Consider the following 56,206-nt stretch of genomic DNA (forward strand, 5'->3'; position numbering starts at 1 on the left):
GCCAGGTGCCGGGGTACCGAGGATTTCCATCGCCGCTACACCGTTATAGCGCGAGAGTTTCGGCGAACCGAAGATCCACTTGCCCGAAGAGATGGCCGACAGCGGCACCATCTTCCCGGACGTGCTGCGTACGTACCATTTGCTCAGGTCTTCCGGAGACATCCGGCTGGCGGCGTCACCCTGTACATACACCTTCTTCACACGACCACGGTCGATGAAGTCGTTGATGTAGCTGCCACCCAAGGCGATTGCCAGGGTCTGCTGGATGTCTGCCAGGCTGATGCCCTGGGCGCTGGCCTTCTCGTCGTCAACGGTCAGCTCGTACTGCGGCTCATCGTTCACGCCGTTGGGGCGCACGCCCGCCAGGATCTTGCTTTGTGCCGCGGCACCCAGGAACTGGTTACGCGCATCCATCAGCTTCTGGTGGCCGACGCCGCCCTGGTCTTGCAGGAACACGTCGAAACCGGTGGCGTTACCCAGTTCAAGTACCGACGGTGGCACCACGGCAAATACCATGGCGTCCTTGAAGGCCCCGAAGAAGTAACCCTGGGCACGCTTGGCAACCTCAAATACCGACTGGGTCGAGTCACGCTCGTCCCACGGCTTGAGCATCACGAACGCGAGGCCCGAGCTCTGGCCACGACCGGCGAAGTTGAAGCCGTTCACGGTAAACACCGATTTGACAGCCTTGCCTTCGCCTGGCTCGCCTTCCTTGTCGTTCAACAGGTAGGCGCGCATATCGTCGATGACTTTCTGCGTACGTTCAGCCGAAGAACCCACCGGCGTTTGTACCTGGGCAAAGATCACGCCCTGGTCTTCCTCCGGGAGGAACGCGCTTGGAATGCGGGTGAACATCCAGATCATGCCGGCAAGGATCAGGGCATAGACCACGAACGCCGGGAACTTGTGCTTGATCATGTTACCGACGCCGCGCTCGTAGCTCAGTACGCCACGGTCGAAGGTACGGTTGAACCAGCCGAAGAAGCCGCGCTTGGGTTGGCCGTGTTTTTCCGGGTCAATCGGCTTGAGCATGGTGGCGCACAAGGCCGGGGTGAAGATCAGGGCAACCAGTACCGACAGCGCCATCGCCGAAACGATAGTGATGGAGAACTGGCGGTAGATCACACCGGTGGAACCACCGAAGAACGCCATTGGCAGCAATACCGCCGACAACACCAGGGCGATACCCACCAGGGCCCCCTGGATCTGGCCCATGGACTTGACCGTCGCCTCCTTGGGCGACAAGTGCTCCTCGGCCATTACCCGCTCGACGTTCTCCACCACAACGATGGCATCGTCCACCAGCAAGCCGATAGCCAGGATCATGCCGAACATGGTCAGGGTGTTGATGGTGAAGCCGAACGCAGCGAGGATCCCGAAGGTACCCAGCAATACCACCGGTACGGTCATGGTGGTGATGATGGTGGCGCGGAAGTTCTGCAGGAACAGGAACATCACCAGGAACACCAGCACGATCGCTTCGACCAGGGTGTGAACCACACCGGAGATCGATTCGGTCACAACCGGCGTGGTGTCATACGGCACCACAGCCTTCATGCCAGGCGGGAAGAACGGTTCGAGGGAAGCAACCGTTTCGCGAATCGCCTTGGCGGTGTCCAGTGCGTTGGCACCGGCTGCCAGCTTGATCGCCATACCGGAAGCCGGCTTGCCGTTGAACTGTGCGCTGATGCTGTAGTTCTGGCCGCCCAGTTCGATACGCGCAACGTCACCCAGGCGAACCTGGGAGCCGTCGGTATTGACCTTCATCAGGATATTGCCGAACGCTTCAGTGGTTTGCAGACGCGTCTTGCCGATGATGGTGGCGTTCAACTGAGTGCCGGGCAGGGCAGGCAGGCCGCCGAGTTGGCCGGTGGCCACCTGGACGTTCTGCGCCTGGATGGCGTTGCTGACATCCACTGGCGTCAGCTGGTAGTTGTTCAGCTTGGCCGGGTCGAGCCAGATACGCATGGCGTACTGGGAACCGAACACCTGGAAGTCGCCCACACCGGCGGTCCGGGAAATCGGGTCCTGGATGTTGGAAACGATGTAGTTGGAGAGGTCATCCTTGGTCATGCTGCCGTCTTCCGACACCAGACCGATCACCATCAGGAAGTTCTTCACCGACTTGGTAACGCGGATACCTTGCTGCTGTACTTCTTGTGGCAGCAGCGGGGTTGCCAGGTTGAGCTTGTTCTGTACCTGAACCTGGGCGATGTCCGGGTTGGTACCCTGGTTGAACGTCGCGGTGATGGTCATGCTGCCGTCGGAGTTACTGTCCGAGGCGACATAACGCAGGTTGTCGATACCGTTGAGCTGTTGTTCGATCACCTGAACCACGGTGTCCTGCACGGTTTGTGCAGACGCGCCCGGGTAGGTCACCTGGATATCAATGGCGGTTGGCGCAATGGCCGGGTACTGGTTGATGGGCAACTTCAGGATCGACAGTGCCCCGACCAGCATGATCACCAGGGCAATTACCCAGGCGAAAATGGGACGGTCGATAAAAAATTTCGACATGAATTACTCCCCTTGACCAGCAGCGGCAGCAGGAGCAGCAGCGGAACCGGCGGGTTTGGCGTTATCAGCGTCCTTGACCTTGACTTCGATGCCCGGCTTGATGAATTGCAGGCCTTCGGTGATCACACGGTCACCGGCGTCCAGGCCTTTTTCCACCAGCCAGTAGGCGCCGGTAGTGCGGTTGGCCACCAGTACACGTTGCTCGACCTTGTTGTCCTTGTTCACCACCAGCGCGGTCGGGATGCCCTTCAGGTCGCGGGTCACGCCTTGCTGTGGTGCCAGGATGGCCTTGCTGTTCACACCGGCTTGCAGCTGCGCGTGGACAAACATGCCCGGCAGCAGGGTGTGGTCAGGGTTCGGGAACACGGCACGCAGGGTCACGGAACCGGTGGTTTCGTCGACCGAGACTTCGGAGAATTCCAGCTTGCCTTCCACGCCGTAGGCGGTGCCGTCTTCCAGGGTCAGCTTGACCTTGGCCGCGTTTTCGCCGGCTTTTTCCAACTGGCCGCTTTCCAAGTCACGACGCAGTTTCAGCATCTCGGCAGAGGACTGCGTGACGTCGACGTAGATCGGGTCCAGTTGCTGGATCACTGCCATGGCGTCGGTCTGGCCGTTGCTGACCAGCGCGCCTTCGGTGACCGAAGAGCGACCGATACGCCCGGAGATCGGGGCAAACACCTTGGTGTAGCGCACGTTGATCTGGGCCGTTTGCACATTGGCTTCAGAGGTCATGCGGTTGGACACGGCGGTGTCGTATTCCTGGCGGCTGACGGCTTGCTCATCGACCAATTGCTTGTAGCGATCGGCAATCGACTTGGTCTGGGCGAGGTTGGCCTGGGCGCTTTTCAGGGAGGCGTCATACACCGACGGATCGATCTGATAGAGCTGCTGGCCTTCCTTGACGTCGCCCCCTTCCTTGAACAGACGCTTGAGAATGATGCCGTTGACCTGAGGGCGAACCTCGGCAATGCGATAGGCCGTGGTGCGGCCTGGCAGCTCGGATGTCAGGGTAAAGGCTTGAGGTTGAATAGTGACCACGCCGACCTGAGGGGTTTGAGCGGGCGGAGCCGCTTCTTCCTTTTTACATCCGCTGAGCAGCGATGCCAGGGCGACGGCAGTAACCAGGGCGGTAACAGCTGGCTTAAGTTGCATGAAGATCCTCGGGTCAGGCGCGCAGGGTGCGCACAAGAAGTGTGGAAGGGTAAAAAACAGGCACTGAGTAGATAAGTAGCTTGCTACGCAATATACTTACGTTCATGGTTGTTTGTAAACTCTTGACAGGCTTCGCGGAATGTTGACAAAGCAGCGTCCAAAGCCTCGATTCTAGTACGTTCGGCGCCCATGAAGGCGTCGTCCCACAATTATTCAGATGATGGTTACCGGCTCCAGAATTGCCGTTACCTATCACCCCAGGATTTCTGATTGAGGTTTTACTGCCATGGTTCGTCGTACCAAAGAGGAAGCTCAGGAAACGCGTAGCCAGATTCTTGAAGCGGCTGAGCAGGCCTTCTACGAGCGCGGGGTTGCGCGTACCACACTGGCGGATATAGCCACTCTGGCAGGCGTGACGCGCGGTGCCATCTACTGGCATTTCAGCAACAAGGCCGATCTGGTGCAGGCGATGCTCGATACGCTGCACGAGCCGCTGGATGAATTGGCCAGGGCCAGTGAGAGCGAGGACGAGGTCGATCCGCTGGGTTGCATGCGCAAGCTGCTGATTCATCTGTTCCATCAAGTGGCCCTGGACCCGAAGACCCGGCGCATCAATGAGATTTTGTTTCATAAGTGCGAATTCACCGATGAAATGTGTGATCTGCGCCGTCAGCGCCAGACCGCCAGCCTTGAATGCAACCTGCGCATCGGGCTGACCCTGCGTAACGCGGTCCATCGCGGGCAGCTTCCGGAGAATCTCGACACCGTACGTGCGGCGGTGTGCATGCACGCCTATATCGACGGAATTCTCGGCCAATGGCTGCTGGTACCCGACAGTTTTCAGTTGGCCCAGGACGCAGAGCGGTGGGTTGATATCGCGTTGGACATGCTGCGCTTGAGCCCTGGCCTGCGCAATTAAGACAAAATGCGTAATTGCGACCAGTTGTGTCAACAATAAAGACTAAGGGTAGGTCAACCGGACTTTTCCCTGATTTTGTGGGGTGACTTTATATACGGGCTGGCGGGTGGTTGATAGGTAGTTGGCTAAGTATTTTGTAGCAATATTGTTGCAAGGCTGTGAAGGAATGTTTCCCGCCGCCCATAAAAAAGCCCCGGTTCTCGCAAGCCGGGGCTTTTTCGTTTCAGCAGATCAGAGTGCCAGGGTTGGATAGTCGATGTAGCCGACCGGGCCTTTGGCGTAGAACGTCTCTGGGTGTGCTTCGTTCAGCGGCGCATCGGCCTTCAGGCGAGCGGGCAGGTCCGGGTTGGCGATGAACGGCACGCCAAACGCTACGGCGTCGGCTTTGCCGGAGGCCAGCCAGGCGTTGGCGCTGTCCTTGGTGAAGCGTTCGTTGGCGATGTACGGGCCGCCAAAGGCCGCTTTCAGTTGTGGGCCGAGGCTGTCGCCTGCTTCCTTTTCACGGGAACAGATGAACGCGATGCCGCGTTTGCCCAGCTCTTTGGCGACGTAGGTGAAGGTTTCCGACAGGTTGGCGTCGCCCATGTCGTGTGCGTCGGCGCGTGGTGCCAGGTGCACACCGACACGACCGGCGCCCCAGACTTCAATCACGGCGTCAGTGACTTCGAGCAGCAAGCGTGCACGGTTTTCCAGGGAGCCACCGTAGTTGTCGGTGCGCTGGTTGGTGCTGCTTTGCAGGAACTGGTCGAGCAGGTAGCCGTTCGCACCGTGGACTTCGACGCCGTCAAAGCCGGCGGCCTTGGCGTTCTCGGCACCTACGCGGTAGGCATCGACGATGTCGGCGATTTCAGCGATTTCCAGGGCGCGCGGGGTAGGGTAGTCGGCCAGCGGGCGCACCAGGCTGACGTGGCCCTTGGCCGCAATGGCGCTTGGGGCAACCGGTGCTTCGCCGTCCAGGTACGACTCGTGGGAGATCCGGCCTACGTGCCACAGTTGCAGGAAGATCTTGCCGCCCGCACCGTGCACGGCTTTGGTCACATTGGCCCAGCCGCGAACCTGGTCGTTGGACCAGATGCCCGGGGTGTCCGGGTAACCCACGCCCATTGGCGTGACGGAAGTGGCTTCGCTGAGGATCAGACCGGCGGAAGCGCGTTGTACGTAGTACTCAGCCATCAGCGCATTGGGCACGCGACCGGCATCGGCACGGCAGCGGGTCAGCGGCGCCATGATGATACGGTTCGACAGTTCCAGGTCGCCCAGCTTGATTGGATCGAAAATAGTCGTCATGGGATAACACCCTTCTCTTTAGTTGATCAGTTAGTCGCGGGGGCCAGGTCGGCATCGCCGGTCTGACGGAAAGTAATCAGGGTCACCAGCAGTGCGAGCACCGCCAGTGCTGCAGCGGCCAGGGGCACGCTGGTCAGGCCGAAGCCATGGGCAATCACACTGCCGCCTACCCAGGCGCCGAGGGCGTTGCCGATGTTGAAGGCGCCGATGTTCAAGGTGGACACCAGGTTCGGTGCCGCCTTGCCGAAGGTCACCACGTTGATTTGCAGCGCCGGTACGGCGGCAAACGAGGCGGTGGCCCAGAGGAACAGGGTGATTTCAGTCGGGATCACGGCGACGCTGGTCCAGGTCAGTACCGTGGAGACCACCGCCATGCTGATGAACACGCCGATCAGGGTGGCAGCCAGGCGCTTGTCGGCCAGCTTGCCGCCGATGATGTTGCCGACGGTCAGGCCCAGGCCGATCAGCAGCAGGGTCCAGGTCACGCCTTTGGGCGAGACGCCAGTGACATCCCCCAGCAGCGGCGCGACGTAGGTGAAGAGGGTGAACATCGAGGCAGCGAACAGCGCGGTCATGCTCAGTGACAGCCAGATGCCGGCACCTTTGAGCGCTCTCAGTTCGGCGCGCATGTCGAGTTTTTCCTCGTCACGCTTGGCTGGCAGGAAGCGGATCAGGCCGATCAGGGCGATTACCCCAATCACCGTCACTGCCCAGAAGGTCGAGCGCCAGCCGGCTTCCTGACCCAGCGCGGTGCCCAGCGGTACGCCGAGCACGTTGGCCAGGGTCAAGCCGGTGAACATCAGTGCCACGGCCGATGCACGCTTGTTGGCCGGCACCAGGTTGGCAGCGACCACCGAACCGATGCCAAAGAAGGCACCGTGGCACAGCGCGGTGACCACACGGGCAAACATCAGCACGTTGTAGTCGCTGGCCAGGGCGCAGAGCAGGTTGCCGATGATGAAGATGCCCATCAACGCTACCAGGGCGGCCTTGCGGGGCAGCTTGGCGGTGGCCAGTGCCATGAACGGCGCACCGATGGCCACGCCCAGGGCGTAACCGGTCACCAGCCAGCCGGCGCCGGGAATCGATACACCAAGGTCGGCCGCCACATCGGGCAACAGGCCCATGATGACGAACTCGGTGGTACCGATGGCGAAGGCGCTTAAGGCCAGGATGAGTAGCGAGAGAGGCATGGGTGAGTCCTTGTTACAGCGGTGCGCTGAGTTCTTCGGTGAGCGCTTTGAGGAAGGCTTGGATCACGTCCTCATTGCGTTTGAAAAAGTGCCATTGGCCGGCCTTCTGGCTGCTGATCAGCCCCGCCCGTTGCAGGTTCGCCAGGTGCGCCGAGACGGTGGACTGGGACAGCCCGCAGCGCTGGTCGATCTGCCCGGCGCAAATGCCATGCTCGTGGTGGTGGATCTGATCGGGGAATTGCGTCTTAGGGTCTTTCAGCCAGTTGAGGATGTCTCGCCGTACTGGGTGCGCCAGGGCTTTTATTATTTCGTCGAGGTCGATGGACATGGCAGTGATGCTCGGGTTTGTAAAACGTTATATCGCGATGAGGCGAACTTTAAATCGTTATATCTCGATACACCAATATGATTTTGGTCTTAAGCCAGACTGAATCGGTATATCGGGTTATAACGATACGTTGACGGCAGTGCTAAACTGCGCGCCATGAATTATCTCGCACATCTGCACCTCGGCGGCCAACTTCCTGCTCAATTGCTCGGCAGCCTGTATGGCGACTTTGTTAAAGGTCGCCTGCAAGGCCAGTTCAGTCCGCAAATCGAGTCGGCGATTCAGTTGCATCGCTCAATTGATCGCTACACCGACAGTCATCCGCTGATCGGGGAGGCGCTGTCGCGCTTCACCCTCACCCGGCGCCGCTATGCCGGGATTGTCCTCGATGTGTTTTTCGACCACTGCCTGGCGCGGGATTGGGCGTTATATGCCGATCAGCCACTGGAGCGTTTTACCTCCCGGGTTTACCGGGTGCTCGCCGAAGAGCCGGCGCTGCCGGGGCGGCTGGCGCAGATTGCGCCGTACATGGCGGCGGATGACTGGCTGGGTTCGTACCGGGAATTTGCGGTGATGGAACAGGTACTGCGGGGAATTGGCCGGCGCCTGACACGGCCCGAAGAACTGGGCCATGCCATGCAGGAATTGCGAGCGCTATATGAGCCGTTGAGCGAGGACTTCCGGATGTTTTACCCAGAATTGCAGCGGTTCTCAAATAGCCAGTTGGCAATACAACTATAAATGTGGGAGCGGGCTTGCTCGCGAAAGCGGTGGGTCAGCTAATGAATCTGCTGACTGATACACCGCCTTCGCGAGCAAGCCCGCTCCCACATTTTTCACCGTGCTCGCCTTAGGCCGCGAATGCTGGCCGCGCTGGCATTTGCTCAGCTTCTGGAAGGGGGCCAAACAACGCCTTCTGCACCGCCTGCTGCGCCTGGAACGCCAGCGCCGCACGTTCCTGCCCGGCGCAGGCAATCGGCTTGAGCAGATGAATTTCCACATCGCCCTGATCATTGCCAAACAACCGCATCAGGTGCGAGAGCAAATCATCATCGCCAATGAACGGTGCCAGCGGGTCGATTTTGCCGTCGCGCAGATAACGAATCGCCACCGGTTGCAACGACACGTCGGCATCAATCGCACTGGCCAATAACCGCCCGTGGAACGTACGCAGTGTGCGGCCGTCGGTGGTGGTGCCTTCCGGGAACATCAACAGCGGGTGTTTTTGTTCCAGGTGACGCGTCATCTGTTTGCGGATCAACTGGCTGTCACCTGAACCACGACGGATAAACAGGCTGCCGGCCTTGGCTGCCAACCAGCCCGCCACCGGCCAGGTGCGTACCTCGGCCTTGGACAGGAACGACATCGGCGCCACCATCCCCAGCAGCGGAATGTCGGTCCACGACACATGGTTGCTGACCCACAACATGGACTGCTGCGGCAACTCACCGTGAACGGTTACGCGAAAGGGCAGGGCGTTGGTCAACCGCGCCATGAAAAAACGCGACCAGCGCTGACGCCGCACCATCGAGTTGGCCACCCCCAAACGTTCAAATACGCCAAACACACTGGCCATGGTCAAACCCAGGGCCACCACTACCAGCACGCGGGCAATTCGCCCGTACACCCGAAGGCGGCTCATCACATGGCTGCCTTGAAGTGGCGGGCATAACGCGGGCACAGCTCGTCGCGCTTGAGCAGGATGAACACGTCGGCCACCTGGAAGTCTTCGTCCCAGCAGGGTTCGCCGCAAATCTTCGCGCCCAGGCGCATGTAGGCCTTGAGCAGGGGCGGCATTTCAGCGATGACGTTGGACGGCAGGTCCAGCGCCGGCAGAGGTTTTTTCGGCTCGGCCCGCAGGTGTTCGTTGCACAGGTAGCGTTCGCGCAGGCGCTGCATGATCGCGTGGGCCTGGATGCCGCCGTCGTGCATCGGGATGCTCGCGCAGCCCATCAGGTAGCTGTAGCCGCCCTGGTTGAGCACCTCGGCCAACTCGCCCCACAACACCGCGATGGTGCCGCCGTTGCGGTAGGCGGGGTCGACGCAGGTGCGGCCGATTTCCAGGATCGGGCCTTTGAGGTGCAGCAGGCCGTGGAGGCTGAATTCTTCTTCACTGTAGAAGCGGCCCAGGGTGCTGGCGGCCTGGTGGTCGAGCAAACGGGTGGTGGCGACGAGTCGACCGCTGTTCAAATCCCGCACGCCGATGTGGCTGCAGTGAACATCATAGTCATCCATGTCCAGGCCCAGTTCAGCGCCTTTCAGCTTGGCGTGGAATTCGCCGCTGAACACGTTGAAGCGCAGGGCCTGGGCTTCCTGCAAAGCCTGGGCGCCGATCAGGCGTTCGGCTTGCAGACGGCGTTCATTGCCGGTGTCGCTGATGCGGGCGATCTGAGTCATGGCGAGTCTCCGAGTGCCGGCCAGGGTTGCGGCCGGTCGACTTGTTTGTGCCATGTCAGGCTATGTAGGGCCGGTGTCATCTCCATGAAGTTACGGTGACGCTTAGATGACAGGCGTTTCGCCGGTGGGTGCTGTGTTTTTTGTGTACATATCCGTTGCTGCGGTAACGGCGGCTTAGGGTTCCGCTCTTACAGCGGGTCACTTTTGGCAAACGCCCCAAAAGTAACCAAAAGGTCTTTGCCCCACCACTCGGTGCCTCGCCTAGGCTCGGCATGCCCGCACTCCGGCCCGGCTCCGCGGGCCGCTCCACCGTGCCTACTTGCGGCCATCGTGGTTAACGGGGCCCGCAGATCAAAATCAAAAGCAGATCAAAAGCAGAGCACAGCGGCCTACCGGCCGGTTTGAGTGTTTAAAAGCCAGATCAAAAGCCAGAGCGAAAGCCAAATCTGAAGCTGATGCAGCTCTGCTTTTCTGTGGGAGCTGGCTTGCCTGCGATGCAGACACCTCGGTGCATCAGGTACACCCAGTTGATGCTATCGCAGGCAAGCCAGCTCCCACATTTGACCGTGCCGGCTTTGGCTTTTGATTTTGCTCTTCAACACTCAAGCCGGCCGGTAGGCCGCTGTGCTCTTGATCTGCTTTTGATCTTGATCTTAGGCGCCCCGTTAAACCACGCTGGCCGAACGCAGGCTTTGGAGCGTGGGTAACCCGGCAGGACGCCGGGTTAGCCGCGCTGGGCCAAGGATGGCCCATCGCGGCGGCCCACGGTCCAAAGCCGGAGTGAGGGCACACCGAGCCTAAGCGAGGTGCCGAGTGGTGGGGCAAGAGCGTTTTGCTTACTTTTGCGCTGTTCAAAAGTGAGCCGCTGTAAGAGCGGAACCATAAGCCGCCGTTACCCAAATAACGGATATGTACTCCCCCCAGGGCCCCGTAACAAAACCGTCATCCCCCTGGGCTAGCCTCGCGGGCTCGAATGCCCTGAGACTCAAAGTCCATGTTCAAAGGCCTGCTCTACGCCGCGCTGCTGTTCACCCTGACAGCCCAAGCCGAAACCTGGCCGGAGAAGGATTGGTCTCAAGGCCTGACCCTAAACGGCCCAGCTGCCAAGGCCCTGGATGACTACGCCTTCCCACCCCGCGACGACACCACCCGCAAAGGCATCCGCACCGACGCCTTGCTGATCATCCGCGACGGCCAGATCATCTACGAACGCTACGCCGCTTCCACCACCGCCAGCACCCCGCACCTCACCTGGTCCATCAGCAAAAGCCTGATGGCCACCGTACTCGGCGTGGCATTCGGCGAAAACCGCTTCAAACTCAGCGACCCCGCCGCTCGCTTTTACCCACCCATGAAACAACACCCGAGCGTGACCATGGCCGACCTCCTGCACTGGGCCTCGGGCCTCGACTGGCAGGAAGACTACGAATTCGCCCCACTGAAATCCTCGGTGGTGGCAATGCTCTACACCCGCGGTCGCCACGACATGGCTGAATTCAGCGCCGACACCACCACCTTCAGCCCCCCCGGCCAGGCATTCCGCTACTCCAGCGGCGACAGCAATATCCTGTCCGCCACCCTCAAAGGCATGCTCGGCCACAAGGCCTACGTCGACTACCCATGGACCGCCCTGTTCCAGCCACTGGGCATCCGCAACGCCACCTGGGAAAGCGACGCCGACGAAACCTTCGTCGCCTCTTCATACGCCTACCTCACCGCCCGCGACCTGGCGCGCGTCGGCCTGCTGATGCAGCGCGACGGTCGCTGGGGCGAACGCCAGTTACTGCCCATGGAGTGGATCGCGTTCAATCGCCAACCCTTCGACCACTACAAGCCCGGCCAGGACGAAGCCGTCCCCGGCGGCCAATGGTGGCTCAACCGCGAAGTGCAAGGCGCCGCCAAACCCTGGCCAGACGTGCCCGCCGACACCTTCGCCGCCCTTGGCCACTGGGGCCAGGCGCTCTACGTGATGCCCGATGAGCACCTGGTGATCGTGCGCTACGGCGACGACCGCGACGGTAGCTATCGCCATAACGAACTCCTCAAGCGCGTCCTCGCGGCGGTGCAACCATGATCCGCCGTCATCCCTTCATCAGCCTGTTGATCCTGCTGCTACTCATGTTGTTCGGCTGGGTCTGGCACGAGCGGGTCAACCTGCAAGCCTTCCCCGACATCATCGCCGCCTACACCGCCAAGGAGTACTGCTCCTGCCGGTACGTGGAAGGCAATCCCGCTGATTATTGCCTGGGTTATGTGAAGCAATACGTGCCCACCAGCGCTTTCGCCGACAACCCGGAAAAACACCGGGTGACCGCCAGCGGCCTGGGCCGCACCCACAGTGCCCAATGGCTGGGCCAACGCGAGGGCTGCCGACTCTTGCCATGAGGTTCCACAGGGTGGAACCACCTTTGATTGTCCTCCTGCGCACATCGCGGTTATCTGGCGGTGTGCAACGAACAAGAACGGGAACACCCGCCTGCGAGGAGAATCACCATGAGCCCACACCAGCACATCCTGGATTGGCTGAGCGATGTCGCCAGCGACCTGCACGCCGTGCGTCAGGACATTCACGCCCACCCCGAACTGGGCTTTGAAGAAAACCGCACCTCCGCCCTCGTGGCGCAATCCCTGCGAAGCTGGGGCTATGAAGTCCACACCGGTATCGGCCAGACCGGCGTGGTCGGTGTGCTGCGCAATGGCAGCAGCGCGCGCAAGCTGGGGATTCGTGCCGACATGGATGCCTTGCCGATCATCGAAAACACCGGCGCCAGCTACAGCAGCCAACACGCCGGCTGCATGCACGCCTGCGGCCATGACGGCCACACCACCATGCTGCTGGGCGCCGCCCGTTACCTGGCCGCGACCCGGCAGTTCGACGGCACCCTGAACCTGATTTTCCAGCCTGCCGAAGAAGGCCAGGGCGGCGCCGAAGCCATGCTCGCCGACGGCTTGCTGGAGCGTTTTCCCTGCGACGCACTCTTCGGCATGCACAACATGCCGGGCTTGCCCGCCGGCCATCTGGGTCTGCGGGTCGGGCCGATGATGGCCTCCCAGGACCTGCTCACCGTGACCCTCGAAGGCGTCGGCGGCCATGGCTCCATGCCGCACCTGACGGTCGACCCGCTGGTGGCCGCCGCCAGTATGGTCATGGCGTTGCAGACCGTGGTGGCGCGCAATATCAATGCCCAGGAAGCCGCAGTAGTGACCGTCGGTGCCCTGCAAGCGGGCCAGGCTGCCAACGTGATTCCCCAGCAAGCACTATTGCGTTTGAGCCTGCGTGCCCTGGATGCGAACGTGCGTGAGCTGATGCTGGAGCGGGTCAAGGCGATCATCCTGACCCAGGCCGCGAGCTTCGGCTGCACCGCGCAGATCGAACATCGGCCGGCCTATCCGGTGCTGGTCAACCACCCCGAAGAAACCGAATTCGCCCGCCAGGTCGGCGTCGCCCTGCTGGGTGAAGATGCCGTCGACGGCAACACCACCAAGCTGATGGGCAGCGAAGACTTCGCCTGGATGCTGCAGCGCTGCCCCGGCAGCTACCTGTTTATCGGCAACGGCGTCTCGCGGCCGATGGTCCACAACCCCGCCTATGACTTCAACGACGACATCCTGTTGACCGGCGCCGCCTACTGGGGCGCGCTGGCCGAGAGCTGGCTCAAGCCCGCCTGACGACCTCTTTTTTCTGCCGCTGGACCCTTTCCCAACAGGTTGAATGGAGTGTTCCTCATGCAGACTGCAAAACAGGGCGTATCCCGCACCCGCCAGGTCGTGGCGGCGGTGATCGGCAATGCGCTGGAATGGTATGACTTCATCGTTTACGGCTTTCTCGCCAGCATCATCGCCCGGCAATTTTTCCCGTCGGAGGATGAATACGCCTCGCTGCTGATGGCCCTGGCCACCTTTGGCGTCGGCTTCTTCATGCGCCCGGTGGGCGGGATTCTGCTGGGCATGTATTCGGACCGTAAAGGCCGCAAGGCCGCGATGCAGTTGATCATCCGGCTGATGACCGTCTCCATCGCCTTGATCGCTTTCGCTCCCAGCTACGCCGCGATCGGCATGGGCGCGCCGATGCTGATCGTGGTTGCACGCATGCTCCAGGGCTTTGCCACCGGCGGCGAATACGCCAGTGCCACGGCGTTCCTGGTGGAAAGCGCGCCGGCCCATCGCAAGGGGTTGTACGGTTCGTGGCAGTTGGTGGGGCAGTGCCTGGCGGTGTTCGGCGGCGCGGCGATGGTGGCGTTGGTGACGCACTTTTTCGAGCCGCAAACCCTTGAAGTCTGGGGTTGGCGCCTGCCGTTCATCTTTGGCTTGCTGATCGGCCCGGTGGGCTTGTGGATCCGTCGGCACATGGAAGATCCCGAGGAGTTTATCGAGGCGCGCAAACAGGCCAAGGGTGCGGCACCGAGCTTGATGGACGTCATTCGCGATCACCGCCGCAGCATCCTCGTGTCGATGGGCCTGGCCTGTGGGGCAACGGTGTCGTTCTACGTGGTGCTGGTGAATATGCCGACCTTCGCCCACAAGAACCTCGGCCTGCCGCTGGACCAGGTGCTGATGGTGCAGATGTTCGCGGTGGCGCTGATGACCGTGGTGATTCCGCTGTCCGGTCTGTTGTCGGATCGGCTGGGTCGGCGTCCGGTATTGATGGCGTTCACCCTGGCGTTTTTCGTGATGGTGTACCCGCTCTATGTGTGGGTCGCGGCCGCGCCGTCCATCGAGCGCTTGCTGGTGATGCAGGTGATGTTGTGCACCGCCATCGGCGGTTTTTTCGGCCCGGCGCCGACGGCCCTGGCCGAGCAGTTTCCCATCGAAGTACGCTCTACCGGGGTGTCGGTGGCTTACAACGTGGCGGTGATGGTGTTCGGGGGCTTTGCGCCGTTGATCGTCACCTGGCTCAGCAAGGTGCTGGGCACGCCGGTAGCCCCGGCATTTTATGTGCTGTTTGCTTGCGTCCTGACGCTGCTGGGCACTTACTGCATGCATGAGGCGCCACGGGCGAAACGACCGGCGCCGTTTTCCAGCGAGGTGAAACCTTGAGTATTGTTGAACTGGATGCCATCGAACTGTCACAGGCGATCCATGCGCGGCAGGTGTCTTGCCATGAGGTGATGCAGGCGTATCTGGCCCAGGTCGAGCGCTTCAATCCGACGGTGAATGCGCTGGTCTCGCTGCGCTCCCATGAGGAGGTGCTGGCCGAAGCGTCGCAGCGGGACCGGGAGCTGGACCAGGGCCAATCCCGTGGCTGGATGCACGGCATGCCCCAGGCGATCAAGGACCTGGCGGCCACCCAGGGCCTGCGTACTACTCTCGGCTCGCGGCTGTTCGCCGAGCACATTCCTCAAGAAGATGCGATCAGCGTGGCGCGGGTGCGGGCCAGTGGCGCGGTCATCATCGGCAAGACCAACGTACCGGAATTCGGCCTGGGCTCGCAGACCTACAACAGCGTGTTCGGCACCACCGGCAATGCCTATGACCCGCGCCTCGTGGCCGGTGGCAGCAGCGGCGGCGCGGCAGTGGCGCTGGCGTTGCGCATGCTGCCGGTGGCCGATGGCAGCGACATGATGGGCTCGCTGCGAAACCCGGCAGCGTTCAATAACGTGTTTGGCCTGCGCCCGTCCCAGGGCAGGGTGCCTCACGGGCCGGCGCCGGAGCTGTTCGTCCAGCAACTGGCCACGGAAGGCCCTATGGGCCGCAGCGTGGCCGATGTGGCGCGGCTGCTGAGTGTGCAGGCCGGCTACGACCCTCGGGTGCCGCTGTCGCTCAAGGAGGATCCGGCGGTGTTGGGTGAGCCGTTGCAGCGCGACTTCAAGGGTGCACGCCTGGGCTGGCTCGGGGATTACAACGGTTATCTGCCGATGGAAGACGGCGTGATGAGCCTGTGCGAAACGGCCCTCAAGGACTTCGCCGCGCTGGGTTGCGAGGTCGAGCACTGCCAACCGGATTTCTCCATGGAGCGCCTGTGGCAGACCTGGCTGGTACACCGCCATTGGCTGATCCAGGGCTCCCTCGGCGCGGCCTACGCTGACCCGCAAAAACGCGCACTGCTCAAACCCGAGGCGCAATGGGAAGTGCAGGGCGGATTGCAACTGAGTGCGGCAGATGTCTACCAGGCTTCGGCCAACCGCAGCGACTGGTACCGCGCCCTCGGCAAGCTGTTCGAACGTTACGATTTCCTGTTGCTGCCCACCGCCCAAGTGTTCCCTTTCGATGCACAACAAGCCTGGCCGCGCCTCGTCGCAGGGCGTGAGATGGACACCTACCACCGCTGGATGGAAGTGGTGATCGGCCCCACGCTGGCCGGTTTGCCGAGCATGAACGTGCCGGTGGGTTTCAACCCCCAGGGCTTGCCCATGGGCCTGCAAATCATCGGCCCGGCCCAGGCGGACAGGGCAGTATTGCAACTGGCATACGCCCACGAACAACTGACCCAGTGGGTGCAGCGGCGGCCGCCTGCTTGCCTCTCGCCGACCGGCTGAGTCGCGACGGGCCTGTATCTTGCTGTGAAATCAGATCATCCATCGGCATCAAGGAGATCGACACATGGGCAGCGACGCCGAGACGGGAACCGTACGCTCAGTGGGGCGGGCACTGGCAATCATCGAATTGCTCGGCGAGCATCAGGCGCTGGGGCTGGAAGAGTTGCACTACCTGACTCACCTGCCAAAGGCCACCGTCTCGCGGATGCTGCTGACCTTGCAGGAACAGGGCTGGATCTATCGTGGCCTCAGCGACCGCCGTTACCGCCTGCGGGCCCGGCGCCTGTTCGGTGATACCCAGCAACGTTTCAAACGCCAGTTGGTAGAAAGCGCCGCACCGTGGCTGCTGGACCTCAGCGAGCGCACCGGCCTGGTGGTGGATTTGTCGAGCTTTGACGGCGAACGCCTGGAAGTGATGGAAAGCGCGATCCCCACGGTGCTGCGCAAGCTCTACCCGAACAACTGCCAGATCGTCGGCCAGCACGCCAGCCTGTTTCATTCGGCCATGGGCAAGGCGTGCCTGTCGCAATTGTCGGCGGATGAAGTGCAGCGCCTGGCCGGTCGTGAGCGGGTGGCGGAAGACGATCAATACCGGGCGTGTGAACAATCCCAGCACCAGGGGTTTGGCCAGCGCACCGAAGGCTACTGGGAATACCCGGTGCGCCTGCCGTTCCTGATTCGCGCGGTAGCCTTGCCGGTGCGGGCCAATGGGCGGTTGGTGGGCAGCATGGCGCTGCATTGGCCGATGGATCAGGCACCGGTGGAACGGGTGCTGAGCCTGCACCTGGCCAGCCTGGAATCGACCATTCGCGATGTGCAGCAGGCGTTGGCCTGAAATACAGCTCATGTGGGAGCGGGCTTGCTCGCGAAAGCGGTGGGTCAGTTAATACATCAAGTGACTGACACACCGCGTTCGCGAGCAAGCCCGCTCCCACACAAGCCTGCTCCCACATTGGATTTGCGCCGCTCGTTACATTGCGCTTAAGGTTCGTCCAGGTTTTTTGCCCCAAGAGTCTTTATGTCCCTGTTCAAACCCATGGCCGTCCTGCTGCTGGCCGCTGCCGCCGTGCCTGCCCACGCCGACTGGTACCTGGACAACGAGTCCTCGCGCCTGTCGTTCGTCACCACCAAAAACACCGACATCGCCGAAGTGCAGCGCTTTCTGGTGCTGCATGGCAAGGTCGACAGCAAGGGCGCGGCGCAGCTGGAAGTTGAACTGGAGTCGATCAACAGCGGCATTCCGCTGCGCGACGAGCGCATGCGCAATGAGCTGTTCGAGATCAAGACCTTCCCGGACGCGGTGATCAACGCGCAGATCAACCTGCAACCGATCAACGACCTGGCCCCCGGTGCGCAATACGAGTTGCGCCTGCCGCTGTCGGTGACGCTGCACGGCAAGACCCAGACCTACAGCGCCGAGCTGCTGGCGACCCGCCTGGATGATCGACGCTTCCAGGTGGTCACCCTGGAACCGTTGGTGGTGCACGCCGAGGATTTCGATTTGCTGCCGGGTGTGGCCGCGTTGCGCAAGGCCGCCGGGCTGTCGCAAATCAGCCTGTCGGTGCCGGTGGGTGCGGTACTGATTTTCACGGCGCGCTGACATGAGCGGCGCAGTGTTCCCGTGGCGCAGCGCCAACCGTTTCGAGTTGATGATCGACGGCCCGAGTTTCTTTCCGCGCATGTTGGAGGCTATCGCCCAGGCCGAGCAGCAAGTCGCGCTGGAGTTGTATCTGGTGGAGGCGGGGGCGTGTGCCGAGGCGATGGTTCAGGCCTTGGTCGGGGCGGCCGAGCGTGGCGTGAGGGTGCGTTGCCTGTTCGATGACTATGGCAGCCTGGCGTTTACCCTGGGCCTGCGTCGACGGTTGATCGACGCCGGGGTGGACCTGCGTTTCTACAACCGCTTGAGCTGGCGCCGCTGGATGCGCAACCTCTACCGCGACCACCGCAAGCTGTTGCTGATCGACCAGACCCTCGCCGTGGTCGGCGGCACCGGTGTGACGGATGAATTCTGGACGCCCGGGGAAGACACCGCCGACTGGCACGAAGTGATGGTGCAGATTCGTGGCCCGCTGGTGCTGGATTGGCAGGAGTTGTTTGATCGTCAATGGCTGGCCAACGACGATCGTAGGGCCTGGAAGCCCGCCACGCATTTTGGCTTGCCACGCTTGCCCAAGGTGCCGGCGACAGGGCCGGGGCTGGGGCGGGTGGCCTATGCGGATGCTCGTCAGCATCGGGATATTTTGCAGTCACTGATCCGCGCGCTGAACAGCGGCCACCAGCGTATCTGGCTGGCCACCCCGTATTTTCTGCCGACCTGGAGTGTACGGCGTGCCCTGCGCCGGGCGGCGGGGCGCGGGGTGGATGTGCGCTTGCTGTTGACCGGGCCGCGTACCGATCACCCGTCGGTGCGGTATGCCGGGCACCGTTACTACCCGCGTTTGCTCAAGTCCGGGGTGCAGATTTTTGAGTATCAGCCGTGCTTCCTGCACCTGAAAATGGTGCTGGTGGACGATTGGGTGAGCATTGGCTCGTGCAACTTCGACCACTGGAATCTGCGCTTCAACCTGGAGGCGAATCTGGAGGCGCTGGACCCGGAACTGACGTTGGCGGTGGCGGGGAGTTTCGAGAGGGATTTTGCCCAGAGCCAGGCGGTGAGCCTTGAGGCGTGGCGGTCGCGGCCATTGTGGCGGCGGGTGAAGCAGCGGGTGTGGGGGTGGATTGATCGGTTGGTGGTTAACCTGCTGGACCGCCGCGGATAAGCCAGAACACCCCAATCAAATGTGGGAGCGGGCTTGCTCGCGAAAGCGGTGGATCAGCCAAACTTCCATTGACTGACACACCGCATTCGCGAGCAAGCCCGCTCCCACATGTTGACCGAGCAAGACGTTAGAGCAGTTCGAAGCTCTGCTGCTTCACATCCTGGGAATCCAACCCGATCTGCACATTGAACTCGCCCGGCTCAGCCGCGAACTTCAACTGGGTGTTGTAGAACTTCAAGTCTTCCTCGGTGATGGTGAAGTGCACCGCACGCTCTTCGCCAGCCTTGAGCATGATCTTCTGGAAGTTCTTCAACTCCTTGACTGGGCGGATCATCGAGCCGGCCACGTCCTGGATGTACAGCTGCACCACGGTTTCGCCATCGACCTTGCCGGTGTTTTTCACCACCACGGTGGCGTCGAGCTTGCCGGACTTGTTCAGGGTGGTGGACGACAGTGCCATGTCCGACAGGCTGAAGCTGGTGTAGCTCAAGCCATAACCAAACGGAAACAGCGGCCCGGTGGTGTCATCGAAGTACTGCGAGGTGTAGTTGCCCGGCTTGCCCGGGGTGAACGGCCGGCCAATGCTCAGGTGGTTGTAGTAGGTCGGAATCTGCCCCACCGAACGTGGGAAGGTGATTGGCAGCTTGCCCGACGGGTTGTAGTCACCGAACAGCACGTCAGCGATGGCGTTGCCGCCTTCAGTACCGGCGAACCAGGTTTCGAGGATTGCGTCAGCCTGTTCGTTCTCCTCGACAATCGACAGCGGACGGCCATTCATCAGCACCAACACCAGCGGTTTGCCGGTAGCTTTCAAGGCCTTGATCAGGTCGCGCTGGCTCTGCGGGATGTTCAGGTCGGTGCGGCTCGACGACTCGTGGGACATGCCCCGGGACTCGCCCACCGCTGCCACGACCACGTCGGCGCCTTTGGCGGCCTTGACGGCTTCGTCGATCATGTCCTGGGACGAGCGCGGGTCATCCACCACTTCCGGCGCATCGAAGTTCAGGAAGTTGAGGTAGTCGACGACTTTCTTGTCGTTGGTGATGTTGGCGCCACGGGCATAGATCACTTTGCCCTTTTCGCCGATCACGGCATTCATGCCGTCCAGCAGGGTCACCGATTGCGCGGGTTTACCGGCAGCGGCCCAACTGCCCATCATGTCGATCGGCGCCTTGGCCAGCGGGCCGACCAGGGCGATGGTCGCGTCCTTTTTCAGCGGCAGGGTGTTGTTCTGGTTTTTCAACAGCACCTGGCTGCGGCGTGCCACGTCACGTGCGTCGGCGCGGTGCAGGCGACTTTCTGCGTAGGTGTCGGCCGGGTCATCCTCGGCCTTGCCGATGCGCAGGTACGGGTCGGCGAACAGGCCCATGTCGTACTTGGCGCCAAGCACTTCGCGCACGGCGTTGTCGATATCGCGCTGTTCGATCTCGCCGGATTTCAGCAGGCCGGGCAATTCCTTGCCGTAGAGCGAGTCGTTCATGCTCATGTCGATGCCGGCTTTGATCGCCAGCTTGGCGGCTTCACGCCCGTCCTTGGCCACGCCGTGCTTGATCAATTCGAAGATCGCGCCATGGTCGCTCACGGCCAGGCCCTTGAAGCCCCAGTCCTTGCGCAACAGGTCGTTCATCAGCCAGGTGTTGGCGGTGGCTGGCACGCCGTTGATCGAGTTCAGCGCAACCATCACGCCGCCGGCACCGGCCTTGATGGCGGCGTGGTAGGGCGGCAGGTAGTCCTGGTACATCTTGACCGGGCTCATGTCGACCACGTTGTAGTCGCGACCGCCTTCCACCGCGCCATACAGGGCGAAGTGCTTGACGCTGGCCATGATGCTGTCGGCCTTGGCGGGGCTGGTGCCCTGGAAGGCCTTGACCATCACTTCGGCAATGCGCGAGGTGAGGTAGGTGTCTTCGCCAAAACCTTCGGAGGTGCGGCCCCAGCGCGGGTCGCGGGAGATGTCGACCATCGGTGCAAAGGTGATGTCGAGGCTGTCGGCGGCGGCTTCCTGGGCGGCGATGCGCCCGGAATGGCCGATGGCGTCCATGTCCCAGCTGGAGGCCAGGGCGAGGCTGATGGGGAAAATCGTGCGGTGGCCGTGGATCACGTCATAGGCGAAGAACATCGGGATCTTCAGTCGGCTGCGCATGGCCGCGTCCTGCATCGGACGGTTTTCCGGGCGGGTGATCGAGTTGAAGGTGCCGCCGATACGGCCTGCGGCGATTTCCTTACGGATCAGCTCGCGGGGCATTTCCGGCCCGATGCTGATCAGGCGCAACTGGCCGATCTTTTCATCGAGGGTCATTTGTTTCAGCAGATCACTGACGAAGGCGTCTTTGTCCTTGAGTACTGCGGGCTTTGTTTCGGCAAATACGGAATGAGTGGCCAAACTGACAACAAGGCCCAGCAAACACAGCTTCTTCATGAAAATCCTTTCTCGCAGCCTTGGGACCGGAGAGCGTCTATTGTTGTTCGGGTGTTGTTCAGATAAATACCGCACACTTCTGAACTCTTATTGGCGCTGGGCATCTTTTAGCTGATTGGCACGATGCAATCCAGTGGGTGGTGGCGGATTATGCCCTAAGCCCGTGGCTAACGCGTCAGTCGGTAAATTTCATAGGTTTGGCAGGAGAAACACCATGCAAGCAGCACAAGGTTACCGCTGGGGCTGGAAGGCCGTGGCATTGATACTGGTGAGCACCGTGCTGAGCGGTTGCGGCATCAACAAGATCCCGACCCTGGACGAACAGGCCAAGGCGGCCTGGGCCCAGGTGCAGAACCAGTACCAGCGGCGCGCCGACCTGATCCCCAACCTGGTGGAAGTGGTCAAGGGCTATGCGGCCCATGAACAGGACACCCTGACTGCCGTGATCGAAGCGCGAGCCAAGGCCACCTCGATCCAGGTGGATGCCAGCACCCTCGACAACCCGGAAAAACTCAAGCAGTTCCAGCAAGCCCAAGACGGCTTGAGCGGTGCACTCAGCCGCTTGATGGTGGTGTCCGAGCGCTACCCGGACCTGAAGGCCAACCAGAACTTCCTGGCCCTGCAATCGCAACTTGAAGGCACTGAAAACCGCATCGCCGTGGCCCGTCGCGACTTTATCCAGGCGGTACAGGCCTACAACACCGAGATCCGCACCTTTCCGGGTCGCCTGTGGCACAGCGTGATGTACAGCGACTTGCCGGTCCGCGCCAACTTCGAGGCCACCAGTGCCGATGCTGATAAAGCGCCGCAAGTGAAATTCTGATGGGCAAGCGCGCTTGGCTACTGGCGGCGGTGCTGCTGGCCTTTAGCCTGACCGTCCAGGCCGCCTTGAACTTCCCGGCCCTGACCGGACGGGTGGTCGACAACGCCCAGATGATCGACCCGGCCGTGCGTGCGCAACTGACCCAGCAATTGCAGGCGCTGGAGCAAACCAGCGGTGACCAGATCGTGGTGGTCACCGTGCCGGACCTGCAAGGCGTGCCCATTGAAGACTTCGGTTATCAACTGGGCCGCGCGTGGGGCATCGGCCAGAAGGGCAAGGACAACGGCGCACTGCTGATCGTCGCCCGGGATGAGCACAAGATCCGCATCGAAGTGGGTTACGGCCTGGAAGGCGTACTCACTGACGCGCAGTCCTGGGTGATCATCAACCAGGTGATCGCCCCGGCGTTCAAGACGGGCAACTACAGCAAGGGCATCAGCGATGGCGTGGCGGCGATGCTGCAGGTGGTGGGCGGCGATCCGCTGGCCGTGCCTGCGCATGTGTCTGAAGCCAACTTCGCCAAGCAAAACCCGGGCATTTCCATTGGCCTGTTTATCCTGTTGCTGGCGGTGCTGTGGCTGTGCAATCGCATGGGCCTGCCCGTTGGCGCTATTCTGCTGGCGATTCTCAGCAGCAGCGGTCGCGGCGGCGGAGGAGGCGGCGGTGGCGGTGGCTTCAGGGGCGGCGGCGGTGGTTTCGGTGGCGGTGGCGCCTCGGGCGGCTGGTAATGACAATAACGAGAGAGCATCAACAACCATGGCATTACTGAGTCAACACGAGCAACGCCAGGTCGCCGAGGCGATCGCCAGGGTCGAGCAACAGACCGACGCCGAACTGGTGACCGTGCTCGCGGCCCGTGCCGACGACTACGCCTACATCCCGCTGTTGTGGGCCAGCCTGTTGGCGCTGGTGGTACCGGGGATCATTCACTATCTGTCGGGCTGGTTGACCATGTACACCTTGCTGCTGGCGCAGTGGGGCACGTTCGTCGTGTTGTGCCTGGTGTTCCGGTTGCCCAAGGTGACTACGCGGCTGATCCCGCGCTCGGTGCGTCACTGGCGTGCGTCCAACCTGGCACGGCGGCAGTTTCTGGAGCAACACCTGCACCACACACTGGGCAGTACCGGGGTGCTGATTTTTGTCAGTGAGGCCGAGCGGTATGTAGAAATCCTGGTGGACAAGGGGATTTCCAGTCGCCTGGATGACAGCAGTTGGGATGCGATCGTCAAGGACTTCACCCGCCAGGTGAAGCAAGGCCAGACGTTGGCCGGGTTTGTGGCGTGTATTGAGGCTTGCGGAGAATTGCTCAAGGAGCACGTACCGGTGACCCACGCGCGCAATGAGCTACCGAATCGGTTGGTGGTGTTGGAGTAGTGTAAAATTCCCGGCATTCCCTGCCCGAGGCGTTTTTGTTCATGTCTGCCACCGCTAAACCTGCCAGCCCCGCGCCGGATCATCACGCGCAGTTCCTCGAACTGCTGAGCGCGAGCCTTGAGCAAAACGCCTTTATCAAGCTGGTGCTGGCCAAGTACGTCGGCACCGAGCCTGATCTTCAGAAGCTGATCATCAAGCAGCTGACGGTCAAGGATCAGCCTTGCCTGTCCTTCGTCTACCGCTACAAGACCCGCGACATCACCAAGAACTTCTCCCTGCCTGACGGTGTGGCTGCGATTGCCGAGCTGTTGCCGGCCTCGTTCAAGAACGCGCACCTGCTGTCGGTGACGGACGAAGCCCAGCTGGAATACAGCAAGAAGAACAAAAGCTCGCTGTTCAAAAGCAAGCCGCAACAACTGCGGGAGGCGCCGTCTGCCGAGCACAACCGCGAGAAGAATCGCTTCCTGGACCTGACCCGGCCCTTTCTCGCTGACCTTGGCGTGACCAACGCCAAGCACGAGCTGATCCCGGCGATGTCGCGCAAGTGGAAGCAGATCAACAAGTTCATCGAAGTGTTCAGCCATGCCCTGACCACCTCACCGCTGAAGCTGGACCGGCCGGTGCGGGTCGCGGACTTTGGTTCGGGCAAGGGCTACCTGACGTTTGCGATCCACGATTACCTGCGCAACACCCTCAACGCTGAGGGCGAAGTCACCGGTGTGGAACTGCGCGAAGACATGGTGACCCTGTGCAACAACGCCGCCGCCCGCCTGGACCACCCGGGGCTGGTGTTCAAGTGTGGTGATGTGCGCAGCGTCGCGCCCAGCGAACTGGACGTGATGATCGCCCTGCATGCCTGCGACATCGCCACCGACTACGCGATTCACACCGGCATCCGCTCCGGGGCGTCGATCATCATGTGCTCGCCGTGCTGCCATAAGCAGATACGCTTGCAAATCCAGAGCCCGGTGCTGCTCAAGCCGATGCTGCAATACGGCCTGCACCTGGGCCAACAGGCGGAAATGGTCACCGACAGCCTGCGTGCGTTGTTCCTTGAAGCCTGCGGTTATGAGACCAAGGTGTTTGAGTTCATCTCGTTGGAACACACCAACAAGAACAAAATGATCCTTGCCGTGAAGCGTGCGGAGCCGGTGGATAACGCTCAGCTCCTGGGGAAAGTCCAGGAGCTCAAGGCGTTCTACAACATCACCGAACATTGCCTCGAAACCCTGCTGCGGGCGGATGGTTACCTGACCTGAGAGCGACGCTAACCAATGTGGGAGCTGGCTTGCCTGCGATGCAAGCACCTCGGTGTAACAGGTAAAGCGAGGTGATTCTATCGCAGGCAAGCCAGCTCCCACATTAGATCGTGCTCGCCTTGGAGGCCGGTGCAGGCTGCACCGCTGTCTTGCGCCCCAACATCACCGTCACAATCACCCCGCAGGCAAACAGCCAGGTGATCGGTTCGATGTGCTCACCAAAAAACAGCGCGGAAAACGCAATGGTGAAAAAGATCTGCAACAGCTGAATCTGGCTGACCCGCGCGATGCCGCCCATGGCCAGCCCGGCGTACCACGCAAAGAACCCCAGGAACTGCGAAAACAGTGACACATAACCAAACGCCCACCAGGTGCGCATGGAAATCGGCCCTTCGTGTTGCAGCGCCAGGTAGGCCACCGGCCCGATCAATACCGGCGTCGACAGCACCAGCGCCCAGCAGATCACCTGCCAGCCGCCCATCTCCTTGGCCAAACGGCCACCTTCTGCGTAACCCAGGCCACCCACGGCAATCGCCCCGAGCATCAACAGGTCGCCCGCCTGGATACTGCCGGCCCCGGTGATCAACGCATAACTCAGCACCAGCGCACTGCCCAGCGCCGCGCAGGCCCAGAAGGCTTTCGATGGGCGTTCATGGGACAGCCACGCCGCATACAGCGCCACGCACAGCGGTTGCAAGCCGTTGACCAACGCACCATGGGACGCGGGCAAGGTTTGCATGGCCCAAGCCGACAGCACCGGGAAGCCCAGGATCACCCCGGCAATCACCAGCGTCAGCCCGCGCACCTGGCGCCAGGTGGGCCAGCGCTCACGTCGCCACAGCAACAGTGCCGCCGCCGGCACCGCCGCAAACAACGCCCGGCCCAGGCCATTGAGCAGCGGGTGGATTTCCTGCACCACGATACGGGTGAAGGGCAGGGTAAGGCTAAAGATGACGACGCCCAGCAGGCCGAGGGCCATGCCGGTATTTTCGCGGGAGCTCATGGAAGGAACCAGAATCGAATGGGCCGGAAGTGGACGTTCATCTAGCCACAAAGCCCGGAGAACGCGGGCCTACAGCTGGGTGCAGATTGATCCGTACAGTTTTGAATGGGCGACTCGGTTCATGTGGGAGCTGTCGAGCCTTGGCGAGGCTGCGATGGGATCAACGCAGTTTACCTGTCAGGCCGAGGTGTCTGCATCGCGGGCAAGCCCGGCTCCCACACAAGCCAGAGTGCTGATGTAGTAGCGGGCCATTACCCGGCTCATCGGCACAGGTCTATCTTGGCTACTCCTGTCTGCCCAACCGTTCAACCGGAGGAATGTCCCATGGCCGCGAAGAAAATCCTGATGCTGGTCGGCGATTACGTCGAAGACTATGAAGTGATGGTGCCGTTCCAGGCGCTGCTGATGGTGGGGCATGCCGTGCACGCCGTGTGCCCGGACAAGACCGCCGGCCAGACCGTGCGCACGGCGATCCACGACTTCGAAGGCGACCAGACCTACAGCGAAAAACCCGGGCACCTGTTTGCCCTGAATGCGGATTTTGCCAAGGTGAACGCCGCCGACTACGACGCGCTGCTGGTTCCGGGTGGCCGCGCGCCTGAGTACCTGCGGCTGAACGAAAAAGTCCTGCAACTGGTCAAGGATTTCGATAAGGCTGGCAAGCCCATCGCTGCGGTATGCCACGGCGCACAATTGCTGGCCGCTGCCGGCATTCTGGAAGGCCGTGAGTGCAGCGCTTACCCGGCGTGCGGGCCGGAAGTGCGATTGGCGGGCGGTACGTTCATCGATATCCCGGTGACCGACAGCCATGTTCAAGGCAATCTGGTGACGGCACCGGCGTGGCCGGCGCACCCCAGCTGGCTGGCGGGTTTCCTTGGCCTGCTGGGCACCCGAATCATCCTGTAAAGCGGAGGTCATCGCCATGTGCGAGCTGTACGTCAAGGCCGACCCGATTCTCTACGAGTCCCGCTCGCGCTCCCTGCGCATCTGCGGCGTGGTGACCACCGTGCGCCTGGAAAACCAGTTCTGGGACATCCTCAGCGAGATCGCCGAGGTGGATGGCATGACCACCAATCAACTGATCGCCAAGCTGTATGAAGAAGTGATGGATTACCGTGGCGAAGTGGTGAATTTTGCTTCGTTCTTGCGGGTGAGTTGCACGCGGTATTTGAGCAAGCAGCGGGTTCACGCCCCAGAGCTCAGCCTTGTGAATACAAGAAATGGCGCGCAGAAGATCTGAATGTGGCCACTCGTTCAATGTGGGAGCCGGGCTTGCCCGCGATGACATCGCCTCGGTTTAACTGGCTGACCGAGTCGCCCGCATCGCAGGCAAGCCAGCTCCCACACTGATCGGGTTTCCAAGCTGAATGCGGGTGAAGGGTCAGAAGAACCGCGTCACGCTGATCTTGGCATCCCGGCCCTTGGTGTAGGCGCGGTCGCCGCTCAACGCCGGGCGGAAGTTGTTGTTGAACAGGTTATCCACGGTGAAGTTGACTTCGGTGCCCTTGAGGTAAGCCTGCTGCGGCTTCCAGCTGGCGAACAGGCCCTGGGTGTTGTAGCGCTTGTTACCGTACTGATCGTAGAACAGGTCACCGATACTGGTGCCCGGGCCGCCGGCATACTTGTCGCTTGGCAAACGGCTGGTGGCGCCGATGAACTGTCCCTGCCAGCCCACCTGCGCATCCAGGCTCGGGATCTTGGTGCCGAGCACGATCACCCATTTGGTCGGCGGAATATCCCGTGCCCAGACGTCCGGGCCCCACGGGTTGGTGTAGGCGCCTTCGTGTTTGCCGGTGGTGTAGGCGAAGGACACCGAGCCGAACACGTAGGTGGAGTCGTAGAAACTCTCTGCCTCAAAGCCCTTGATCGTCATGCCGCCGATGTTGCGGTAGTTGGACATCGCCCCCGGCGGGCAAGCGCTGGAAATCGTCCCGCCATTGACCGCCTGGTTCTGGCAGCCCACACCCGTGGCCTTGAAGATTTCGTCCTCGACCTTGTTGTGGAACAGTGTGGTACGCAGTTGCAGGTTGTCGCCGTGGGTGAACACGTCGCCGAAGCGGGTGACGTTGCCCAGGGTGATCGAGGTGATGCGCTCGGGGTCCAGGTCCAGGCTGGTGGCGGTGCGGCTGCCCAGGCCCTGGACTTCATACTGCTCGTCGATCACCGGGGCGCGCCAGGTGCGGCTCCAGTTGGCAAACAGCGCCACGTTCGGGGTGATGGTCCAGTACGCCGCGAGGCGTGGCGACCAGCCGGTGTAGGTGCGGTCGCTGTAGTCGTGGCCGATGGCCGGGTCCGGGTTGCTGTAGTACGGCGCGTCGTTGGCTTCGCCGCGGTTGCGCACATGGTCATAGCGCATCGACGGGGTAATGGTCACATCGCCCAGCGTCACCGCGTCCTGGATAAAGAAGCTGTTGGTGTCGACCTTGCCGTGGGGCATGAAGCCCGGCTGGAAGTGCCCGTAGTTGTATTTCGGGGTGTTGTAGGTGGTGCCGGGCATCCACATTTCGGTTTCCCGGGTGTGCTTGCGGATCTGTACGCCGGTGGTCACCGCGTGTTGCAACGCACCGGTGGAAAACAGGCTGACGTTGCGTACGTCGAGGTTCTTGTCGTTGTAGGAGGTGTCCATCTTGCGCCCGCCAGTGGCCAACTGGAAAAACGCCGTAGCGTCTCGCTCGTCGGTCTGATCGGTATTGGATTCGGAATACTTGATGGTCAAGTCCACCAGCGGGTTATTCATCGGCTGGTATTCGTACTTGCCGGACCAGGTGGTGTCGACGGTATTGCGGTTGGCCAGGAAGCGTTTCAGCGCGGCTTCGTAGCCATAGCGGTCGATGTTGGCCTGGGTCGGCGGCGTCGGGTAGCTGGCGGCAGAGAAGGGCGTCCAGCGCTGGCTGTTGGAGCGCGAATACGACAGGCCAAGGCTTTGCTCATCGGTGAAGTGAGCATTGAACTTGAACAGTTTGCCGTCCACATTCTGGGCGCTGTTGGGCAGGCGCTTGGGGTTGATCGGGTACTGGTTGTTGTCGTTGGGCAGGGTGGCGGCCAGCTTCATGTCGCCGCCGTCGCGCTGGGTCAGGTAGGCCAGGGCGTCGAAGCGGCCGTCATCGGTGCGCCCGTAGACCGCGCTGCTGTAGACCTGCTCATGGTCGTTGCTGGAGTAGCCGTATTTGAGCATGGCGCCGCTGTTGCGGCCGTCCTTGAGCAGGTCCGGGGCATCCTTGGTGGTCATGTTGACGGTACCGCCAAAGCCGCCGTTGCCGCTGAAGGGCGAGTTGGGGCCTTTCTCCACTTCGATGCTTTTGATCAGCTCGGGCTCGATAAATACGGTGCCCTGCTGATAGCGCTCAAAGCCGCTTTTGGTGGCGCCATCGACGGTCAGCGGTACGTCTTCGGCGTCGCCGAAACCCCGGATGTTGATGGTCTGGCCGCCGGGCTTCAGCGAGCCGCCCTGGCTGATGCCGGGCAAGGTTTGCAGCAGGCTGGGGATGTTGTTGGACTGGTAGCGGTCGATGTCGGCCTGGGTCAGGGTGGAACGGCCGACGGTGGTGGAGTCGACCTCGTTGCCGGTGCCGATCACGCTCAGGGCGTCGAGCTGAATCGCGCTGCTGTTGGTGGTCTTGCCCTCTTCGGGGCGTACCACGTAGGTGCTGCCGACCTTGAGCAACACGAACTCGCCGTTGTTGAGCAGGGTACGAATCGCCACTTCCGGTGTGAAGTCGCCATTGAGGGCCGGCGCCTGGACGTTTTTCAGCAGCGCTTCATCGAACAGCAGCTGGATTTTCGCCTGCTGCGCCACCTGGCTCAGGGACGTGGCCAGGGACTGGGCCGGCAGTTGCAGCTTGAACGACTCGGCCTGGGCACTCAGGCTGAAGGCCAGGCAGGCGGCAATGGCGGTGGGTCGAAGAAACAGGTGCTGAACGTGGCAAGGCGCGCGAAACATGAAATCCCCCGGAGTAGCCAAATGGCCAGAAAGGTGTGCGTATCAAACGCAGACCCGAGGAAGACGCGGCAGGAAAAATAATCCTCACATGCGAATGCAAAATATTCTCAAGTGAGTGTGTCGAGGGATTATTTTCGAGGCTCAATCCTGATATTGCCGTCGGCCAGGGCCACGGTTTTTACCGGCAGCAGGGCCGGTAGGGCGTTGAGCAGGGCGTCCGGATCATTCACGTCCAGATTGCCCGAGACCTTCAACTGCGCCACCGCGCTGTCCACCAGCAAGGGCGCCTGTGGCCGGTACAGGCTCAACTCGTCCATCAGGCTGGCCAGCTCGCGATTACGAAACGATACGTGCCCGCCGCGCCAATCGGCGACCTCGCCGGCAGTGAGGGTTTGCTGTTGCAGGGTACCCTTGGCATAACTGAACGTAGCGCGCTGATCGGCGCCGAGCAGGGTGGCCGGCAGCTTGGAGTCCGGATCGAACGCCACTTGCCCGTGGGCCACGCTGACCACCAGTTGCTGCTTGCTGCGCCGCACATCAAAGCCGGTGCCGACCACTCGCACATTGGCTTCGCCGGCCTGCACGTACAGTGGCCGTTCCTTATCGGGTGCCACCTCGATATACAGCTGGCCCTGATCCAGATGCACGATGCGCTGATGACCGTTGAAGTCCACCCGCAGGCGCGTGTTGGCGTTGACGTACAAGGTGCTGCCGTCGGGCAGATGCAAGGTGCGCATCCCTTTGGCATGGGCCGCGACCTGGGCGTGGAACAGCTCGCGCGGGGCGCCGATGTTGCTCGCCAGCAGGGCACATACCAGGGCGGCAGCTACCGCCAGGGCCGGGCGCCAGGCGGGTGTCTTGCGTACGGGCAGCGGTGTGGGTTTGTTCAGTTGCTGCAACTGGGCCAGGTCGGCCCACAGCTGTTCGAATTCAGCATAGGCACGGGCATGGGCCGGCTCGGATTGCCAGGCGGCAAACGCCTTGCGGTCGGCGCGGCCCGTATCATTGCGGTTGCGCGCAAACCAGCTGGCGGCCTGGGCATCGATGGAGTCGCTGGCCTCGATGTCACAGGTGTCGATATCGCTCAGGCGGGTCATTCTGGCTGCTCCTTGCCCTGGTCTTGTTGAAGTCGCTGCTTGCAATACAGCAGGGCAAAAGCGATGTGCTTTTCCACCATGCTGACCGAGACGCCCATGCGCTCGGCGATCTGCGCCTGGCTCAGGCCTTCGAAGCGGTGCAGCATAAGGGCTTCTCGTCTTCTGGGCGAGAGTTCAGAGAGGACTTCTTTCAACTGTTCCAGGCGTTGCAGGCGTTGCGCGGCGGCCATGGGATCGTCTCGCGAGTCGCTGACAGGCTCGGCATCCAGTTCGGCCTGTTGCTGGTGGACGGTGTGCCGCACCTTTTGTTTGCGCCAGTGATCGCGCAGCAGATTGCGCGCCATCTGGAACAGAAATGCCCGTGGCTGCTCGACCTGAGCCCGGTCGCGATAGTCCAGCCATTGGGTGAAGACATCCTGGGTCATGTCTGCCGCGTCGCTGGCGTTATCCGTGCGTTTGCGCAGGAAATGCAGGATATCTGCATAAAACCTGCGAAAGGCATCGGCCGACAGCGGGTCGGGCTTGGGACGAGACATGGATATCCTTCTTGACGAAGCACGACGTGGAAAAGCCGTGAATGATATCGAGAATTATTGTCATTTGTCTCTATTGAAGTGCTAGAGGTGAATGCCGGACAGATGTGGGAGCGAGCAAGCCCGCTCCCACCTTTGGATGGCGTTTCAGCGCAACAGGGTCAGCAGCTCTTGCAACTGAACACGGCCAGGCTCACCCAGCGGGAACACCGGCAACCGTGGATCCCCCGACTCCAGCCCCGTCAGCCGTAAACCGGCCTTGATCGTCGCCGGCAAGCCGCCTTTGAGGATGAAGTCCAGCAACGGCAACTGGCGATAAAACAGTTCCCGCGCTTTCTCCAAGTCATTGGCCAACACGGCTTCATACAAATCCAGGTTGAGCTGCGCAATCAGGTTCGGCGCCGCCGTGCACCAACCCTTCGCCCCTGCGGCAAACGCCTCCAGTGCCAACGGATTGCAGCCGTTGTAGAACGGCACCTGGCCCTCGCTGCGACGATGCAGTTGGTGCATGCGCTGAATATCGCCGGTGCTTTCCTTGACCATGGTCACGTTGTCGACGCTGTCGACGATGCGCAGGATCAAGTCCACCGACATGTCGGTGCCGCTGGTGGCCGGGTTGTTGTAGAGCATGATCGGCACACCGATGCTGTCGCCAATGGCCGCATAGTGAGCGAGGATTTCTGCTTCGCTGAGTTTCCAATACGAGGCTGGCAAGACCATCACCACGTCTGCGCCGTGAGCTTCGGCAAACTGCGCGCGACGCACGGCCTTGGCGGTGGTCAAGTCGGAGACGCTGACGATGGTCGGCACGCGTTTGCCCACTTTCTGGAGGCTGTAGGCGGCGACTTCATCCCACTCGGCATCGCTGAGGTAGGCGCCTTCGCCGGTGCTGCCCAGCGGAGCGATAGCGTGCACGCCGCTGTCGATCAGACGGTCGATCGAAAGCCCCAAGGCGTCCAGGTCAATGCGCTGGCCGTCGGTGCTGAACGGGGTGATGGTGTAGCCGATAATGCCGTGAATAGAAGGGCTGGACATGAAAAAGTCTCCGGTCGAAAAAGGGGTTTCAGTTCAGGCAATCGGCGTGTTGACGCAGGTTCTGCCGAGCGTAGTAGTTGAACGCAGCGCCGTGGCGCTTGGGCTTGGAAATCCAGTCATGGGCTTCGCGGCCCAGCTCCGGCAGGATCGGTTTGATCGTGCCAGCGGCCATCGCCAGCAGCTGCAACTTGGCGGCACGTTCGATCAACTGTGCGATCACACAGGCTTCCTCGATGCTCGCCCCGGTGGACAATTGGCCGTGGTGAGAAAGCAGAATCGCGCGTTTATCCCCCAGGGCGGCGGTGATGATTTCGCCTTCTTCGTTGCCCACCGGCACGCCGGGCCAGGCTTCTAGGAACGCGCAGTCTTCGTACAAAGGGCAGAGGTCCATGTGCGATACCTGCAGCGGCACTTCCAGCATCGACAACGCAGCGATATGAGTCGGATGAGTGTGGATGATGCAGTTCACATCAGGGCGACCGCGGTACACCCAGCTGTGAAAACGGTTGGCCGGGTTGGGCATGCCGTGGCCTTCCAACACTTCCAGGTCTTCGTTGACCAACAGCAGGTTGCTGGCGGTGATTTCATCGAAACCCAGGCCGAGTTGTTGGGTGTAATAAGTGCCCGGAGTGGGGCCGCGTGCGGTGATCTGCCCGGCCAGGCCGGAGTCGTGGCCGTTTTCGAACAGGATCCGGCAGGTGAGTGCCAGCTTTTGCCGGTCGGTCCACGTATTATCCGCCAGGGTGTTTTGCATCTGGCTCAGCGCTTGCTTGACCAGTTGGTCTTTCGGGAGTGCTAATGTCTTGGCCATATCAGTGTCCTTGTTCGTCGCAAATGACACGAAAGAGACTATATGACACAAAGTGTCATTGGCAAGCATTCATCATCGCCTCTTTAATGGATTAACCGCTGCACATGTCTATCCGTTTGAAAATACTGAGAAAAAAACTTGGCGTGACCTTGGAGTTGCTCGCGGAAAAATCCGGGATGACCAAGAGTTACCTGTCGAAGGTTGAGCGCGGGCTGAATACGCCTTCGATTGCTGCGGCGCTGAAGTTGGCCAAGGCGTTGAATGTGAAGGTTGAAGAGCTGTTCAGTGAAGACAACGTCAGTCTCGACAGTTACAGCCTGGTGCGCAGCCATGAACGGCAGGCGTTGTCGGGCACCGATGCGTCACCAGGGTATGCGGTGCTGGCGCATCAGGTCAGTGAGCGCAGTTTGTTGCCGTTTATCATTTACCCGCCGGCGGAGTTCACCGACAAGACCTTCAAGGAGCATTTGGGGGAGGAGTTTTTGTTTGTGCATGAAGGCCAGGTTGAGGTGGATTTCATGAGTGAGCGGGTGGTGTTGAATCGTGGGGATGCATTGCATTTCAATGCGCAGAAGCCCCATCGGATTCGGTCGGTGGGGGAGGTTCAGGCGCAGCTTTTGGTGGTGGTGCATAGCGCTGAGGAGTGATGGTGGGGTGGGGGGCATATCCGTTATTTAGGTAACGGCCGCCTATGGTTCCGCTCTTACAGCGGCTCACTTTTGAAGAGCGCAAAAGTAAGCAAAACGCTCTTGCCCCACCACTCGGCACCTCGCCCAGGCTCGGTGTGCCCTCACTCCGACTTTGGAGCGTGGGCCGCCGCGATGGGCCATCCTTGGCCCAGCGCGGCTAACCCGGCGTCCTGCCGGGTTACCCACGCTCCAAAGCCTGCGTTCGGCCAGCGTGGTTTAACGGGGCGCCTAAGATCAAGATCAAAAGCAAGAGCGCAGCGGCCTACCGGCCGGCTTGAGTGTTGAAGAGCAAAATCAAAATCTAAAGCGGGCACGATCCAAATGTGGGAGCTGGCTTGCCTGCGATGGCATCACCTCGGTGTGCCTGAAAGACCGAGTTGTCTGCATCGCAGGCAAGCCAGCTCCCACAGAAAAGCAGAGCCACCCCGCCCGTAGCAGCTGTCGAGCTCCAGCGAGGCTGCGTGCTTTTGATCTTGATCTTGATCTGTTTTTGATCTTGATCTGCAGGCCCCGTTAACCACGATGGCCGCAAGTAGGCACGGTGGAGCGGGTAAACCGGCAGGACGCCGGTTTAGCCGCGCCGGGCCATGGATGGCCCGTCGCGGCGGCCCGCGGAATCGGGCCGGAGTGCGGGCATGCCGAGCCTAGGCGAGGCACCGAGTGGTGGGGCAAAGACCTTTTGGTTACTTTTGGGGCGTTTGCCAAAAGTGACCCGCTGTAAGAGCGGAACCCTAAGCCGCCGTTACCGCAGCAACGGATATGTACACCCCACCCCACCCCACCCCACCCCCATCACCGCTCCACGGGCACCGAAAGCCCCGAATTCCCAAGCGCATGACTACGCGCATCAAAAAACCGCAACTCCACATCCACCCCCTCAAACAACTCCGCAAAACGCCGCTTCTGCTGCTGAATAAACCCCGCACTGCGCCCAAACACCGAAATCGCCAACATCGTGACCTTCGCCTGTCGAATCGCCTGCACCAGATGCACATCCTGCGCGCCGAGGTGATGCCCGAAAATGCAAAGCGCGCCCTCATGACTCAACAACTGCTCATAACAGAACGACAAATAGTCAGAACTGCGAATGGTCTTCAGCTTCTCCTCAACCTTCCCCTCGCTGACAAACAACGGCACATCATCCAACGTCTTGATCGTGTTGTTGATCGCAAAACTGCTAAGCAACGTGCTGTCAGTGGTCGGCAATTTACGCGCCGTACCGTCAAGGTTACGCACCAGGTGCAAACCACCATGCAGATACAAAATGCGCGTGGTGTCGCAGCCAGTATTGCGCAGGTCAAAGCTCGCATCGGCGCTGCGAAACAGATCATCGATGCCCGGTGCCTGCAGGATCGCCCAGTAGTTGAGCAAGTCGTAATTGCTGGTGAATACAGTCGGATAACTCGCCAACTCCTGATGAATCGTCGCCAGCGTCGAAGGCTTCACCAGGCGCCACGGAATGTGCACGCTGTGGATCGTGTTGATCAGCGCTTCCTTGATCGCGTAGTAGCGATTACGCGGCGCCGCCGAGCTGACCGCCAAGGCCTTGTTGACCCGGCTGGTGGTTTTCAACGCGCCCAGCACCTGTTCGAAACTGCGGGTCTGCATCGCGTCAAACACGCTGAGCTCGGACTGGCTCAGGGGTTTTTCTTCCACGGTGCGGGCGTTTTCGAACAGTGAGTCGTAGGCAAAGTCTTCCCACACTGCGCGGCTGGCGCCGTTGCCGATCAGGATCCCGCTGAAGGCGGTACTGCTGCGCAAGGCGTTCCAGTCTTCAAGGTGGGCGTCAAAATCCTGGGAATCCTTCATTGCGGCGGGTCTACTCAAAATCGGCTGGGCGGTGACTTTATCACGAGCGGGCGTTGATCCTGGTCAAGATGCCGCAGGCAATCGAGGTCGATGCTGTAGGCATAACGACTTTCGAGGATTTGCCACCATGAGCAGCACCTTCTTCATTCCATCCGTCAACATCATGGGCATCGACTGCCTCGACGAAGCCATGACTGCGATTCGCAACTACGGTTTTCGCAAGGCGCTGATTGTCACTGACGCCGGGATGGCCAAGGCAGGTGTCGCCAGCATGATCGCCGAGAAACTCGCGATGCAGGACATCGACTCGGTGATCTACGACGGCGCCAAGCCCAACCCGAACGTCGAGAACGTCGAAAAAGGCCTGGCGTTGTTGAAACAGAGCGCCTGCGATTTCGTGGTGTCCCTGGGCGGTGGCTCACCCCATGACTGCGCCAAGGGCATTGCCCTGTGTGCGACCAACGGCGGGCACATCGGCGACTACGAAGGCGTCGACCAGTCGGCCAAACCGCAACTGCCGCTGGTGGCCATCAACACCACCGCCGGCACTGCCAGCGAAATGACCCGCTTCTGCATCATCACCGACGAAACCCGTCACGTGAAAATGGCCATCGTCGACCGCAACGTCACGCCGCTGCTGTCGGTCAACGACCCGGCGCTGATGGTCGGCATGCCCAAGGGCCTGACCGCCGCCACCGGCATGGACGCGCTAACCCACGCGATCGAAGCCTACGTGTCCACCGCCGCCAACCCGATCACCGATGCCTGTGCGATCAAGGCCATCGAACTGATCAGCGCCAACCTGCGGATTGCGGTGCGCGACGGCCAAGACATGGCCGCCCGGGAGAACATGGCGTATGCGCAGTTCCTTGCCGGCATGGCCTTCAACAATGCGTCCCTGGGGTTCGTACACGCCATGGCGCACCAGTTGGGCGGGCTCTATGACCTGCCCCACGGCGTGTGCAATGCGGTGCTGTTGCCCCATGTGCAAAGTTTCAACGCCAGCGTCAGCGCCGAACGCCTGAGCCATGTGGCACGGGCCCTTGGCGCAGACATCAAAGGGACGTCGGTGGAAGAGGGCGCTCAGGCGGCCATCGCGGCGATTCGCAGCCTGTCCCAGGATGTGGAAATTCCTGCCGGGCTGCGGGAGCTGGGCGCCAAGTTGCAGGACATCCCGCTGCTGGCGTCCAACGCCCTGAAGGACGCCTGCGGCCTGACCAACCCACGGCGAGCGGATCAGCGTCAGATTGAAGAGATCTTTCGCAGCGCGTTCTGATCAGCCCTGGCCATGGCGACGCACAGCAGTGCGCCGCCCGCCAGCGCCACGCACAACACCGCCAACGGCCAGGCCTGCTGACTCGCCAACAGGCTGGCCACGCCGCCGATCGCCGCCGCCATCAACTGATGCATGAAACCGCTCAAGGCCATGGCGTAGGAGCCGCTCACCGGTGATTCATCATTGGCCAGCGACAGGCTGATGGGATAACTCATCGACTGCCCGAACACCGCCAGGCAATACGGCAGCCACAGCAGAATCGCCAGCCCATTGGAAAACAGACTGCCCAGCAACATCGTCGCGCTGCCGCACATCACCAACGCCACGCCCCAACTCATCATCGACAGGCGCCCAGTGCGGGCGACCAGGCGATTGACCATCAGCGCCCCCGCCAGATACGCCCCGCTGATCGGCCAGCCGAGCCAGCCATATTGCGCGGCGCTCCACTGAAAATGGCCCTGCAAAATCAACGGTGCGCAGGTGTTGAAGGCGATGATCACGCCGTAACCCAAACCGCCCGCCAGCGCAGGCCGCAGGAACGCCGGATGGCGCAGGATCGTGCCGTAGATGCGCCAGGCCGAGATGTGCCCGGCGGCTTTTTCCAAAGTCGGAAACACCACCCGTTGCAGCGTAATCATCAAACCGACAGCCGCTATCGCCAGCCCATAAAAGATTGCTTCCCAGCCAAACGCCACCTGCAACAGCGAGCCCACAAACTGCCCGATGCCCAGGGCGATCACGAATGTCATCCCCAGCCACGACAAGCCTTTAGCCAACAGGGCACCGCTGAAACTGTCGCGAACCAACACCCGCGCCATCACCGACACACCGCCCGCGCCGAGGCCTTGAACCAGCCGCAGGCCGAGGAACGATTCGAGGCTGTAGGCGGACGGAATCGCCGCACTGGCCAGCGCGTACAGCGTCAACGCGGCCAGGAGCACCGGCTTTCTGCCCAGGCGCTCACCGAGGCTGCCCCAGAGCAGCATCGGCAACGCCATGCCGATCAAATACACCGCCAGGGCCAGGGCCACCTGATCCTCGGCGGCTGGCAATGCGTGGGCAATTGCCGGTACGGCGGGTAGGTAACTGCTGATGCCAACCTGGGACAGAAAGGCCGCGCTGCAGGCGATGGCGAGGGTCGTGGTGCTTTTCAAGGGGCAAAAGATCCTGTTGGGCAGTAAGCTGCAAGCCGCAAGCTACAAGCTGCTAATGTGTTTGTCTCTACCTGGCAGCTTGAAGCTAACCGCTTGTCGCTTAGGAACCAACCTTATGAGAGTTCTATTATTCGGCGCCACCGGCATGGTCGGCCAAGGCGTGTTGCGCGAGTGCCTGCTGGCCAGTGACGTGCAGGAAGTCGTCGCCGTCGGCCGTACCGCGCTGACCCAGGAACACGGCAAGCTGCACCAGGTGTTGCATGCCGATATGTTCGACTTCCAGCCCCTGGAGCATCTGCTGCAAGGTTTCGATGCCTGCTTCTTTTGCCTGGGCGTTTCTTCGGTGGGCATGGACGAAGTCAAGTACACCCACCTGACCTACGACCTGACCCTGGTGGCCGCCAGCACCCTGGCGGGGCTCAACCCACAGATGACCTTTATCTACGTTTCCGGCGCCGGGACTGACAGCAGCGAAACCGGCAAAACCATGTGGGCGAGGATCAAGGGCAAGACCGAGAACGCGTTGCTGCGCCTGCCGTTCAAAGCGGTGTACCTGTTCCGTCCCGGGGTGATTCAGCCGTTGCACGGCGTGCGCTCGAAAACCCCGCTCTACCAGTCCATCTACACCGTGGTCGGCCCGTTGTTGTCGCTGCTGCGCCATGTGCGGCCGGCCTGGGTAGTGAGCACTGAAACCGTTGGCCGCGCGATGCTCTCGGCCGTCCGGCACGGCGCACCTCTGCCGGTGGTGGAGCAGGCCGATATCAATCGCTTGGCCACCGAGCGCGCCTAGATGCTGCACAAAAGCCTGGTCCGTCGCCTTGACCTGATCACCCTGCAATTGTTTGTGGCGGTGCATGAAGAAGGCACGCTGACCCGCGCCGCCGCCCGCGAAGCCATTGCGGTCTCGGCCGCCAGCAAGCGTTTGATGGAGCTGGAACAGGTGCTGGGCGTGAGCCTGTTTGTGCGCCAGGCCAAGGGCATGCAGCTCACGGCCGCCGGCGAGACCTTGCTGCACCATGCGCGGCAGATGCTGTTCAACGTCGAGAAGATGGGCCTGGAGCTGGGCGAACACAGCCACGGCGTGCGCGGTTATGTGCGGATGCTGGCGAACCTCTCGGCGATCATTCAGTTCCTTCCGGAAGACTTGCGCGACTTTTCCGCGCTGCACCCACAGGTGAAGGCCGATCTGGAAGAGCGGCCCAGTAATGGTGTGGTCCAGGGTGTGATTGACGGCGTTGCGGACCTGGGCATCTGCTCCAGCGACACCGATACCAAAGGCCTGCCCGGCGTGACCTATCGCCGGGACAAACTGGTGGTGCTAATGCCGGCAGATCACCCGTTGGCGTCGCGCAAGACCCTGGCGTTCGTCGAGACGCTGGACAGCGACTACGTGGGGCTGCATTCCGCCAGTTCGATCAATATGCGCACCCATGCGGCGGCGCGGGAGGCGGGCAAGGTGTTGCGCCTGCGGATCCATGTGCCGGGCTTTGATGCCATGTGCCGAATGGTCCAGGCCAACATGGGCATCGGCATCCTGCCGCAAAAGGCCTACGAGTTGTTTGCCCGGGCACTTGGGCTGCACGCGGTACCGCTGACGGATGCCTGGTCGGATCGCAGCCTGATCCTGGTGGTGCGTGATGAGGCGCAGCTGTCGCCGGTCAGCCGGCTGTTGTTCGATTATTTGCGTCGGGAGCAGGGCTGAGCGAAACACTGCAGGCCTCATCGCGGGCAAGCCCGGCTCCCACAGTTGACCGAGTTGTTTGGGGAAAAATCGATCCCCTGTGGGAGCCGGGCTTGCCCGCGATAGCGATTTAAAGAGCGCCCAAAATCCTCGACCCTTCGCATTTCGCGAACGCTCGTTGCCAACTGACGGTTGGATTTCTACTGCCTGCGTCCTCTAGCCTTGGACCACATTCCAAGAACAAGAGGTACACCCCATGACGGCTCCCCTGAGCGGTATCAAGGTGATCGAGATCGGCACCCTGATTGCCGCGCCTTTCGCCGCCCGGCTGATGGCCGAGTTTGGCGCCGAGGTGATCAAGATCGAAGCCATGGGGCAGGGCGATCCGCTTCGCAAATGGCGAAAGCTGCACGAAGGCACGTCGCTGTGGTGGTACCTGCAATCGCGCAACAAGAAGTCCCTGGCCCTGGACCTCAAGTCCGCAGAAGGCCTGGACCTGGTCAAACAATTGCTGGGCGACGCCGACGTGCTGATCGAAAACCTGCGCCCCGGCGGCCTGGAAAAACTCGGCCTGGGCTGGGACGTGCTGCATGCCCTCAATCCCAAGCTGACCTTGGTACGTATCTCTGGCTACGGCCAGACCGGCCCTTACCGCGACCGCCCGGGCTTCGGGGCCATCGGCGAGGCGATGGGCGGGATTCGCTACACCACCGGCAACCCGGATTCTCCACCGGCGCGGGTGGGCGTGAGCCTCGGTGATTCCCTGGCGTCACTGCACGGCGTGATCGGCGCGCTGATGTCGCTGCTGCGGGTCAAAACCGGCCAGGGCGACGGCCAGATTGTCGACGTGTCCCTGGCCGAAAGTGTGTTCAACCTGATGGAAAGCCTGGTACCGGAATACGACATGCTCGGCCATGTGCGCGAACGCAGCGGCGGCGCCTTGCCCGGCATCGCACCCTCCAACACTTACCTGACCGCCGACGGCGCCTACGTGGTGATCGCCGGCAACAGCGACCCGATCTACAAGCGCCTGATGCTCGCCATCGGCCGCGCCGACCTGGCCGAAGCGCCGGAGTTTGCCCACAACGATGGCCGCGCCGCCAAGAGCGGCCTGCTCGACGCCGCCATCACCCACTGGACCAGCAGCCTGCCCATCGACCAGGTGCTCAGCGCCCTGGAAGCCGCCGAAGTGCCGGCGGGGCGCATCTATTCAGTGGCTGACATCGTCGCCGACCCGCACTACCAGGCCCGCGATATGTTGCTCAGCGCCGACCTGCCCGGCGGCCTCACGGTGAAGATGCCCGGCATTGTGCCCAAACTGTCGGAAACCCCCGGCGCGGTGAACTGGCAGGGCCCAAGCTTGGGCCAGCACACCGATGCAATCCTCGGCGACCTGGGCTTGAGCGGGGCCGATATTCAACGTCTGAAAACCTCGGGAGTGGTGCAATGAAAAGCTATTCCGATGCCCTGATCGTGCAGGAAGTCTCGCCCCGGGATGGGCTGCAAATCGAGCCGACCTGGGTCGAGACCGTCGATAAGATCGCGTTGATCGACCAACTGTCCCTGGCGGGTTTTTCCCGGATCGAAGCCGGTTCGTTTGTTTCACCCAAGGCCATTCCCGCGTTGCGCGATGGCGAGCAAGTGTTCCAGGGCATCACCCGTCGCCCCGGGATTATCTACGTGGCCTTGATCCCCAATCTCAAGGGCGCCCAGCGCGCCGTCGAGTCCCGGGCTGATGAGTTGAACCTGGTGATGTCTGCCAGCCAGACCCACAACCTGGCGAATATGCGCATGCGTTGCGAAGCCTCGTTGGCGGCGTTCGGCGACATCGTGAGTTTTGCTGCCGACTATCCGGTGCGCCTCAACGGCAGCATCGCCACCACTTTCGGCTGCCCGTTCGAGGGCAAGATTGATGAAGACCGTGTGCTGCAATGGGTCGACGCCTACCGCGAGTTGGGCATCCAGGGCATCAGCCTGGCGGACACCACCGGCATGGCCAACCCGCGTCAGGTCGAACGCCTGGTCACGCGTGTGCTGGAGCGTATTCCGGCGAGCGACCTGACCCTGCATTTCCACAACACCCGCGGCCTGGGTTTGTGCAACGTGCTGGCCGCCTACGAGGCCGGAGCGCGAAGGTTTGATGCGGCGTTGGGCGGCCTCGGCGGCTGCCCGTTTGCTCCCGGCGCGTCGGGCAATATCTGCACCGAAGACTTGGTCAACCTGTGTGAGGAAGTCGGGATTCACACCGGCATCGACCTGCCGCACTTGCTGAAAATGTCGCGGCAATTGCCGGCCTTGCTCGGCCACGAATTGCCGGGCCAGGTGGCCAAGGCCGGGCGCAATTGCGACCTGCATCCGCCACCGGCCTACATCGCCACCTTATAAGCCGCCACCAGACAACAAAAACAATCGGACGCCTGCGAGCAGTCCGCTGGAGAGAAACAATGAGCCTTAATACGTTGGAGGCCGGCGTGCGCCCGGCCGCTGAACACGATGCGGAAAAAGCCCTGGTCAGCAAGGTCGCCTGGCGCCTGATGCCGCTGATCATGGTCTGCTACCTGTTTGCGTTTTTTGACCGCATCAACATCAGCTTCGCCAAGTTCCAGCTGCAGACCGACCTGAGTTTGAGCGACACCGCCTACGGCCTCGGCGCCGGGCTGTTTGTGGTCGGCTATGTGATCTTCGAAGTGCCGAGCAACATGATGCTGTACAAGGTCGGCGCTCGCCGCTGGATCGCGCGCATCATGATGTCGTGGGGGCTGGCGACGGCCGCCATGGTGTTCGTCACGGCCGAATGGCAGTTCTACGGCCTGCGTTTCATCATCGGTGCGATGGAGGCAGGGTTCGCGCCGGGCGTGTTGTATTACCTGACCTTGTGGTTCCCGCAGCACTACCGTGGGCGCATCACGTCGATGCTGTTCCTGGCGTCGGCGTTTGCCGGTCTGGTGGGCGCGCCGTTCTCCGGGCTGGTGCTGGAACACCTCGACGGTGTGTTGCAAATGCGCGGCTGGCACTGGCTGTTCTTGCTCGGTGGCTTGCCCTGCGTTGGCTTGGGTTTCCTGGTGCTCAAGCTGCTCAAGGACCGTATCGAGGATGCCCACTGGTTGACCCCGGCGGAGAAGACGTTGCTGGCCAGCCGCATTGCCGTGCATGAACCCCACAAGAGCGGTGGCTCGCTGCTCGCGGCACTGCGTATTCCCGGCTTCCTGATGCTGGGCTTTATCTACTTCCTGATCCAGGTGGCGTCCTACGGCCTGAACTTCTGGGCGCCGCAATTGATCCGCAGCGCCGGCACCCAGAGCCCGGTGATGATCGGTCTGCTGACGGCGATTCCCTACGTCTGCGGCGCTATCAGCATGGTGGTGATCGGACGCTTGTCGGACGCCACCGGCGAACGCCGCAAGTTCGTCAGCGGCCTGGTGGCGCTGGGGGCGGTGGGGTTCTTTTGTGCGGGGATCTTTGCGGATCACACCACGTTCCTGATCGTCGCCCTGAGCTTGCTGGGCGCCGGCATCATCGCCTCGATCCCGACCTTCTGGACCTTACCGCCGAAGCTATTGGCCGGTGCCGGCGCGGGCGCGGCGGGCGGGATTGCGGTGATCAACACCCTGGGTCAGTTCGGCGGCATTGTCAGCCCGGTGATGGTCGGCCGGATCAAGGACCTGACCGGCAGCACCACGCCGGCGCTGTATGTCATCGGCGTGTGTGCACTGCTGGCGGCGGCGCTGTTGCTGTGGGGCTTGCCGCAGAAGCTGCGCACCCTCGACAAGCGCTGATCAGCTGGCAGTGAGCCACGCCGGGTGGAGACCCGGCGTTGCAGTGGTTGAATGGGCAGGTGCAGGGAGCATTGTCGGACCCGTTTGGCAGCAAGACCTGAAGACCGTTCGTCGCACTGGCAAGTTTTTTCTAAACCTTTATCGCCCTGAAAATTCAGATTCAGAGCGGGGCTCGTTTCCCTGCACCTGTTTATTACTTGGAGGAACCCATCATGAGCCGCATGGTTATCCGGTTACGCACCGCCAGTTTCGCGATGCTGCTGGGCCTCGGCGCCAATAGTGCTTTCGCCCAGTCGCCTGCCGATTTCATCGAGCAGGCTTCGGCCAAGGGCATGGCCGATATCGAGACCAGCCGCATGGCACACGCCAAGACGTCGTCCCAGGAAATCAAGGACTACACCATCGAAGTCATCAATGAACGCACCCTGGCCAATCAGCACCTGGCGGCCATTGCCAAGAAGCTCGACTTGCCGGTGGCCCCACGGGACAAGATCGTCGACAAGGCCGAATCGTTGATGCCCGAGCTCAAGGACGGCGATTCGTTTGACGCCGCCTACACCGCCGAGCAGGTCAAGGCCAATGAAGACGCGATCGCCCTGTTCAAGCAGGAAGGTGCCGAGTCTGACATTCCTGAAATAAAGGCCCTGGTGGATGAGACCCTGCCCAAGTTGGAAGAACGCCTGGAGAAAGCCCGGGCGTTGGCGTCGACTTACGGTAAAGGTCACCAAGGCGACGGTTGATTGCGTTGAGTACTTCATAAAAAACGGCGGCTGGATCACTCCAGCCGCCGTTTTTTTATGCCTGGTTAAAGTCCGTCTTGGGGCGGTCACCGTCAGTCGGTGTTTCGGTCACCAGTGTGGTGACGGTGATGGTTTCGCTATCCCCAATGGTCTTGTATTCCTTGCGTAATTTCTCCAGTTCCTTGCGGTCCATGCCGTCCAGGCTCAACACGGCGTTTTGTGCGTCCTTGGTGGCGCGTAGCAACTCGTCGATCTTGATATGCAAAATATCGTTGTCGCGGTTTTGCGTGTTCTGGATCAGGAACACCATCAGGAAGGTGATGATGGTGGTGGAGGTGTTGATGATCAGCTGCCACGTGTCGTTGTAGTGGAAATAAGGCCCGCTCAAACTCCACAGGAGGATCAACCCCACCGCCGCGTAGAACGTGCGGGCGCTGCCTGCCCAGCGGGACAGGGATTGAGAGATGGCGGAGAATTTCATAACCGTTTTCCTTAAAGGGTGGGTGATGAAAATACTGACCGCAGGCGTGCGCTGAAATTTCTTTTTACAATTGAGGGATTGAACAAAGTTATACAGTTTTGCCGGGATTCAGGCGTGCTCCTCCAGCTCCAGCAGATACTGCTTGGCCTCAAGCCCGCCGGCAAACCCGGTCAGCCCGCCCGAGGCACCAATCACCCGGTGGCACGGTGCGACAATCGAAATCGGATTGCGCCCGTTGGCTGCGCCGACGGCACGCACTGCCTTGGGGTTACCGATCTGTGCGGCAATCTGGCTGTAGCTGCGGGTTTCCCCGAACGGGATGGTCAACAGCGCCTGCCAGACTTTCTTCTGGAAGTCGGTGCCGGCAAAGTCCAGTTCCAGCTCGAAACGGTTGCGGGTACCGGCGAAATACTCGTTCAACTGCCGCTCGGTTTCCTGCAACACCGGGCTGTTATTGGCCTCTTGCAGGGCACCCAGGCGAACACGGTTAGGGCGTTCTTTTTCCCAGAGGATGGCGGTGAGCTTTCCGCCACGGGCCACGAGGGTCAGTTGGCCGACGGGGGAGGGCATGTATTTGTATTCATAGGACATGGTCGGACTCCTTGAGTGGGTATGGCTCTACTGTAGATAGGCCGGCCCATGGTGGAACTACGTTTCTTGCGGTCGAATTCGCGAACGACTTAGAGGTTCCAGTAAACCCAATCGGCGTAATACGGATACCCGTAAAGCCACGAGAACCAGTACAGCGCCTTGAGTACCGATGCCGTACCAATGACAAAAAATGAAGCGATGTTGAACAGCGTGATGATCACGGCAAATACGGTTACACGTCGGCTGGCATGCAGTTGGGCAAAACGGACGCCATAAACGGAGGCCGTGATGGACGCCAGCACCAACACAAGTCCCAGCGGAAAGGGCAGCCTGAGAAACGAGAGCAGCAGAGGCGCGATCAGCACCCAGCCCAGTACTTTGCGCAGTACGGGTTTTGGAGTGCGTTGTGCGGGAGGGAGCATTGAACGGTTCCTTTAAGTGCCGTCACCGGTCTTGTTGCAACACCTTGAGGGCAGCAGACGCAAGAAAGCCCGAGCGGCTTTTTTCTTCCGGATGATGCAGGACGTATTCGTCAATGCGGTTCAGCAGGTAGCCGGGCAACGTGATGTTGAGTTTCTGTGCCTTGCCCAGGTACTTGGTGACATCAATATCCACCACGGCCCAAGTGCAGCCGGCATATTGCGGGTTAGCGGCATGGAGGGTGACTTTCTGTGCTGTAGGAATGGGCGCGCCGTCTTCTGCGAGGATCTCGAAGTGGCCTTCGATCGCTTCGCGGGCCATGGCCATGGCGTCGTCCAGATCATCTCCAGCTGAGAAGCAACCGGGAATGTCCGGGACTTCCACACCCCAGGCATGGTCCTCGTCACCGGTTGAAATTGCGATTGGGTACAGCATGTTTGTGCCCTCAAAAGGGTGTTCACTATAACCACCAATTTTGAGTTCTCAACGCCGTACCTACCATTTGAGACGGCCGACTTTTCCCGCTGATGGGTAGGAAATGTACGGGGTATCTACTGATTGGAGCTATTAGGCATCTTTACGAGCTTGTAACAATTCATCAATCACGGTCAGAAACGCCGTGACCATTAAACTCCGCCCATCAGCACGCGTAAGAACAAGCAGTTGCGCGTACGCATCTGAATCCACCAACGGCCGATACGTCACGCCCTTATTCATCAAACTCTGAGTACATTCCGGTACCAGCGCCACACCTTGTCCCGCCGCCACCAGTGCAATGATCGAGGTAATTTGCCGCCCCGACGGCCCGGCCCGCAGTGGCAAACCCTTATGCCGATATAGCTGTTCAATGGACTGGTTAAGCCCCGAGCCATAATCGGCTGGAAACAGAATCAACGGATACCCACTCAACTGCGCCAGGCTGACCTCGGCCTGGTTGGCCAACGGGCTGTCGCTCGACACCGCCGCCACCAGCCGCTCCTCACCCAACGACAACGCTTGCACCTCAGTCTGACCTTCCTGGGGCAGTAACCGGCTCAAGCCGATATCCAGGCGCCCATCAGCCACCTGTGCGCCCAGGCTGCCGGAGGCGCATTCCACCAGCGTCAATTGCACATCGGGAAAGCGTTGGGCGAAGGCTTGAATCGCCTGGCTGAACAAGTCCGAGAGGGCAATCGAACTGACGTAACCCAGCGCCAACTGCCCGGCGGCGCCTGCGGCCAGTTTGCCGGCGATGACCTCGGCGAGGTCGACCTGCTCCAGCACCGCCCGTGCGTAGGGCAGGAACGAGCGGCCCTGAGGCGTGAGCGAAACCGTGCGACTGGTGCGGTCGAACAGGCGAAACCCCAGCTCAGCCTCCAGCGCGGAAATCTGCCGGGTCAACGGCGGCTGGGCCAGGTGCAGGCGCAGGGCGGCGCGGCCGAAGTGCAATTCTTCGGCGACGGTCAGAAAGTAACGCAGCTTGCGTAGGTCGAGCATCCTGGCCCCAGGGTATTGATCGGTTCGAAATCGGTATTGGTCTCGGGTGTGCGGGTCATTCTATAAAGGCCGCAGATAATAAAACGAGAGGTTTCATGAAACCGCGCCTGCATTGTGCCCGTCTTGCCCTGTTCCTGTGTGGCTGCGCGGCGTTTCTCAACCTCTACGCCACCCAGAGCATTTTGCAGACGCTTGCCGCCAACTTTGAAGTGAGCGCCAAGGCCGCGGGTTGGAGCATTACTGTCACCACCTTGGCGGTGGCGCTGACCGCGCCGTTTGTCAGCCGCCTGACCGGGCGGTTTGAGCAACGCACCGTGATCTCGGTGGCCGCGCTGTTGCTGGCGGTGCCGGCGCTGATGACTGCCTATGCCAGCAGCTTTGCCGAACTGCTGGTGTGGCGCTTTATCGAAGGGATGCTGATTCCGGTAGTGTTTGCCACCAGCGTGGCTTATATCGGTGATCGTTGGCGCGGCGGCACCGTGACCGAGGTCACCAGCCTCTACGTGGCCGGCACCGTGCTCGGCGGGTTTGCCGGGCGCTTCGTCACCGGGGTGATGACCGAGTATGTCGGCTGGCGTGAAGCCTTTGAGCTGTTGGCGGTGTTGAGCCTGATGGTGGGCGGGTTTATCCAGTTTCTGCTGCCGGGCAATCCACCCCGAGCTGCGCGACCGTCAACCACCTGGGCTGACGTGCTCGGCACGCCGCTGCTGGCTGCCTACGCTGTAGGGTTTTGCGTGCTGTTCTCCCAAGTGGCGACGTTTACCTACGCTGGCCTTTACCTCAGCCAAGCCCCGTTCGACCTTGGCCCGGCGGCGCTGGGCACGATCTACATGGTGTTCCTGCTGGCCCTCGTAGTCATTCCCGTTGCCGGGCGCCTGAGCAAATCCCGCCCGCAATCCGAACTGCTGACCGCCGCTGCGGCACTTGGCGTCTGCGGCTCGGCCCTGACCTTAGTGCCGTCCCTGTGGTGCATCGTACTGGGCCTGGCCCTCAGCTCCACCGGCGTATTCCTCGCCCAGGCCGCCGCCAGCGCCTTCACCACTGCCACCGCCCGCCACAACAAGGCCGGTGCCGTGGGCCTGTACCTTACCTGCTATTACCTCGGTGGCAGCTTCGGCGCCATCGTCCCGGCGTTGATCTGGGGACGCTGGGGCTGGACGGGATGTGTAGCGCTGATCATCGGTTTCCAGTTGCTGTCACTGCTGATCGCCCTGACGGGCTGGAAGCCCCTGCAACCTGAACTGAGCAAGACCTCATGAACGACGCCGTTGCCTTGCCCGTGCCTGAGACTTCCGCCCGCCGCCGCTCGCTGATTGCAGGGTGCAGCACCCACGCCATTCACGATGGCCTGACCGATGTGATCTACGTGCTGCTGCCGATCTGGCAAGCGCAGTTCGGCATGACCTACGCCCAGATCGGCCTGCTGCGTGGCGCTTACTCCGGGATGATGGCGGTGTTCCAACTGATGGCCAGTCGCGCCGCCAAACGTTGGGGGCGTATGCCAATGCTGGTGGGCGGCACGGCGCTTGCCGGTGTTGCCTATCTGTTGGCGGGGCAGGCGACCGGGTTGGGCATGTTGTTGCTGGCGCTGGTGTTGGGCGGGCTGGGGGCGAGTACCCAGCATCCGCTGGCTTCTTCAATGATCACCGACACCTACGAGAACGGTGGTGGGGTCAAGGAAGCGCTGTCTCAATACAACTTCTCCGGAGACATTGGCAAAACCCTGGTTCCCGGGTTGGTGGGGCTGTTGCTGACCGTCATCAGTTGGCGCGCGAGCGTTACGCTGCTTGGATTGCTGGGGCTGGCGGCGGCGGGGTTGCTGTGGTGGCTGATACCCGTGCAGGCAGCGGCGCCTGCTTCCGGGAAAACCGCCAAGACACTGGTAGGAAGCGGTTCCGTCAGCGGCCTGCGTGCGCTGATTGTCACGGGCACACTCGACAGTGCCGTGCGCATGGGCTTTCTCACGTTTTTGCCCTTTCTTCTGCAAGCTAAAGGCGCTGGTACTGCGGGCATCGGTCTCGCGCTGACCATGCTGTTTATCGGCGGCGCCTTCGGCAAGTTGCTTTGCGGCTACCTCGGCGCACGCATCGGCATGATGAAAACCGTGTGGCTGACGGAGACCAGCACCGCGCTGTTGATCGTTGCGGCGGTGTACCTGCCGTTGACCGGTTTGATGGTGATGTTGCCGGTGTTGGGGCTGGCGCTGAACGGCACGTCATCGGTGCTGTACGGCGCCGTGCCGGACCTGGCGGGCGCGGGGAAACGGGAACAGGCATTTGCGGTGTTCTACACCGGCACCATCGGCGGTGGCGCGTTGGCGCCGGTGCTGTTTGGCGGGCTGGGGGACTCGATGGGCGTGCCGGTGGCGGTGATGGTGTTGGCGGGGATGTTGCTGCTGACATTGCCGTTGGCGTGGGTGGTGCAGCGGGGTGTGGTGCTCGAGAGATAGCCGTCTTTTCTGATGGTGAATTCAGTTCCTTGTGGGAGCTGTCGAGCCTTGGCGAGGCTGCGATGGGATCGCTGCGGTGTACCTGGCAGACCGCGCCGCCTGCATCGCGGGCAAGCCCGGCTCCCACAGGGAGTGCATTCCAGATTTGGGAGCGACACCGCTCTAATGTGGGAGTTGTCGAGCCTTGGCGAGGCTGCGATGGCCTTGCCTGAGTGCCACGAAAAATCACTGCCCATCCAGAGGAATAAGCGGTTCATGATCAATCTTGTTGCCAGAGATTGCCGGCTTATTTGGGCGAGCAAGCAGTGATGAATCTTGCGGCTTTGCCTACACAACCATCAGAATCGTCCCGGTTGTGCGCCTTAGGCGACCTCTTTAAGGTTCGTCAGCCGCTGCCCATCAGCGGTCGGGTTTAGTAGCCCGATTTGATCAACGGCGTATCGCTGTGCCATTTCTCAGATGTTTCGGTGTCTGGTCTTGATGGTGGCTGTACGCGGGGCGCCCTTGGGCGCGCCGGTTTCGTTGATCAACCGGTCTACTAACCCGCGTATAGCCGCCACCCTTTGTTTAGTAGCTCTGGAAGGTGGTCCTAACCGAGGATCAACAGATGTGTACTGACTCGTATAACTCAGCCGTAAGAATCTTCAGCGTACGTCCCGAAATCGGCACCGATGCATTACTCGCCAACGCCTACGAAACCATTGCCGGCGCTGGAGCAATGACCAACGAATTTGCAGATAACCTGCCAGATGAGCATCGCTGTCTGGCATTGGCAATTCAGCAAATGATTGAGCAGGGGCTTTTACTGGTAGAAACCGTGCAGGACCGAGTGGATCGGTTTTCTTGATTCTATAAAACGCTTTCCCTTCCAGGCCGCACATACCAAGGGAAGGGCAGCCGATTTTGACGTGTTGGGAGTCAGTACCGATGACCCGGAACAGCGAGACAAGCACAGCCCCGTCGGCCCGAGAGGCAACATTTGAAGACGTGAGTGCAATGGTTGAACTCGACGCTTTCGCGAAATCGAATGTCAGCCGTGGCGAGCTTATTCGCGAGGCCGTTGAGAGGCGTCAATGCCTGGTTGCAGTAGAGTCCGGCAGCGTCGTCGGCTATCTCGTACTTACCCATGGTTTTTTCGGGAATGGCTTTGTTTCACTGGTGGTTGTCTCTCCTGAACACCAGCGCAAAGGCATCGCGCTTCTGCTGCTTGTTGCCGCCGAATCCCTATGTAAGACGGATAAGCTCTTCACCTCCACGAACAGCTCAAACGTTGCTTCACAGCAACTCATATCCAAGGCTGGATTCTTGCGCAGTGGCGTTATTGAGAATCTGGATGAGGGTGATCCGGAGCTTGTCTATTTCAAGTTTGTTCGGTGATTGGCAGCCCTCTCAAATTTCGAGCATAAAAAAACCGGTCACCAAGGACCGGTTTTTTTACACATCCCCCGTCAAAACCATCCTGACGCAGGACCAAAATCTGAGTGGAGCGGGTAGAGGGAATCGAACCCTCATCTAAAGCTTGGGAAGCTTTCGTTCTACCACTAAACTATACCCGCTCAGAGCGGCTGACTTTGTACCAGATGTGCTCGCGGATTTGAAGTTTTTCTTCGAAAATTCTGTGTTTTACGTGCCAACGGTCGGTCGTGGGCAGGCGGAGCCCTATGGAAATCCAGCCCACCCACAACCCCACCGCTCATACGGCAAACGCATGCTGTGGCTGGGACGCGTGGTATCGCAGCCGACTTGGCTGCTGCTCCGGCCTCAGAAAGCCCATCAACGCCTCTCGGCTATCCCGGCACGCGGCCTTGTGCTCCATATCCAGAAAATGCCCGGTCGCCTGAATCGTGCCGAAGCTGCTTTTCGCAATATGCTGCCCAAACAGCTTCGCATCCTGGGCACTGGTGTACTCGTCCCATTCGCCGTTCAAGAACAACACCGGTATATCAATCTGCTTCGCCGCCTTGAGGTAGCACAGCCGGTCGCTGTTGAGCACGTGGCTGATGTGAAAGTGCATCTGCCCATACTCATGCTCGGCCAGGCTGCTCACGTGTTTGTAGTTGAAGCGTTTGAACAGCGACGGCAGGTGTTTGCCGATGGTGCTGTTGACCAGGTGGCCCACGCGGTCACGGTCGAGGTTGCCGAGGTAGTCGACGCCGCGCTCCAGGTAGTCGCGCATCGGGGCGTTGATCACCGGGGAGAACGAGCTGATCACGGCCTTTTCCACACGACGCGGGCGGTGGGCGAGGGCGACGAGGGTCGCGGCGCCGCCCCAGGAAAAGGACAGCACGTGTTCGGCGGCGAAGTGGTCGATGAGTTCCAGAAGGATCTGGCCCTCGACTTCTTTCGTCAGCATATGCTCGTGGCGGTTATGGATTTTTGAGCGACCGGCGTAGGGCTGGTCGTACAAAACCACGTTGAACGTCGGGTGCAGGCTTTTCACGGTCTGGGCGAAAGACGCAGTGGTGGCCATTGAGCCGTTGACCAGGATGATGGTCTTGGCAGCTGCGTCCGCGCGATAGAACTCCGTGTAAACCCGATACTGACCCTGTATATCCAGCACAGCGATTTCTGGCCTCATGTCGTAAGACTCCTGGCAAGCGGGTAATGCGCGCAGATCACTCTGCACGAGCTTTGTGACAGGTAGGCATACGCCTGGAAGTGAGGGCCCATGTCGATCCGGTACTGGCTGGCCGACGGGTGTTGTTATGGCGGGCAATTTGCCGTGAGGTGCCCGCAGATCAAGCGTGCGGACGGGCAAAGTGTTTCTTGTAGGTAGGGGTGACTCGCCAGTCAGATTGCGGCTGGCTGGGTTGATTCAAGCATCAGGGATGCCAGTTCGCCAGTCGAAGGCGTGGGTTTTTGGCATCATCGGCTGAACGGTCATCAGACCTGTTGGATTTCAGCGTCTGTAAGCGCCCGGTACTGGCCTGGCGCAAGGGCTGAGTCTAATTCCAGCGGCCCCATGCGCACACGGTGCAGGCGGGTCACTTTGTTGTCGAAGTGCCCGAACATGCGCTTCACCTGGTGATAACGCCCTTCAATGATGCTCAGGCGCGCCGTTCTGGGGCTCAATAGCTCCAGTTCCGCCGGTTGTGTGGTGAGGTCTTCAAACGCGAAGTACAGGCCGGCGGCAAAGGTGGCGGCGTATTCCGGGCCGATGTCCTGCTCGGTCTCAACGTAGTACACCTTGGGCAGTTTGGTTTGCGGCTGGGTCAGGCGGCGCGACCACTGGCCGTCGTTGGTGATCAGCATCAGGCCGGTGGTGTTGAAATCCAGACGACCGGCGATATGCAGCTCGTGCTTGTCCGGTTCATCCAGCAGGTCGAGCACAGTGGGGTGTTGCGGGTCGGACGTGGCGCTGACGCAGCCCTGGGGTTTGTGCAGCATGAAGTAGCGCGCGGGTTTGCCGGCTTGCAGCACTTCGTCATCCAGTAGCACACGGCTGAACTCGCTCACCGGGTGATGCGGATCGCTGACGAATTGGCCATCGACGGTAATCCGCCGTTCCACCAGCAACAGGCGAACTTGCTTGCGGTTGAATCGGGGCAGGTTGCTGAGGAAGCGGTCTACGCGCATTACGACCGCTCGTTCCCGCGCAGTTGCTCGTCCACCTGGGCGCAGCGTGGGCACAGGCAGGCTTTGTTGCGCAGTTCCGGCGGCAAGGCTTCAAGCACGGCAGGGTCGATGCTGACGCTGTAGCACCAGCACGCCTGGTCGGCAGTGCGCGGGTCGGCCAAGGCGCAATCGTTGCGGGCGCCGCAGGCGGGGCAGAGGGTTGGCGTGGTCATCGGTCGGTTCAGGCTGTATCGGACAAGGTCCCGGTGAAACCCGGTGTGCCTTGCACGATACAGCCCCGAGGCGTTATTGCAAATCACGCTCCAGCACGACCACCCGTTGCCCGGCGCCAATGCCGCTGCCTGGTTGCACGGGAATTTCCCGCACGGTGCCGGCGAACGGCGCGAGTACCGGGATTTCCATTTTCATCGACTCCAGGATCACCAGTACATCACCCGCCGCCACGCGTTCCCCCGCGCTCACCTGCACTTGCCAGAGATTGCCCGCGATGTGGCTGTCGATGCTGTATTCGTTGGCCTGCAACGGCGTGTCTTCGCCCAATGGCGCCGCGAGTTCCTCACTGTCGAAATGCGCCTGGCCGCTGGCGATCCAGCGTTCGCGTTCGGCGTTGAACGCGCGCTGTTGTTGCCCGCGAAACGCGCCAATGCTCTCGGCTTCCTGCGCGAGAAAGGCCTGGTAGTCCGTCAGGTTCAACTGGCTGTGTTCGATGCCCAGTTCAAACCGCCCAAGGGGAAAATCCCGGCGTATCTGCACCAGCTCATCGGCGCTCACCGGGTAAAAGCGGATCTGGTCGAAGAAGCGCAGCAACCACGGTTTGCCATCGAACGCCGCGACTTCCCGGTAGCGGTTCCACATCTGCAAGGTGCGCCCGACGAACTGATAACCGCCGGGACCTTCCATGCCGTACACGCACAGGTAGGCGCCACCGATGCCCACGGAGTTTTCGGCGGTCCAGGTGCGTGCCGGGTTGTACTTGGTGGTGACCAGGCGGTGGCGCGGGTCCAGCGGCGTGGCCACGGGCGCGCCGAGGTAGACGTCGCCCAGGCCCATCACCAGGTAGCTGGCGTCGAATACGGTGTGGCGCACTTCGTCGAGGTTGGCCAGGTCGTTGATGCGGCGGATGAACTCCAGATTGCTCGGGCACCACGGGGCATCCTTGCGCACGGTGGTCATGTATTTTTCGATGGCCAGTTGGCAGGCCGGATCGTCCCAGGAGAGTGGCAGGTGGACGATGCGCGACGGGACTTGCAGGTTTTGGCTGGCGCAGACGGCGTGCCATTCGGTGGTGATCAACGCCAGGAGGTCGGCGATGGGCAGTTGTTCGGGCTGGTAGTGGATTTGCAGGGAACGGATGCCGGGTGTCAGGTCGATGACGCCGTGCAGGGCGCGGGCTTCCAACGCTTGCATCAGGGCGTGGGCGCGAAAGCGCAGCACCAGGTCGAGTTCAGGGGCGCCGATTTCCAGGAGCAGGTGGGTGTCGCCGGCGAGGCGGGCGACCAGGCGCGTGTCGGCTTGGCCGATGTCCAGAACAACAGGCGAACTGATCGTTCCCACGCTCTGCGTGGGAATGCATCCTGTGACGCTCTGCGTCATTGCGTCGACAGCGGGACGCGGAGCGTCCCAGGCGGCATTCCCACGCAGAGCGTGGGAACGATCACACACCACAGGCGACTCAATCGAATGTGGGAGCGGGCTTGCTCGCGAAAGCATCGCCTCGGTTTGCCTGTCGGACCGAGTTGCCTGCATCGCGGGCAAGCCCGGCTCCCACACCTGATCCCATTCCAAGGCGAGTGTGCGGGCGGTCTTTAGGTCGACTGGAGTGAACTGAATCTTGTCACCCGCCTTGAGCTGGCCCAGCTGCCACAAGTCCGCCTCGATCACCGTCACCGGGCATACAAACCCACCCAGGCTCGGGCCGTCGGGGCCGAGGATCACCGGCATGTCCCCGGTAAAATCCACCGCTCCGATCGCATAGGGATTGTCGTGAATGTTGGACGGGTGCAGTCCCGCCTCACCCCCATCCGTACGCGCCCACAATGGCTTCGGCCCGATCAACCTCACACCGGTACGGCTGGAGTTGAAATGCACTTCCCATTGGGTGGCAAAGAACGTCTCGATGTACTCAGGCTTGAAGTATTCCGGCGCGCCGTGAGGGCCGTAGATCACCCGCAGGGTTCGCACTTCGGCGAGCGGTTCAGGCACTAACGTGTTGCCGCAACTGACGTCTACCAACGGCAGCAAGTGCAACACGTCACCCGCTCGCAGAGCCCGTCCGCCATGCCCACCAAACTGTCCTAACGTGAAGGTACTTTTGCTGCCCAGATAATCCGGAACCTGCAGCCCGCCGCGCAGGCAAAGGTAGCTGCGCGCACCGGCCCCGGCGATGGTGCCCAGGCTCAAGGTCGCACCCGCCGGCACCAACAGCGCAGTGTTCATTGGCACCACTTCATCATTCAACCGCAGCGCAATGTCCGCCCCGGTCACCGCCACCACTGCCGCGCAATTGAAGCGCAGCATTGGCCCGCTCATGGTGATTTCCAGTGCGGCAGTACCCTCGGCATTGCCCAGCAGGCGGTTACCCAGACGCAATGCGCGGCTGTCCATCGGCCCCGACGGCGGCACGCCAACGGCCCAGTAACCGAGGCGCCCCGGATAATCCTGGACACTGGTTTGGGTCCCGGCGCTCAGCACTTCGAACGTGTCGGCGTGGTACACCAAACCTTCAAGGCAGCGCGTCCACGGCTGGCCGCTGGCGAACGGTGCGGC

General features: G+C 61.3%; 53 protein-coding genes and 1 tRNA gene (2 of these 54 only partly in view). 28 read left to right on the forward strand and 26 right to left on the reverse strand.

Annotated features, from left to right (window positions below; all coding sequences use genetic code 11):
- Positions 1 to 2,517, reverse strand: partial view of an efflux RND transporter permease subunit gene (locus JFU58_RS16530; protein ID WP_063032776.1) — the 5' portion only. 645 nt of this gene lie to the left of the window's left edge; 2,517 of the gene's 3,162 nt are visible here — the first part of the coding sequence; its start codon is at positions 2,515 to 2,517; its stop codon lies off the left edge, out of view.
- Positions 2,518 to 2,520: 3 nt separating this feature from the next.
- Positions 2,521 to 3,669 (reverse strand): efflux RND transporter periplasmic adaptor subunit, encoded by a 1,149-nt coding sequence (locus JFU58_RS16535; protein ID WP_063032774.1) that lies wholly within the window; start codon positions 3,667 to 3,669, stop codon positions 2,521 to 2,523.
- A gap of 286 nt (positions 3,670 to 3,955) precedes the next feature.
- Between JFU58_RS16535 and JFU58_RS16540 the strand changes: the two genes are divergently transcribed.
- Positions 3,956 to 4,588: a TetR family transcriptional regulator gene (locus JFU58_RS16540; protein ID WP_063032772.1), complete on the forward strand. Its 633-nt coding sequence runs from the start codon at positions 3,956 to 3,958 to the stop codon at positions 4,586 to 4,588.
- 231 nt (positions 4,589 to 4,819) lie between these two features.
- On the opposite strand, the gene JFU58_RS16545 is transcribed toward JFU58_RS16540, so the two are convergent.
- From JFU58_RS16545 to JFU58_RS16555, 3 genes are read right to left on the reverse strand one after another with little or no spacing between them, the layout of a single operon-like run.
- A complete protein-coding gene (locus JFU58_RS16545; RefSeq protein ID WP_017479327.1) occupies positions 4,820 to 5,875 on the reverse strand; it encodes an alkene reductase in 1,056 nt (351 codons plus the stop codon).
- Between the two features lie 26 nt (positions 5,876 to 5,901).
- Entirely contained in the window at positions 5,902 to 7,068 is a 1,167-nt protein-coding gene (locus JFU58_RS16550; RefSeq protein ID WP_003219795.1) for an MFS transporter, read from the reverse strand.
- Positions 7,069 to 7,081: 13 nt separating this feature from the next.
- Complete coding sequence (locus JFU58_RS16555; protein WP_017479325.1) at positions 7,082 to 7,396, reverse strand: ArsR/SmtB family transcription factor; 315 nt, start codon at positions 7,394 to 7,396, stop codon at positions 7,082 to 7,084.
- 156 nt (positions 7,397 to 7,552) lie between these two features.
- Here JFU58_RS16555 and JFU58_RS16560 point away from each other — a divergent pair, with 156 nt between their 5' ends.
- Positions 7,553 to 8,137: an acyl carrier protein phosphodiesterase gene (locus JFU58_RS16560; RefSeq protein ID WP_201141164.1), complete on the forward strand. Its 585-nt coding sequence runs from the start codon at positions 7,553 to 7,555 to the stop codon at positions 8,135 to 8,137.
- Positions 8,138 to 8,246: 109 nt separating this feature from the next.
- Here JFU58_RS16560 and JFU58_RS16565 read toward each other — a convergent pair whose 3' ends face one another.
- Positions 8,247 to 9,038, reverse strand: a complete 792-nt coding sequence (locus JFU58_RS16565) for a lysophospholipid acyltransferase family protein (RefSeq protein ID WP_017479323.1) — start codon at positions 9,036 to 9,038, stop codon at positions 8,247 to 8,249.
- Positions 9,038 to 9,793 carry an L-ornithine N(alpha)-acyltransferase gene (gene olsB, locus JFU58_RS16570; protein ID WP_093200919.1) on the reverse strand — a complete coding sequence of 252 codons (756 nt, stop codon included), beginning with the start codon at positions 9,791 to 9,793 and terminating at the stop codon, positions 9,038 to 9,040. Before olsB ends, JFU58_RS16565 begins: the two co-directional genes overlap by 1 nt.
- Positions 9,794 to 10,787: 994 nt before the next feature.
- Here olsB and JFU58_RS16575 point away from each other — a divergent pair.
- The 8 genes from JFU58_RS16575 (at position 10,788) to JFU58_RS16610 (ending at position 19,028) form a co-directional block, all read left to right on the forward strand.
- Positions 10,788 to 11,867, forward strand: coding sequence for a serine hydrolase domain-containing protein (locus JFU58_RS16575; RefSeq protein ID WP_201141165.1), 1,080 nt, complete (start codon positions 10,788 to 10,790; stop codon positions 11,865 to 11,867).
- Entirely contained in the window at positions 11,864 to 12,178 is a 315-nt protein-coding gene (locus JFU58_RS16580) for an amidase (protein WP_201141167.1), read from the forward strand. Before JFU58_RS16575 ends, JFU58_RS16580 begins: the two co-directional genes overlap by 4 nt.
- Positions 12,179 to 12,286: 108 nt before the next feature.
- Complete coding sequence (locus JFU58_RS16585; RefSeq protein WP_177027886.1) at positions 12,287 to 13,462, forward strand: M20 aminoacylase family protein; 1,176 nt, start codon at positions 12,287 to 12,289, stop codon at positions 13,460 to 13,462.
- A gap of 57 nt (positions 13,463 to 13,519) precedes the next feature.
- Positions 13,520 to 14,830, forward strand: coding sequence for a citrate-proton symporter (locus JFU58_RS16590; protein WP_093200905.1), 1,311 nt, complete (start codon positions 13,520 to 13,522; stop codon positions 14,828 to 14,830).
- Entirely contained in the window at positions 14,827 to 16,269 is a 1,443-nt protein-coding gene (locus JFU58_RS16595; RefSeq protein ID WP_201141170.1) for an amidase, read from the forward strand. Before JFU58_RS16590 ends, JFU58_RS16595 begins: the two co-directional genes overlap by 4 nt.
- A 64-nt stretch (positions 16,270 to 16,333) precedes the next feature.
- Positions 16,334 to 17,104 (forward strand): helix-turn-helix domain-containing protein, encoded by a 771-nt coding sequence (locus tag JFU58_RS16600; RefSeq protein WP_063032738.1) that lies wholly within the window; start codon positions 16,334 to 16,336, stop codon positions 17,102 to 17,104.
- 183 nt (positions 17,105 to 17,287) lie between these two features.
- A complete protein-coding gene (locus JFU58_RS16605) occupies positions 17,288 to 17,869 on the forward strand; it encodes a YceI family protein (protein WP_063032736.1) in 582 nt (193 codons plus the stop codon).
- A 1-nt stretch (position 17,870) separates the two neighbouring features.
- Positions 17,871 to 19,028 (forward strand): phospholipase D-like domain-containing protein, encoded by a 1,158-nt coding sequence (locus JFU58_RS16610; RefSeq protein WP_201141172.1) that lies wholly within the window; start codon positions 17,871 to 17,873, stop codon positions 19,026 to 19,028.
- A gap of 127 nt (positions 19,029 to 19,155) precedes the next feature.
- Here JFU58_RS16610 and bglX read toward each other — a convergent pair whose 3' ends face one another.
- On the reverse strand, positions 19,156 to 21,447 hold the full coding sequence (gene bglX, locus JFU58_RS16615; protein ID WP_201141174.1) for a beta-glucosidase BglX: 2,292 nt from the start codon (positions 21,445 to 21,447) through the stop codon (positions 19,156 to 19,158).
- Positions 21,448 to 21,661: 214 nt separating this feature from the next.
- On the opposite strand from bglX, the gene JFU58_RS16620 reads away from it, so the two are divergent.
- From JFU58_RS16620 to JFU58_RS16635, 4 genes are read left to right on the forward strand one after another with little or no spacing between them, the layout of a single operon-like run.
- Complete coding sequence (locus JFU58_RS16620) at positions 21,662 to 22,270, forward strand: LemA family protein (protein WP_003209150.1); 609 nt, start codon at positions 21,662 to 21,664, stop codon at positions 22,268 to 22,270.
- On the forward strand, positions 22,270 to 22,998 hold the full coding sequence (locus JFU58_RS16625; protein ID WP_201141176.1) for a TPM domain-containing protein: 729 nt from the start codon (positions 22,270 to 22,272) through the stop codon (positions 22,996 to 22,998). The genes JFU58_RS16620 and JFU58_RS16625 overlap by 1 nt, the downstream gene beginning before the upstream one ends.
- Positions 22,999 to 23,026: 28 nt before the next feature.
- Positions 23,027 to 23,644, forward strand: a complete 618-nt coding sequence (locus JFU58_RS16630) for a TPM domain-containing protein (protein ID WP_093200883.1) — start codon at positions 23,027 to 23,029, stop codon at positions 23,642 to 23,644.
- Between the two features lie 41 nt (positions 23,645 to 23,685).
- Positions 23,686 to 24,903: a class I SAM-dependent methyltransferase gene (locus JFU58_RS16635; RefSeq protein ID WP_063032726.1), complete on the forward strand. Its 1,218-nt coding sequence runs from the start codon at positions 23,686 to 23,688 to the stop codon at positions 24,901 to 24,903.
- A gap of 103 nt (positions 24,904 to 25,006) precedes the next feature.
- Here the strand turns inward: JFU58_RS16635 and JFU58_RS16640 are convergent, their stop codons facing one another.
- On the reverse strand, positions 25,007 to 25,906 hold the full coding sequence (locus JFU58_RS16640) for a DMT family transporter (RefSeq protein ID WP_063032724.1): 900 nt from the start codon (positions 25,904 to 25,906) through the stop codon (positions 25,007 to 25,009).
- A gap of 324 nt (positions 25,907 to 26,230) precedes the next feature.
- Between JFU58_RS16640 and JFU58_RS16645 the strand changes: the two genes are divergently transcribed.
- Positions 26,231 to 26,812, forward strand: a complete 582-nt coding sequence (locus JFU58_RS16645) for a DJ-1/PfpI family protein (RefSeq protein WP_201141178.1) — start codon at positions 26,231 to 26,233, stop codon at positions 26,810 to 26,812.
- Positions 26,813 to 26,828: 16 nt separating this feature from the next.
- Entirely contained in the window at positions 26,829 to 27,146 is a 318-nt protein-coding gene (locus tag JFU58_RS16650; RefSeq protein ID WP_003209138.1) for a ribbon-helix-helix domain-containing protein, read from the forward strand.
- A gap of 141 nt (positions 27,147 to 27,287) precedes the next feature.
- On the opposite strand, the gene JFU58_RS16655 is transcribed toward JFU58_RS16650, so the two are convergent.
- The 5 genes from JFU58_RS16655 to JFU58_RS16675 all read right to left on the reverse strand — a co-directional run bounded on the left by JFU58_RS16655 (position 27,288) and on the right by JFU58_RS16675 (position 33,322).
- A complete protein-coding gene (locus tag JFU58_RS16655; RefSeq protein ID WP_201141180.1) occupies positions 27,288 to 29,846 on the reverse strand; it encodes a TonB-dependent receptor in 2,559 nt (852 codons plus the stop codon).
- Between the two features lie 128 nt (positions 29,847 to 29,974).
- Positions 29,975 to 30,943, reverse strand: a complete 969-nt coding sequence (locus JFU58_RS16660) for a FecR family protein (RefSeq protein ID WP_063032716.1) — start codon at positions 30,941 to 30,943, stop codon at positions 29,975 to 29,977.
- The gene (locus tag JFU58_RS16665) at positions 30,940 to 31,479 is read right to left on the reverse strand and encodes an RNA polymerase sigma factor (RefSeq protein ID WP_201141182.1); all 540 of its coding nucleotides are present in this window, start codon (positions 31,477 to 31,479) and stop codon (positions 30,940 to 30,942) included. Before JFU58_RS16665 ends, JFU58_RS16660 begins: the two co-directional genes overlap by 4 nt.
- 144 nt (positions 31,480 to 31,623) lie before the next feature.
- A complete protein-coding gene (locus JFU58_RS16670) occupies positions 31,624 to 32,511 on the reverse strand; it encodes a dihydrodipicolinate synthase family protein (protein WP_093200863.1) in 888 nt (295 codons plus the stop codon).
- Between the two features lie 28 nt (positions 32,512 to 32,539).
- Positions 32,540 to 33,322, reverse strand: coding sequence for an aldolase (locus tag JFU58_RS16675; RefSeq protein ID WP_076015980.1), 783 nt, complete (start codon positions 33,320 to 33,322; stop codon positions 32,540 to 32,542).
- Between the two features lie 104 nt (positions 33,323 to 33,426).
- On the opposite strand from JFU58_RS16675, the gene JFU58_RS16680 reads away from it, so the two are divergent.
- A complete protein-coding gene (locus tag JFU58_RS16680; RefSeq protein ID WP_201141184.1) occupies positions 33,427 to 33,969 on the forward strand; it encodes a helix-turn-helix domain-containing protein in 543 nt (180 codons plus the stop codon).
- A gap of 834 nt (positions 33,970 to 34,803) precedes the next feature.
- Here JFU58_RS16680 and JFU58_RS16685 read toward each other — a convergent pair.
- Positions 34,804 to 35,820: a DUF4917 family protein gene (locus JFU58_RS16685; RefSeq protein ID WP_201141186.1), complete on the reverse strand. Its 1,017-nt coding sequence runs from the start codon at positions 35,818 to 35,820 to the stop codon at positions 34,804 to 34,806.
- Between the two features lie 127 nt (positions 35,821 to 35,947).
- Here JFU58_RS16685 and yiaY point away from each other — a divergent pair, with 127 nt between their 5' ends.
- Positions 35,948 to 37,096, forward strand: coding sequence for an L-threonine dehydrogenase (yiaY, locus tag JFU58_RS16690; protein ID WP_093200850.1), 1,149 nt, complete (start codon positions 35,948 to 35,950; stop codon positions 37,094 to 37,096).
- On the opposite strand, the gene JFU58_RS16695 is transcribed toward yiaY, so the two are convergent.
- A complete protein-coding gene (locus JFU58_RS16695; RefSeq protein WP_201141188.1) occupies positions 37,063 to 38,250 on the reverse strand; it encodes an MFS transporter in 1,188 nt (395 codons plus the stop codon). The genes yiaY and JFU58_RS16695 overlap by 34 nt on opposite strands.
- A gap of 115 nt (positions 38,251 to 38,365) precedes the next feature.
- Here JFU58_RS16695 and JFU58_RS16700 point away from each other — a divergent pair, with 115 nt between their 5' ends.
- The 6 genes from JFU58_RS16700 (at position 38,366) to JFU58_RS16725 (ending at position 44,447) form a co-directional block, all read left to right on the forward strand.
- Positions 38,366 to 39,040 (forward strand): NAD(P)H-binding protein, encoded by a 675-nt coding sequence (locus JFU58_RS16700; protein WP_201141190.1) that lies wholly within the window; start codon positions 38,366 to 38,368, stop codon positions 39,038 to 39,040.
- Positions 39,041 to 39,952 (forward strand): LysR substrate-binding domain-containing protein, encoded by a 912-nt coding sequence (locus JFU58_RS16705; RefSeq protein ID WP_201141192.1) that lies wholly within the window; start codon positions 39,041 to 39,043, stop codon positions 39,950 to 39,952.
- A 235-nt stretch (positions 39,953 to 40,187) separates the two neighbouring features.
- Positions 40,188 to 41,381 (forward strand): CaiB/BaiF CoA transferase family protein, encoded by a 1,194-nt coding sequence (locus JFU58_RS16710; protein WP_201141194.1) that lies wholly within the window; start codon positions 40,188 to 40,190, stop codon positions 41,379 to 41,381.
- A complete protein-coding gene (locus tag JFU58_RS16715; RefSeq protein ID WP_201141196.1) occupies positions 41,378 to 42,316 on the forward strand; it encodes a hydroxymethylglutaryl-CoA lyase in 939 nt (312 codons plus the stop codon). The genes JFU58_RS16710 and JFU58_RS16715 overlap by 4 nt, the downstream gene beginning before the upstream one ends.
- A gap of 59 nt (positions 42,317 to 42,375) precedes the next feature.
- Positions 42,376 to 43,707, forward strand: coding sequence for an MFS transporter (locus tag JFU58_RS16720; RefSeq protein ID WP_201141198.1), 1,332 nt, complete (start codon positions 42,376 to 42,378; stop codon positions 43,705 to 43,707).
- Positions 43,708 to 43,919: 212 nt separating this feature from the next.
- Positions 43,920 to 44,447, forward strand: coding sequence for a DUF4142 domain-containing protein (locus tag JFU58_RS16725; protein ID WP_201141200.1), 528 nt, complete (start codon positions 43,920 to 43,922; stop codon positions 44,445 to 44,447).
- 55 nt (positions 44,448 to 44,502) lie between these two features.
- Here JFU58_RS16725 and JFU58_RS16730 read toward each other — a convergent pair whose 3' ends face one another.
- From JFU58_RS16730 to JFU58_RS16750, 5 genes are all read right to left on the reverse strand, one after another.
- Positions 44,503 to 44,928: a low affinity iron permease family protein gene (locus JFU58_RS16730; protein ID WP_201141219.1), complete on the reverse strand. Its 426-nt coding sequence runs from the start codon at positions 44,926 to 44,928 to the stop codon at positions 44,503 to 44,505.
- A gap of 108 nt (positions 44,929 to 45,036) precedes the next feature.
- Positions 45,037 to 45,519, reverse strand: coding sequence for a methylated-DNA--[protein]-cysteine S-methyltransferase (locus JFU58_RS16735; RefSeq protein ID WP_177070746.1), 483 nt, complete (start codon positions 45,517 to 45,519; stop codon positions 45,037 to 45,039).
- An 89-nt stretch (positions 45,520 to 45,608) separates the two neighbouring features.
- Complete coding sequence (locus JFU58_RS16740; protein ID WP_201141225.1) at positions 45,609 to 45,941, reverse strand: hypothetical protein; 333 nt, start codon at positions 45,939 to 45,941, stop codon at positions 45,609 to 45,611.
- Positions 45,942 to 45,963: 22 nt separating this feature from the next.
- Positions 45,964 to 46,374 (reverse strand): type II toxin-antitoxin system HicB family antitoxin, encoded by a 411-nt coding sequence (locus tag JFU58_RS16745; RefSeq protein WP_003212074.1) that lies wholly within the window; start codon positions 46,372 to 46,374, stop codon positions 45,964 to 45,966.
- Between the two features lie 132 nt (positions 46,375 to 46,506).
- The gene (locus tag JFU58_RS16750; protein ID WP_201141227.1) at positions 46,507 to 47,415 is read right to left on the reverse strand and encodes a LysR family transcriptional regulator; all 909 of its coding nucleotides are present in this window, start codon (positions 47,413 to 47,415) and stop codon (positions 46,507 to 46,509) included.
- A gap of 95 nt (positions 47,416 to 47,510) precedes the next feature.
- On the opposite strand from JFU58_RS16750, the gene JFU58_RS16755 reads away from it, so the two are divergent.
- From JFU58_RS16755 to JFU58_RS16770, 4 genes are all read left to right on the forward strand, one after another.
- Positions 47,511 to 48,674: an MFS transporter gene (locus JFU58_RS16755; RefSeq protein ID WP_093200812.1), complete on the forward strand. Its 1,164-nt coding sequence runs from the start codon at positions 47,511 to 47,513 to the stop codon at positions 48,672 to 48,674.
- Entirely contained in the window at positions 48,671 to 49,864 is a 1,194-nt protein-coding gene (locus JFU58_RS16760) for an MFS transporter (protein WP_201141229.1), read from the forward strand. The genes JFU58_RS16755 and JFU58_RS16760 overlap by 4 nt, the downstream gene beginning before the upstream one ends.
- A 607-nt stretch (positions 49,865 to 50,471) precedes the next feature.
- Entirely contained in the window at positions 50,472 to 50,711 is a 240-nt protein-coding gene (locus JFU58_RS16765) for a DUF6124 family protein (protein WP_201141230.1), read from the forward strand.
- A 149-nt stretch (positions 50,712 to 50,860) separates the two neighbouring features.
- Positions 50,861 to 51,241: an N-acetyltransferase family protein gene (locus tag JFU58_RS16770; protein ID WP_446739980.1), complete on the forward strand. Its 381-nt coding sequence runs from the start codon at positions 50,861 to 50,863 to the stop codon at positions 51,239 to 51,241.
- 105 nt (positions 51,242 to 51,346) lie between these two features.
- On the opposite strand, the gene JFU58_RS16775 is transcribed toward JFU58_RS16770, so the two are convergent.
- The 5 genes from JFU58_RS16775 to JFU58_RS16795 all read right to left on the reverse strand — a co-directional run.
- Positions 51,347 to 51,420 (reverse strand) — tRNA-Gly (locus JFU58_RS16775).
- Between the two features lie 137 nt (positions 51,421 to 51,557).
- Positions 51,558 to 52,442, reverse strand: coding sequence for an alpha/beta fold hydrolase (locus JFU58_RS16780; protein WP_063032674.1), 885 nt, complete (start codon positions 52,440 to 52,442; stop codon positions 51,558 to 51,560).
- Positions 52,443 to 52,747: 305 nt separating this feature from the next.
- A complete protein-coding gene (locus tag JFU58_RS16785; protein ID WP_093200792.1) occupies positions 52,748 to 53,440 on the reverse strand; it encodes a pseudouridine synthase in 693 nt (230 codons plus the stop codon).
- Positions 53,440 to 53,652 (reverse strand): cysteine-rich CWC family protein, encoded by a 213-nt coding sequence (locus JFU58_RS16790; protein ID WP_063032670.1) that lies wholly within the window; start codon positions 53,650 to 53,652, stop codon positions 53,440 to 53,442. The genes JFU58_RS16785 and JFU58_RS16790 overlap by 1 nt, the downstream gene beginning before the upstream one ends.
- Positions 53,653 to 53,725: 73 nt before the next feature.
- Positions 53,726 to 56,206: the 3' portion of a 5-oxoprolinase/urea amidolyase family protein gene (locus tag JFU58_RS16795; protein WP_201141234.1), read on the reverse strand. Its footprint extends 1,281 nt past the window's final position; only the last 2,481 of its 3,762 coding nucleotides appear in the window; its start codon lies off the right edge, out of view; the stop codon is at positions 53,726 to 53,728.

The organism is Pseudomonas sp. TH34, assembly GCF_016650865.1.
In the GTDB taxonomy this organism is placed as follows: domain Bacteria; phylum Pseudomonadota; class Gammaproteobacteria; order Pseudomonadales; family Pseudomonadaceae; genus Aquipseudomonas; species Aquipseudomonas yamanorum.

Coding starts and splice junctions, on each gene's coding strand:
- JFU58_RS16760 (WP_201141229.1), top strand. CDS start 48,671: ATGAACGACGCCGTTGCCTTGCCCGTGCCTGAGACTTCCGCCCGCCGC.
- JFU58_RS16780 (WP_063032674.1), bottom strand. CDS start 52,442: ATGAGGCCAGAAATCGCTGTGCTGGATATACAGGGTCAGTATCGGGTT.
- JFU58_RS16725 (WP_201141200.1), top strand. CDS start 43,920: ATGAGCCGCATGGTTATCCGGTTACGCACCGCCAGTTTCGCGATGCTG.
- JFU58_RS16785 (WP_093200792.1), bottom strand. CDS start 53,440: ATGCGCGTAGACCGCTTCCTCAGCAACCTGCCCCGATTCAACCGCAAG.
- bglX (WP_201141174.1), bottom strand. CDS start 21,447: ATGAAGAAGCTGTGTTTGCTGGGCCTTGTTGTCAGTTTGGCCACTCAT.
- JFU58_RS16765 (WP_201141230.1), top strand. CDS start 50,472: ATGTGTACTGACTCGTATAACTCAGCCGTAAGAATCTTCAGCGTACGT.
- JFU58_RS16640 (WP_063032724.1), bottom strand. CDS start 25,906: ATGAGCTCCCGCGAAAATACCGGCATGGCCCTCGGCCTGCTGGGCGTC.
- olsB (WP_093200919.1), bottom strand. CDS start 9,793: ATGACTCAGATCGCCCGCATCAGCGACACCGGCAATGAACGCCGTCTG.
- JFU58_RS16720 (WP_201141198.1), top strand. CDS start 42,376: ATGAGCCTTAATACGTTGGAGGCCGGCGTGCGCCCGGCCGCTGAACAC.
- JFU58_RS16625 (WP_201141176.1), top strand. CDS start 22,270: ATGGGCAAGCGCGCTTGGCTACTGGCGGCGGTGCTGCTGGCCTTTAGC.
- JFU58_RS16600 (WP_063032738.1), top strand. CDS start 16,334: ATGGGCAGCGACGCCGAGACGGGAACCGTACGCTCAGTGGGGCGGGCA.
- JFU58_RS16670 (WP_093200863.1), bottom strand. CDS start 32,511: ATGTCCAGCCCTTCTATTCACGGCATTATCGGCTACACCATCACCCCG.
- JFU58_RS16565 (WP_017479323.1), bottom strand. CDS start 9,038: ATGAGCCGCCTTCGGGTGTACGGGCGAATTGCCCGCGTGCTGGTAGTG.
- JFU58_RS16675 (WP_076015980.1), bottom strand. CDS start 33,322: ATGGCCAAGACATTAGCACTCCCGAAAGACCAACTGGTCAAGCAAGCG.
- JFU58_RS16660 (WP_063032716.1), bottom strand. CDS start 30,943: ATGACCCGCCTGAGCGATATCGACACCTGTGACATCGAGGCCAGCGAC.
- JFU58_RS16745 (WP_003212074.1), bottom strand. CDS start 46,374: ATGCTGTACCCAATCGCAATTTCAACCGGTGACGAGGACCATGCCTGG.
- JFU58_RS16755 (WP_093200812.1), top strand. CDS start 47,511: ATGAAACCGCGCCTGCATTGTGCCCGTCTTGCCCTGTTCCTGTGTGGC.
- JFU58_RS16550 (WP_003219795.1), bottom strand. CDS start 7,068: ATGCCTCTCTCGCTACTCATCCTGGCCTTAAGCGCCTTCGCCATCGGT.
- JFU58_RS16710 (WP_201141194.1), top strand. CDS start 40,188: ATGACGGCTCCCCTGAGCGGTATCAAGGTGATCGAGATCGGCACCCTG.
- JFU58_RS16650 (WP_003209138.1), top strand. CDS start 26,829: ATGTGCGAGCTGTACGTCAAGGCCGACCCGATTCTCTACGAGTCCCGC.
- JFU58_RS16575 (WP_201141165.1), top strand. CDS start 10,788: ATGTTCAAAGGCCTGCTCTACGCCGCGCTGCTGTTCACCCTGACAGCC.
- JFU58_RS16605 (WP_063032736.1), top strand. CDS start 17,288: ATGTCCCTGTTCAAACCCATGGCCGTCCTGCTGCTGGCCGCTGCCGCC.
- JFU58_RS16705 (WP_201141192.1), top strand. CDS start 39,041: ATGCTGCACAAAAGCCTGGTCCGTCGCCTTGACCTGATCACCCTGCAA.
- JFU58_RS16700 (WP_201141190.1), top strand. CDS start 38,366: ATGAGAGTTCTATTATTCGGCGCCACCGGCATGGTCGGCCAAGGCGTG.
- JFU58_RS16630 (WP_093200883.1), top strand. CDS start 23,027: ATGGCATTACTGAGTCAACACGAGCAACGCCAGGTCGCCGAGGCGATC.
- JFU58_RS16750 (WP_201141227.1), bottom strand. CDS start 47,415: ATGCTCGACCTACGCAAGCTGCGTTACTTTCTGACCGTCGCCGAAGAA.
- JFU58_RS16620 (WP_003209150.1), top strand. CDS start 21,662: ATGCAAGCAGCACAAGGTTACCGCTGGGGCTGGAAGGCCGTGGCATTG.
- JFU58_RS16730 (WP_201141219.1), bottom strand. CDS start 44,928: ATGAAATTCTCCGCCATCTCTCAATCCCTGTCCCGCTGGGCAGGCAGC.
- JFU58_RS16590 (WP_093200905.1), top strand. CDS start 13,520: ATGCAGACTGCAAAACAGGGCGTATCCCGCACCCGCCAGGTCGTGGCG.
- yiaY (WP_093200850.1), top strand. CDS start 35,948: ATGAGCAGCACCTTCTTCATTCCATCCGTCAACATCATGGGCATCGAC.
- JFU58_RS16645 (WP_201141178.1), top strand. CDS start 26,231: ATGGCCGCGAAGAAAATCCTGATGCTGGTCGGCGATTACGTCGAAGAC.
- JFU58_RS16665 (WP_201141182.1), bottom strand. CDS start 31,479: ATGTCTCGTCCCAAGCCCGACCCGCTGTCGGCCGATGCCTTTCGCAGG.
- JFU58_RS16540 (WP_063032772.1), top strand. CDS start 3,956: ATGGTTCGTCGTACCAAAGAGGAAGCTCAGGAAACGCGTAGCCAGATT.
- JFU58_RS16635 (WP_063032726.1), top strand. CDS start 23,686: ATGTCTGCCACCGCTAAACCTGCCAGCCCCGCGCCGGATCATCACGCG.
- JFU58_RS16555 (WP_017479325.1), bottom strand. CDS start 7,396: ATGTCCATCGACCTCGACGAAATAATAAAAGCCCTGGCGCACCCAGTA.
- JFU58_RS16535 (WP_063032774.1), bottom strand. CDS start 3,669: ATGCAACTTAAGCCAGCTGTTACCGCCCTGGTTACTGCCGTCGCCCTG.
- JFU58_RS16790 (WP_063032670.1), bottom strand. CDS start 53,652: ATGACCACGCCAACCCTCTGCCCCGCCTGCGGCGCCCGCAACGATTGC.
- JFU58_RS16685 (WP_201141186.1), bottom strand. CDS start 35,820: ATGAAGGATTCCCAGGATTTTGACGCCCACCTTGAAGACTGGAACGCC.
- JFU58_RS16770 (WP_446739980.1), top strand. CDS start 50,861: ATGGTTGAACTCGACGCTTTCGCGAAATCGAATGTCAGCCGTGGCGAG.
- JFU58_RS16680 (WP_201141184.1), top strand. CDS start 33,427: ATGTCTATCCGTTTGAAAATACTGAGAAAAAAACTTGGCGTGACCTTG.
- JFU58_RS16560 (WP_201141164.1), top strand. CDS start 7,553: ATGAATTATCTCGCACATCTGCACCTCGGCGGCCAACTTCCTGCTCAA.
- JFU58_RS16655 (WP_201141180.1), bottom strand. CDS start 29,846: ATGTTTCGCGCGCCTTGCCACGTTCAGCACCTGTTTCTTCGACCCACC.
- JFU58_RS16740 (WP_201141225.1), bottom strand. CDS start 45,941: ATGCTCCCTCCCGCACAACGCACTCCAAAACCCGTACTGCGCAAAGTA.
- JFU58_RS16545 (WP_017479327.1), bottom strand. CDS start 5,875: ATGACGACTATTTTCGATCCAATCAAGCTGGGCGACCTGGAACTGTCG.
- JFU58_RS16580 (WP_201141167.1), top strand. CDS start 11,864: ATGATCCGCCGTCATCCCTTCATCAGCCTGTTGATCCTGCTGCTACTC.
- JFU58_RS16585 (WP_177027886.1), top strand. CDS start 12,287: ATGAGCCCACACCAGCACATCCTGGATTGGCTGAGCGATGTCGCCAGC.
- JFU58_RS16735 (WP_177070746.1), bottom strand. CDS start 45,519: ATGTCCTATGAATACAAATACATGCCCTCCCCCGTCGGCCAACTGACC.
- JFU58_RS16610 (WP_201141172.1), top strand. CDS start 17,871: ATGAGCGGCGCAGTGTTCCCGTGGCGCAGCGCCAACCGTTTCGAGTTG.
- JFU58_RS16715 (WP_201141196.1), top strand. CDS start 41,378: ATGAAAAGCTATTCCGATGCCCTGATCGTGCAGGAAGTCTCGCCCCGG.